The sequence below is a fragment of the Brevibacterium sp. genome (assembly GCF_052105255.1).
In the GTDB taxonomy this organism is placed as follows: domain Bacteria; phylum Actinomycetota; class Actinomycetes; order Actinomycetales; family Brevibacteriaceae; genus Brevibacterium; species Brevibacterium linens_B.
Genome location: NZ_JBQDYQ010000015.1, coordinates 1 through 54478, shown reverse-complemented (window position 1 = coordinate 54478; position 54478 = coordinate 1). Strand labels below are relative to the sequence as shown.

Here is a 54478-nt window from a genome sequence, read left to right as displayed (position 1 = left end):
CCCACTACTTCATGGGCGGGGTGGCCACGGATCGCGACGGTCGCACGAGCATCGACGGACTCTTCGCCGTCGGCGAGGTCGCGTGCACCGGAGTCCACGGAGCCAACCGGCTGGCCTCGAACTCTCTGCTCGAGGGCGCAGTCTTCGCCGCCCGCGCCGCCGCGGCGATCGACGCACTGCCGGTCAACAGAGACCATAACCTCCCACTCCCCCAGTTCCGTTCATCCCACCACACGGCACTGACACGAACCGAGCTGCAGGACCTGACCTGGGCTCATCTGGGTGTGGAACGCACGGCCGCGGGTCTGCGGACCCTGCTCGACCGCCTCGGTGACGGTGCCCGCAATACCGGCACCTCCGCCAACCGTACCCACAGCGCCGATGATCACTCCACCGTCCCGGCTGCGGCCCGCGCCGACGCACTCGAGACTGCGAATCTCGCCCTCATCGCCGAACAGATGGCTCGGCATGCCCTGGCCCGGGAGCACAGCCTCGGCGCGCATACCCGCACGGATACGACCTTCACGCCGTCGACGACCGCGCCGTCCACCGCCACTTCGCCCACCGCTCTGCTTCAGGAGGCCACCGCATGCTGACCGCTTCAACCATCGATTCCGCACTGCGCACAGCCCTCGAGGAAGACGCTCCCTGGGGCGATATCACCGGCGAAGTCTTCATCCCCGCCGCAGCCTCGGCGACGGCCGATCTGCGCGCTCGTGAAGACGGGGTGCTCGCCGGAATCGAGGTCTTCGCCCGCGCCTTCACCCTCGTCGACCCGAGCGTCACGGTCGACCTCGCCGCTGCCGATGGAGACTCGTTCACGGCAGGTCAGGTGCTTGCCACGGTCGCGGGCCCTGCACGAGCGGTGCTGCAGGCCGAGCGGATCGCGTTGAACTTCTGCCAACGGATGAGCGGAATCGCCACCCAGACTTACGCCTTTGTCGATGCCGCTGGCGGGCGCGCGCGCATCGTCGACACCCGCAAGACCACTCCGGGCCTGCGGGCGTTCGAGAAGCACGCCGTGGTCTGCGGCGGCGGGCACAATCACCGTTTCGGACTCTCCGACGCAGTCATGGCCAAGGACAATCACCTCGCCGTTCTCACCGGTGCCGGGCTGTCCGTCGCCGAGGCGATCCGCACCGCCCGTGCCCGTCTGCCGCATACGACGACGATCGAGGTCGAGGTCGACCGGCTCGACCAGGTGCCCGCGGTGCTCGACGGCGGCGCCGATATCATCATGCTCGACAACTTCACCTCGGCTCAGCTGCGCGAAGGCGTCGAACTCGTGGGCGGCCGCGCCGTCGTCGAGGCCAGCGGCAATGTCACCCTGGAGACGATCCCGGAGATCGCCGCCACCGGCGTCGACGTCATCTCCTCGGGCGCGCTGACCCACAGTGTCCGTGCGATCGATCTCGGTCTCGACCTGACCTTCGAGGCCTGAGATGACCGGGCGCCTCTACCTCGACACCGCGGCCGCGGCCCCCGTGCGCCGGGAGGCCCTCGAGGCCGCGTGGCCGTATCTGGCCGGCGCGTTCGGCAATCCGTCAAGCCATCACGAGTTCGGTCGCGGACCCGCCGACGCCCTCACCGACGCCCGGGCTCGGGTGGCGAAAGTGCTCGGCATGCGCACCACGGACATCACGTTCACCAGCGGCGGCACCGAGGCGGACAACCTCGCAATCATCGGCATGGCCCTCGGCGCTCGGACTCAAGGTCGGGCTCAGACACAGGGTCGGGCTGGGACCGCGGTGCCGCCTCGGCGACATATCGTCACTTCCCCCATCGAACACGAAGCCGTACTCGCCTCGGTGGAGTTCCTGGCCCGCGTCCACGGATTCACCGTCACCGAGGTGGCCCCGACCTCCGATGGGACAGTGACCCCCGAAGCCCTCACAGCGGCGATCCGCCCGGACACCGTGCTCGTGAGCGTGGGATACGCGAACAATGAGATCGGCACCGTTGCGGACATTCCGACCCTGGCCGGCATCGCCCATGACGCCGGCGCACTCTTCCACACGGATGCGGTGCAGGCGGCCGGCTGGCTGCCGCTGACCGGGTTGGGCGTCGATGCGCTCAGCCTGGCCGGGCACAAGGTCGGAGCGCCGAAGGGCATCGGTGTGGCCGCGATCCGCGCCCGCGTACCCGTCGAACCGCTCATCCACGGTGGCGGTCAGGAGTCGGGCCGACGCTCGGGGACGGAGAACGTGGCCTTGGCCGTCGCATTCGCCACGGCCCTCGAACTCGCCGAGGCGGAGCGGCATGAGGCCGCCGATCGCGTCCGTGCCATCCGGGATGAGTTCATCGCCGCTGTTCTCGACAGTGTGCCCGGGGCGTTCCTCACAGGCGCTGCGGGCATGGCCGGCCCCGATGGCCGGCCGGCTCGAACTCCGAACCATGCGTCGTTCTGCTTCTCGCACACCTCCGGTGAGGCAGTGCTGCTCGAGCTCGAACGCCGCGGGGTGACGGCGTCGAGTGGTTCGGCCTGTGCAGTAGGCTCCGACGAGCCCTCGCATGTGCTCACTGCCTTAGGAGTCGCCGCCGAGGTCGCGCAGACGAGTGTGCGCTTCACCTTCCCGTCCTCGATCACCGGCGAGCAGGGACGCGCTGCCGCGCAGTCCGTCATCGCCGCCGCCGAGAGCCTGGCCACGAGCTTCGCCTGAGCCTTTTCGGGGCCGCTGAAGCGAGCTTCGTCTCACACCCGAGTTGATTTTGATCACCTTCGCGCTCACCAAGTGGGACAGGCCTATCTTTCTCTGTACTTTGGGGCGAGACTGAAAGAAAAGCATTCGTCTCAGGGCGTGAGGGGGCCGCCATGGATCTTCTGAGTCTGTTCATGATCGCAGTGATGTTCGCGACGATCGTCTTCGTCATCGGACGATACGCCTGCCCGAAGCACGACCGAGTGCCCCTCATCGAGGTCGATCACGTGCTTCTGTGGACGACTCTGCGCCGCGGCTGGCATGCGCTCGGATCGTTCGGTCCACTCACTTATTACCCGGATGACACTGATGGAGCCTCCCGCGCCTGAGGCTGCGGCGTCTCAGTCGGGTGTGAACCTCCGTCGTCTCAGTCTGCATGACCCTCAGTAACCTCAGTCGGGTGCGAACCTGCCTGTCGATCGCCGCGGGCAAGTAGCACGCTGCTGTTGTCAAGGTGACAACATGCCTTCCTCTCCAGAGCCGCATCGGAACCCATCGAGCGAGACCGCCGCGCTCATCTTCGCGGTCGCCTCGATACTCGTCTTCATCGGGGTCTGCGTCTGGTTCTGGGTGCAGGCGCCCGGCAATATTGCCACGCATTTCGACTCCGGTGGCCAACCTGATGACTGGACGTCGAAAACGGGCCTCCTGTGGATCTTCCTGCCGATAGGCGTCGGCCTGCCCGCTCTGATGTCGATCAGGCCGCTGTTCGAGAAACTTCCGGTCTCGCTCATCAATGCCCCGCACAAGGAGTATTGGCTCGAGCGCGGCGAGAAGACCTACCTCGTCGACTGCCTCATGGAGCTGCTGCGCATCACCGCGGGGCTCACCGCCCTGCTCGTCGCAGCCATCCTCGTCATCATCGCCGAGGGGGCGCGTTCGGCAACGATGCCGGAATGGCTGACGTTCGTGCCGACGGCCGTCTTCCTCGCCGCCACGGGGCTCGCCGTCTGGCGTTTCTACCGCAGGCTCACCCCACCGAGGTGACCGACTCAAGGTCAGGGCCACCTCGGTGAGGGGGATCCGATGCTCCCTGGAATCAGACGGTGAAGTCCTCGGGGAGGAACACGGAGACGTCCCAGTTCTGCATGGCGTGTGCCGAGGCCCAGAAGTGGAGTTCGAAGACGCAGGCCTGTTCGAAGGCGGCGCGCATGCGGGCGGCTTCCTCGCTCGGGGCCTTCGCGAGTTCCTGTTCGAGGATCTGCACGGCGTGGCGGGTCGATTCGTCGAAGTCGGGAGAGTCGTAGGTCTGCACCCAGGTGCGGTAGGGGTGGTCGTCGGCCATCTGCCCGGCCCGGTCGACAAGCACCTTGCCCATATGGGCGTACACCCAGAAGCAGGGCAGCACTGAGGCCACGCCTTCGCCGTAGGATCGGCAGGCGGCGTTGGCGACGAGGAAGGACACGTAACCCAGCGTCGTCGGGGAGGCCTTGAAACGGGAGCCTTCCGCTGTGAGCTCCTCCAGCGCCGAGGTGAGTCGGGCGTCGGCGAGCAGTTCTGCGTGCATCTCCTCTTCGACGGTGATCGCCTCGGCGGCGGATCCGGCCCAGAATCGGGATTCGTCACGGTCGGCGGTCTTCGCGGCCAGGAACGACATGGCCTTGGCATATCCGTTCAGGTAGAGGCTGTCCTGCGAGATGTAATTGACGAAGGCCTTCGGATCGAGTCTGCCGTCGGCGAGCTGGGCGAGGAACGGCAGCTCTTCGATCTGCTTGACGATGGGGCGAACGCGGTCCCACAGCTGGGTGGTCAGTGGGCCGGCGGTAAAGGTGACGGTCATGGGAACTCCTCTGTGCTCGTGTGATGTGGTGGTTCGTGTGCCGGGATGGTCAGTGTGCCGGGGTGGTGCGTGTGCCGGGGTGTTTCGATTGAAAGGGCGGTGCGTGTGTCGGGGCCGGTCAGGCGGGTCGACCGCGGACGATGTCGACCTGGTGGTCGACGGGTCCGTGAGCGCCCTCCGGATCCAGGCTCAGCTGCCAGTCCGCAGCCGAGTTCAGGGCGCGAGCGAGAAAATCGAGGGCATTGCCGACAGCCTCGCCGAGGATGTCCGACCCGATCGCCGCGCGTGACCGATCTTTCCCGGTCGGGGCCGCCGGATCGGCAGGTCCCCCGGCGACAGCTGCGCGTTCACGGCCGAGGACGGCCACCTCGGCGGTGATCGCGGCCGACAGAGTGCACCCGGTTCCGTGCGTGTTCATCGTCGTCACGCGAGGATGGGTGAACTCACGGACCTGGCCATCGGCGGTGGCGAGGATGTCGATGACTTCGTCATCGCTGCCGTGTCCGCCCTTGAGCAGGACCGCTCCGGGACCGCGTTCGAGCAGGCGACGAGCCTGGTCACGCATGGCCTCAGTCGTCTGCGCTTCGGGTTCGTCATCGCTGATGAGCAGGGCCGCCTCGGGGAGGTTGGGGGTGATGAGGTCGGCGACGGGCAGCAGTTGGGTGCGCACGGCGTCGACGGCATCGGCCTCGAGGAGGCGATGGCCGGAGGTCGCGATCATCACCGGATCGACGGTATAGAAGCCGAGCCGGCTTTCTGCCGCGCGGGCGACGACGAGTTCGACGAGGTCACGGCTGCCGAGCATCCCCGATTTCGTCGCATCGACGGGCAGGTCACCGAGCACGGAGTCGAACTGATCGGCGACGAAATCGACGTCGACCGGATAGACGCGCGACACCCCGTGCGTGTTCTGCGCGACGAGGGCGGTGATGACGGTCGTGCCCATGGTCTTCCGCGCGGTGAAGGTCTTGAGGTCGGCTTGGATTCCGGCGCCGCCGGACGGGTCGGTGCCGGCGATGGACAAGGTGATCGGCGGGCGGGTCGTCATTGGTCGCTCCCGGTGAAAGCGGCCAGCAGCTCTTCGGCCGCCGACTTCGGATCGTCGGCCAGGCAGATCGCCGAGACCACGCAGATTCCGATCAGACCACGTCCGTGCAGGTCGGGGGCACGGTCGGCGGTGATGCCGCCGATCGCGACGGCGGGGAGGCCGGCTTCTGCCGCCAGTTCGCCGAGGCGGTCCGGTCCGATGCCGTCGGGGGCGTCGGCTTTCGTGGAGGTGTCATAGACCGGTCCGATGCCGACGAGGTCGACGACTCCGGAGTCGCGGGCGGCGGCGAATTCGTCGCTGTTCGCGGCCGAGAGACCGATGAGCGGTTCCGCACCCAGGACCGCGCGCACCTCGGCGACGGTGGTGTCAGTTTGGCCGACGTGGATGTGCACGTTCTCGCCTTCGTCGATGAGGCGGAGGGCCACCTCGACGCGGTCGTTGAGGACGACGGGGACCGTGCGGTCGGTGCCGCGGGTGGCGGCGTCGACGGCGGCGATGACCTGGCGGGTGAGCGAATAGAAGCTTGCGTCGTCGATGTCTTTGTCGCGGACCTGGACGATGCCCACTCCCCCGGCGACGGCGGCCTGCACGGTCTCGGCGACGCTGCGACCGGCGGCTTCGCATTGCGCGGAGTCGGTGACGAGGTAGAGGCGCGTGTCGATTCCGGCGAAGCGGTCGGTCGCGGCAGCGCCGTCGGTCGCGGCAGCGCCGTCGGTCACGGCAGCGCCGTTCGGGTTGTCAGCGATGTGGCGGGATCCGGCGGTCATGCCTGGGCGCCTTCGCCGGCCGTGAGCGTGTCGAGGCCGATTCTCGCCTGCGCGAGTCGGTCACCGTCGACGGTGTGGAGAGCGTCGAGGAAGCTCACCGAGTAGCTGCCCGGACCCTTCGCACCATCGGCGGCGAGTTCCCCGGCGACCGCGAAGTGGGCGTGGGCGGCGACGACAGCTTCGAACTTCGCCGAGGCGGCCCCACCGTTCGCGGACTGCTCGGGGGCGCTGATTGCTGAGACGTCGGCGTCGGGGTCGGCCAGTCCGGCACGGGCGGCGGCCAAGTAGGCGACGGTGACGGCGCCGAGTGAGCAGCCGGTGCCGATGACCAGCGGCATGAATTCGTGGCCGCCGGTGATGCGGGCGACGTGATCGGTGCCGTCGATATGGGCGACGACGGCATCGGTGGGTCCGGATACGGCGACGGTCGCCCCGGTTTCTCTGGCCAGCTTCGCAGCGGCGGGAAGGACGGCGTCGACTTCATCGGTGGAGTCGACTCCGCGTCCACCGAGTCCCACGCCGGCGAGTGCGGCGATCTCGGAGGCGTTGCCGCGGATGGCGGTCGGGTGATCGGCGGCGGCGCGGCGGATGCGGGAGGTGCGGAAGTCGACGGCGCCGACGCTCACGGGGTCGAGGACCCAGGGCTTGCCGGCGGCGGTGGCGACGTCGATGGCAGCATCGGCGGCGAGCAGCTGATGGTTCGAGGCGGTGCCGAAGTTGACGAGGACTCCGCTGGCGATCCCGGCGAACTGTCCGGCATCGGCTTCATGGTCGAGCATCGCCGGGGAGGCGCCGACGGCCAGGAGCACGTTCGCGCTGAACTGCTGCACGACGGTGTTCGTGATGCATTGGATGAGTGGGTTGATTGCGCGCAGTCGCGCATTCGCAGAACGCAGGTCGAAGTCAACCATGACGATCCCTTCGCTAGTATGGCCCAGATCAGGTTCGATGGGTGTTCTCTCAGCCTCGGTGTCCTCCGTGCGCAGCTCTTCGGTGCGAACGGATCCTCATGAGGCACCCCATGTCATTGGCATCGACTGTATCAGCCTGACTGATGCGGAGCGACTCCATGCGCTGCTTGGTTGCTCAGCACCGACCGCTCGACTTAACGTCGCTGCATCAAGCTGTGCATTGCGCGCTCGAAGCTAAGGCGAGCGGTCGGCAGAGGGTGCTCTTGCGGAACCGAGCGGTCGACGACAACTTGAGCGCTCAGCGCTGAGCGGACGCCCCTGTGCCGCCGACCCGGCACTACCCGCGCCCGACGTACCTCTGGCCGCGGCGGCTGAGCGCATCGATGACGACGGCGGTGAGCAAGACGAGCGCGGTGATGATCTGCTGTGCATCGGAGTTGAAGCCGATGAGGTAGAGACCGTTGTTGATCGCGCCGACGACCAGTGCGCCGAGCACTGCCGCCCAGGCGGTTCCGCGACCACCGAACAGCGAGGTGCCGCCGATGACGGCCGCAGCGATCGCGTTGAGCAGGTCCTGCGTGCTCACCAGCGTCGATCCCGCGTTCGTCGTCACTCCGGTCTTGATGAATCCGAACAGAGCGGCCAGCACTCCGGCAGCCATGAACACGCTGATGCGCACCCAGGTCACGCGGATGCCGGCACGCCGGGCGGCTTCGACCTTGCCGCCGACGGCGTAGATCGAACGACCATAACGGGTCTTGCGCAGCACGAGGTCGATGATGATCGCGATGACGATCATGAGGAAGAACGGCATCGCCAGACCGAAGTCCTGATTGACGAGGATGAGGAAGCCGAACACGATCGCGGCCAACAGGACGATCCTCACGATCACCGAAGTCCAGCTCGGAGCACTGAGACCCTCCCTGTGGCGGCGCAACTTCGAATAGATGATGCCGACGCCGAATCCGATGATCGCGATCGCACCGAAGACATAGGCCCAGATCGCCGGGAAATAGAAGCTCGCGAAGTCGAAGGCGAAGGTGTCCGACATCGACAGGTTCTTCTGCGTACCCAGGGTTGTCAGCGTCAGGCCGGTGAACGCGAGCAAGCCGGCCAGGGTCACCACGAACGCCGGGATGCCGACGACGGCGAAGAACCAGCCCTGGATCGCACCGACGACCAGGCCGAGCAGCAGCATGATGACCAGCGCCAGGGCCGGCGGCACACCTTGCCTCACCACCAGAACACCGAGCAGCGAGGCGGCCAATCCGCCCAACTGCGCCAGGGAGAGGTCGATCTCGCCGAGGAGCAGGATGAGGTTGATGCCCAGGGCAAGTATCGCGAGGAATGCGACCTGGGTGGAGAGGTTGACGAGGTTGGCCGGAGAGATGAAGTTCGAGTCGGCCGTCTGGAAGACGATGACGATGACGATGAGGGCGAAGATGACCGGGAACGATCCGAGCTGGCCCTCTTTGACCCGTCGCAGGAACGTTCCGACGACGCCTTCGTGAGTGATCCGTTCGTCGGTGATGAAGGAATTGCGGGTCATCGACGCTCACCCCTCCGTGCCGCACGCTTGGTCACGACGTTGTCGCTGGCCCCGGTGATCGCGGCCACGAGCACGTCCGTGCGTTCGTCGCCAGGGAAGTCACCGGCGTCCTTGCCCAAGCGCAGCACGTGCACCCGCTCGCACACAGCCTGCACGTCAGCCATATTGTGGCTGACGAGCAGCACCCCGAGGTCACGTTCCTTCAGCCGTTCGATGAGGTTGAGCACCTCGGCCGTCTGGGCGACACCGAGCGCCGCCGTCGGCTCGTCGAGCATGACCAGGGAGGGTTCGCCCAGCAGCGAGCGAGCGATCGCGACGGTCTGACGCTGACCGCCGGACAGGGCCGCGATCGGCACTCGCACGCTCGGGATCTTCGCTGACAGACTGCGCAGCAGCTCCCAGGATTTGGCCTCCATGGACACCTCGTCGAGCACTCCGCCGCGGGTCTTCTCATGTCCGAGGAAGAGGTTGGCGACGACGTCGAGGTTCTCGCACAGGGCCAAGTCTTGGAACACGGTGGCCACTCCGGCCCTCTGCGCGTCCTTCGGGGAGGAGAACCTCTGCGCCGTTCCGTTCATGATGAGCTCGCCCTCATCGGCGGCATGGACTCCGGCGATGACCTTGATCAGCGTCGATTTGCCGGCGCCGTTGTCGCCGACAAGGCCGACGACCTCGCCGCGGCCGACGCTGAGATTGATGTCGGTCAGTGCCTGAACGGCACCGAATCGCTTGTTGATTCCGCGCAGTTCGAGCACCGGCTCGCTGTCGCTGCCCGGCGTCCGCGTCGCCGCAGATGCCTGGTCAGGGGTGTCTGGTGTCATCTGTTCCTACTTGTCGCAGTCGTTGACCCCGGCAGCCGGCGACCGGTGATGGTCGCCGGCTCGAGGTCGGTCGCATCAGATCGTGAGCGCGCACGTGCTCACTTCACGCCGGCATCGGCACAGAGCTTCTCCACCTTGCTCGTGCAGATATCAGAGGCCTTGATCTGGTCGCCGACGATGTCCTTGATGTTGTCCTTGGTCACGACCTTGGCCTCGACGAAGTCCGTCGGGGTGTCTTTGTAGGTCGTGCTCGCTTCGACGTCCTCGCCCGCAGCCAGAGCCACAGCGGCCTTGGCGGCGAACTCCGCCTGCGGTGGGATCGACTTGTAGATCGTGGCGAACTGATCACCCTTGAGGATGTTCTGCAGACCGTCGACCTCAGCGTCCTGGCCGGTCACCACGGTTTCGACCTTGGCCTTCTTCGTCGCGGCGATGACGCCGCCGGCGGTGCCGTCGTTGGCCGCGTAGATGGCGATCGGCTTCTCACCGTCGCCCTGCAGCTGACCTTCGACCCACTGGCGGGCGTCGTCGGGGTTCCAGTCGAGGGTGTCATGGCTGGCGGCGATATCGACGCCGGCACCTTTGAGAGTCTCTTCGGCACCGGCCTTGAAGTCCGCGGCGTTCGGGTCTTTCGGGTCACCGTTGACCATCCACACCGGGCCCGATTTCGGGTCGACTCCGGCCTCCTTGAGCCCGTCGAGCACGGCCTGGCCTTGGAGGTTGCCGATCTTCTTGTTATCGAACGAGGTGTAGTAGTCCGCGCCCTCGAAGAAACGGTCGTAGGAGATGACCGGGATCTTCTTCGCTTCTGCCTTCGACAGCGCCGATGCCACCGCTGAGGCATCGACTGGGTCGAGCACGATGGCATCGACACCTTCGGTCACTGCGGCTTCGAACTGCTGTTGCTGCTGGGTCGCATCCTGATTGGCGTTGCGGTATTCGACCTTCGCATCCGGATTGGCCTCTTTGAGGTACTTCTCGAAGTTCGGCTTGTCGAGCGACTCGTACCGGGTGGTCTTCGACTCGGGCAGGAGCAGCGCGATGGTGACGTCGCCGTCCCCGCCGGATCCACTGTCGGCTTCGTCGTTGCCCTGGCCCTTCTGATTGCCGCAGCCGCTGAGCGCCAGAGCGCCGATCGCGACCGAGGCACCGAGGAGTGCCAGCTTCTTGTGGGACTTAAGGTTGTGCCTCATTGTGAACCTTTCAATCATTCTGACAACGTTGTCAGGCTGTTGAATATGATTCGCTGAAGACCGCCTGCTGTCAACTGTTTTCGCAAAAGTTCTCAGCGAGTGTCGGGCGGCTCTTCACCGCTGCCACGAGCGATGACGCACAGCGCGTTGTCGAAATCGGGCACGCTGTCGTCGACACGACCATGCCCCATCGTCTCCGCCGCGATCGGGCCGTTTCCCTCACCGAGGCGGCCCCCGCCCGCCCCGGCACCGCTGGGTTCCGCACCGGCCCGGAGCCTGCGGACCGCCTCGGCGGCAAGGGACTCGACGTTGCGATCGACGACGGTGACGTCGAGGAGTTCGGCCGTGGGGAAATCGTCGATGCCCACCAGGGCCGGCCATTCGCCGAGGCGGCGGCAGGCATCGATGGCGCCCTGCGTGAGCGTGGCCGAGAGGGTGATGAGGGCACCGGGGGCGCTGCGGGAGCCGAGCCAGGCAGCAACGACGTTCTTTGCGCTGGCTTCGTCGTGGGCGTCTTCGCGCATATACGCGCGCCAGCCGACACCGCGACGGCCGGCGACGGCATCCTGGATTCCCTGCAGGCGGCGGGTGGTGATGAGGCTGGGCGATTGATCTCCGATGACGCCGAGTGCCATGTGTCCGTGAGCGAGCAGCTGCTCGGCCGCGAGGCGTCCCGCTTCACGGTCATCACCTGCGACGATGCCGATGCCGGGACTGTCGACCGCCGGGTCGAGGGAGACGATTCTGGTGCCCGGCGCCGAGGCGGCTCGTGCGTAGGTCTCGGCCGCCTCGGGGTGGGCGCGGATGACGATGATCCCGGTCAGATCGTTGGCGAGGCATTCGTCGAGGAAGGCTTCCTCCCGGTCGGGATCGTCACCGACTACGGTCACCACAGGGCGCAGGTCGACGGCTGCGAGTTCGGTTTCCACGGCGGCGAAGGCACGGGCCTGGAAGGCGTCCCCGGCATCGGAGAGGACGACGCCGATATACGGCGAGCGGCCTCCGGCACGCAAACGCCGGGCTGTGGAATTGAGTCGGAATCCGAGTTCTTCTGCGGCGGCTTCGACTTTCTCCGCGGTCGAGGCGGCAACGTGCTTTTCGCCGTTGAGGACGCGGGAGGCCGTCTTGATGCTCACACCGGCGCGGGCAGCGACCGTGGCCAGGGTCGGCCGATCGTTCTGCTTCGCCATGTGCGCACCTTTGAGTCTGAGGACCGATTCGTGACTCTGCGCAGCGACGCGCAGGCAACCGTTGGAATGATACTAACCGCTGAGGTGAAGGATGAACGCACTCGCCGAGGTGGGGCTCCGTTGCGAAGCCCCACCTCGGCGATTGCGGTGTTCGGACTTCGGCGCCTCACCCACCGCTCGAGTCAGCGCCGACCGCGCACATCGGCTCGGTCGCATCGCATCGACCGCTCAAGTCCGCACCGACCGCGCGCCGCATAGCTCGCTGCAGTGTCGCTGAGGTGAGCGGTCGGCAGATAGCGGCCGCGTCAACGGTCCCCCGGATCAGTCCGGCAGGCTCGTCACTGCCCGGTTGAAGTCCATGGCGGTCTTGATCCAGAATGCCAGCTGCTCGTCATCACGAACAGACTCTGCGCTCACGTTGATCCATCCCGGCCCCATGTTTCGCCCGGTTCCCATCTCGGCTTGGGCAGCTTCTGGTCGCTTGAGGAGCTCATCGTGCCGAGCGGCATCGACTCGCACCAGCAGATCGCCCGTCTTACCTGCACTGACGATCATCTTCTCGTTGACCATGACTGCGCGGCCGCCGAACATCGAGACCTCTCGAACCACGGGCCCTTCGGCAACGAGCGCACGGATCCGTTCGACGAGTGAAGTCTGCTCGGGTGTCATCGCATGCTCTTCTCTGGTCAGCGGTGCAGTCAAGGTCGCTTTCACTGTGAATGGTACTCGCCGAGGCGGGACTCGTTTCCGGAGTCCCACCTCGGCGAATGATTTGTTCTGTCCGTCGGTTCACCGGCCGCTCAGCTCAGTGGCGAGCGCGCACTCTAGCCCAGTCCTCCTTCACTGAGCGCTCGAGTTACCGTCGCTGTATCAAGTTATGCGGCGGGCGGTCGACGCTGAGGTGAGCGGTCGGCGTGGCCCCCCCTATGGCTCAGCGAGCCACGGGGTTGGGCATGGTGCCCGCGTAGAGCAGTGATTCTGCTTGGTTGCCGATGTCGACCATCTGCTTCGTGTTCTTCAGCTGCAGCCGGTTGAGGCACGAATGGGCGAAGCGTTCGGCACGCAGGTCGACGTCTCCGCTGACACCGCGGGCCGCATCCGGGTGTTCGGCTTCGTACTCGTCGAGCATCTCACCGACAATCGCCCAGAACCTGTCGGCAGGCAGCAGTCCATCGGCGTCGAGGATGCCAGACAGATGCCGCAGGACCCCGTCGAACATGTCAGTGAAGACCGACAATGCCTTCTCCTCCCCCGACACCACGGCGCGGATGCGTTCGACATCGGCGGGCAGCTCGCGGTGGCCGAGCACGGCGACCTCCTCACCGATGTCCTTCATGAATGCCCCGGTGACCACATGCTCGTCGAGGACGAGGATGAGGTTCTCCCCGTGCGGCATGAACACGAGATCGTGGGCCAGCAGTGCATGGACGAGCGGCTTCAGGTACGCCCGCAGGTAGCTGCGCAGCCATGCCCCGGAACCCAAGCCAGATGCGCTGATGAGCTCGCTGGCCAGCGACACCCCTTGGTGATCCCGGTGCAGCAGGGCTGCCATGGTGATGAGCTTCTGACCTGGTTCGATCTGCTCGACAGGGTTCTCCCGCCACAGGGCAGCCAGCATCTTCCGGTGTGGGTTCGTCTCCTTCGTCTGGTGGTAGACGTCCCCCGTGTAGCCGAGCGCGGCACGCTCCCGCAGCACTCGGAATCCCGCCTCGGCGAAGGTGGGGTCGGATCCGACCAAGCCAGCGACCCAGTCGTTGATGGCCGGGGTGTCACGCATGTACTTCGGCGACAGGCCACGCAGGAATCCCATGTTCTGCACGGCGAGCGCAACCTTCACATACGGAGCCCCGGCCCGCGAATGGTTGAAGAACGTCCGCAGGGACTGCTGCGCCTGGTGCTTGTCGAGCCCTTCCCCGAGCGGCAGCAGATCACCGCGGGCGATGTCCGCGGCGAAGGTGATCGCCAGACGGTGGTCGGCCTGCCAGGGATGGATCGGCATGAGGTGGAAGTCCGCAGGATCCTGTCCCGCCGCCCGGATCCGGGACCCGAAGAGATCCCGTTCGGCTTCGCTGAGAGCCTCACCGAGGTGGCCCTCCTCATCGAGTCCGATACCCAAGGACAGATGGCTGAGTTCGCGCCTCACTGCCACCCATTCGATGCGGTTGAGCTGTCCGTTCTCCGGTGCCCACTTGCGGAAGTCGCTGAGACCGAAGCCGATGCGACCGTTGTTCGCAAGGAACCCCGGGTGGCCCTCGGTCATGGCCGCCTCGGTGGTCTGGAAATCCGCATCGACGAGTTCCCGTGCGTCCGGCCGGCGCCTTGCTCGAGCGTCCTCGAGTTTGAACGCGGCTCCGGCCAGGGTCGAGGCGAGTTCCTCGAGGTAGGTGGAGATGAGGTCCTCGGGAATGGCGAGTTCGTCTTGGAGTTCGACGACGAGTTCCTGCGCGTCGAGCGGAACCTCGGAACCGTCGCGCCACCGGGTGATGCTCGCTTCGTCGATCACCCAGTGTTCGAGCGGCAGCACACGCGCGGTGAATGTGTACCGACTGGCGCCGTCGATGCTCAGTTCCCAGGTCCGGCCCTCGCCATTCGCCGAGGCGACTCCCCCTAACGGATGTGCACTGCCGTTCGCGGCAGCTCCCTCGCCCTCCCCGAGACTCACCGGTGCGATGAGTCGTTCGTGGGCGAATTCGGAGAGGGCTTTGGCGACGAGGTGGCGCTGCGCGACGGCGAACGCATCCCCGTTGAGGTGGGCGTACGGTGCCGGAGGGGTTGCGAACGGCCGACCCGTGCGTGATGTGGTGGACCTCCGGTCACTGTCCGACTCGCCGGTCTCAGCCACGCGCGACTCCCGGGCTTCGACTGCGACGAACGGAGCCAGCGCGCTGGCCTCGAAATCCACGCGAGTGCACACACTGACGAGCGCCGGTTTCTCGATCTCGCCCATCATGATGGTCGCCTCGGTGATGGGGGTGAACCCGGCGGCCCGGTTCTTCTCGATGATCGCGTCGTTCCTGGCATCGGGCTCGACGACGACGCGCTCGGCACCGCGTCCTCCCTGGTCAGCCGGCCTCATGCAGAAGTCGATGACCTCAGCCATGATGCGGTCGGTGAGTCCGTGTACGGCCGGTCCTGCCGGAGGGGCGACGAGCAGGTGCATCCCGATGTCCGCTGGTCCGGTCGCCACGACGTTCTGCGGAATGAGGCTGTCGGGAGTGTAGGTCTCGACGTAGAAGCAGTCGGTGCCGTCGACGGAGCCGACCCAACCGGCGTCGTCCGCGGAGTCGCGAATGCCCTCCAAGTAGGTCCGAACCTCGTTCTCGTCGAGGTCGGTCATCATCCAATAATGAGCGCGCGGGTGGGTCAGCCACTCGTGGATCCGGGCGGTGTCCCGGGCGACGTCGAGCGGACGGATGGTCACCGTCGCCGAGGCGGCCGTGAGCTTCACGTCCGAACTGCGGTCCGTGCGCGTACAGGTGGCGTTCGCACCAACCGCAGAATCGGTCGGATCGGTCTCGTCCGCCTCGGTGGCGGTGGTGGTGAGGTTGGTGATGAGTTCGGTGGTCATGCGTGTGACATCTCCTTGGAGTCGTCGAGTGCGAAGGCGGCATCGGGAACGGCATCGGATTCGTCGGCCGGCACCCCGAAGGTCTGGAAGGCGATGGTCCGTTCGATCGGGTAGGGTTCCCGGCCGGTGACTGAGGCCAGTACCACCGAGGCCCGCCACGGGCCGAAGCCGAGGTCAGGGGCGGTCACGCCGTGGGTGTGCTCTTCGCCGCCCACGACGTGGATGGTTCCTTCGTCGTTGATCGTGTAGCAGCGGCTGACCTCGAGGCGGCCTCGAGAATCCAGTCGGATGTCGTCGCCGAGGGGGCTGAGGAAGTCCGGCAGCTGCGACTTGTATCCGGTGGCGGCAATCACGGATCCCGATCGCCGAGTAAATGTCTTGTCCAGTGCCGTATTGCGGAAGCCGAGCAGGTATTCGCCGCTGATCGGGTCGATGTCGGCGGTGACGAGTTCGGCTTCGGAGATGAGGTTCGTCAGCAGCTGCCGCCCGCCGCGGCTGAGTCGGTAGAGAGTGTCGTGGATGTCGTCGACGAGGTCGGCGGAGATGCCCTTGTACAGCGTGCGCTGTTCCCGGCCGACGCGTTCGCGCAGCTCATCGGGCAGCGCCCGGAAGTGGTCGGTGTACTCCGGGGAGGTCATCTCAAGGGTGAGCTTCGTGTACTCCATCGGGAAGAACCGCGGCGACCGGGTCACCCAGTCCAGGCGCACTCCGCGGTCTTCGGCGTCGTCGACGAGGTCACGGTAGATCTCAGCGGCGGACTGGCCGCTGCCGACGATCGTGATCGACCCCGAGTCGAGCAGCGCCTCCCAGTTCTCGAGGTAGTCGGCGGTGTGGATGAGCGGCCCGGCAGCGGGCGAGTTGGCGGCGCTGTCCGGGCCGGCAGCGGGCAAGCCGGCGGCACCGTCCGGGCCCGTGCCGGACGCACCAGCGCCGACATCGCCCCCGAGCCCCTGCAGCGCAGGCGGCAGCACCGGCTGCGTTCCCACGCCGAGCACGAGATGCCGGGCGCGGTAGGTCTCGGTGCCCACGATCGAACCGGAGTCGTCGGCCACCTCGGCGAGGGCGGTGAACACACCATCCTCCCTCGTCACGGACACCACGCGACGGTTCCATCGCAGCGAATCCAACTGGGCGGAAACCCAGCGGCAGTATTCGTCGAATTCGGCGCGCAGGGGGTAGAAGGATTCGCGGATGTAGAACGGGTAGAGCCGCCGGCGCTCCTTGAGGAAGTTGAGGAACGAGTACGGGGAGGTGGGGTCGGCCATGGTGACGAGGTCGGCGAGGAACGGCACCTGGATCGTCGAGCCTTCGATCATCATGCCCGGGTGCCAGCGGAATTCGGAGCGCTGGTCGACGAAGATCGCGTCGACGTCGTCGAGCGGTTCCGACAGTGCGGCCAGGCCGAGTCCGAAGGGACCGATGCCGACGCCGAGGATGTCGTGGATGTGCGTGGAATCTGCGCTCATGCTGCGCCTCCTTCGATTGCGGCGCCCTCGAGATTCCGGCCGGCGAGGATGCCGTGCCCGGTGGCACGGACGAGGTCGAGCACGGCGGTGACGTCATCGATGCTGGTGTCGGGGTTGAGCAGGGTGAGTTTGAGCCACGGCGTTCCGTCGATGACGGTGCGGGCGATGGCGGCGCGGCCGGAGCGGAAGAGGGCTCGGCGGATGAGCGGGACGAGTTCGTCGCAGGTGACCGGATCCGCGGTCGCCGGGGTGAATCGGAACAGCACCGTGGACAGGTCCGAGGCACCCAGCACCTCGAAATCCGCCTGATCTTCGAGCAGCTCCCGGACGTCGGTCGCGAGGTCGCAGACGGTGTCGATCATCGCCCCGATCTCGCCCGCGCCACGGGCGCGCAGCGTCGTCCAGAGCTTGAGCGCATCGAAGCGGCGGGTGGTCTGCAGGGACTTGTCGACCTGGTTCGGTTCGGCGTCGGCTTCGTGCGCTTCGGCTTCGGGGTTGAGGTAGTCGTGATGGTGGATCGTCGGCGCGAACAGGCTCGCGTCCCTGATGAGCAGGGCCGACGAGGACACGGGCTGGAAGAACGTCTTATGGAAGTCGATGGTCACCGAGGTGGCCTTCGAGATCCCGTCGAGCAGGTGGGCTCGTTGAGGGGCCCACAGCAGTCCGCCGCCGTATGCGGCGTCGACGTGAAGCCAGACGTTCGCCGCTTCGCAGACCTCGGCGATGGTCTCGAGCGGGTCGATGACACCGCGGTCGGTGGTGCCGGTGGTGGCGACGACGGCCATGGGGATCTGGTCGTTCGCCTCGATGGCGAGCAGGCTGGCATTGAGGGCTTCGGCGTCCATGCGACCGGACTGGTCGGTCGGGACGGTCACGACCGCCTCGGCGTCGAGGCCGAGGAGGAATGCCGCGCGGGACACGGAGAAATGGGCCTGGTCGGTCGCGAGGATGCGCAGCCGGGACAGCCGGTCACGGCGGTTGGGCGCGCCCAGGTCAGGGCCGCCTCGGCGAGATTCGGTGTCAGCGTGTCCTGCCGCCTCGGCGAGGACGTTTTCGCGGGCGAGGAACAGCGCCTGGAGGTTGGACTGGGTGCCTCCGGAGGTGAAGATTCCGTCACCGCCGACGAAGCCGAGGTGGCCGCAGGTCCAGTCGATGAGGCGGCGTTCCATGAGGGTGGCGACCTCGGATTGGTCGTAGGTGTCGACCGAGGTGTTGATGGCGGCGAGCATCGCTTCGGCGGCGACGGCGGGTACGGCAACCGGGCAGTTGAGGTGGGCGACGTAGCTGGGATGGTGGAACCACACGGCATTGTCGGCGTAGAGGGCGTCGACTTCGCGCAGGGCTTCGGCGTCGCCGACGCCTGCGGTGTCGAGGTCGACGGCGTCGACGGCGGCCTGGAGTCCGGAGCGATCCTTCGCCGAGGCGGCCCGCTCGGTGGTGCGGAACCGTTTGCCGAGGATGTCGACGACATCGTGCATGAGCGATGCGTACTCGTCAGCGCTGTGGGCGCCGAGGAGGGCATCAGTGTGGGGGATTTCGGGGGTCTGAAGGGGTGCTGAGGTGGGTGTCGCTTCGGTGTCGTAGAGCAGAGAAGTCGTCACTGTGAGGTTTCCTCCTTCGATGATGCGCACCGCGAAGCGCGGCTCGCATTAGGGAAACCTACCCTAACTTTCTGCATTGGCGAAGAGTCTGTTCGCCGGCCCGACAACTACGGGCGTCGCGCATTCAACGGGCAAGACCGTGCCCGCGCCCAGGTTTCATGCGGCAAGGAGGCTGTTCGCACTACGGGTGCATCGGACCGAAAAGCGCTGAGTGGTCTTCGTCACATCGGGGTGTGTCATCCAACATCGTGAGACGTTCCAGACGGGCGGCTGACGAGTTCAGGACACTTCGTGCGGAGTCCCGAGACAAAATTCCGCACAGATCGTCTGAAACTCGGCAGATGCATCGCTCAAGCCCCACACGCACGAAATAGCCGCAGCCTCCGCACATATGCGGAAACTGCGGCTTCTCGTCGGCCAGAAACCCCTCCTTCAGAGGTCCTGCCTACCTCACTTCACGACGTAGTTCGGGGCCTCGACGGTCATCTGGATATCGTGCGGATGGCTTTCCTTCAACCCAGCCGTGGTCAGACGGACGAACTTGCCCTTGGCCTTGAGCTCGTCGACGGTGCGCGCGCCGACGTAGAACATCGTCTGGCGCAGACCTCCGGTGAGCTGGTGGGCGACCTGCTTGAGGTGACCGCGATAGGCGACACGACCTTCGATGCCCTCGGGGATGAGGTCGGTGTCGGTGGCGATATCGGCCTGGAAATAGCGGTCCTTCGAATACGACTTGCCCTTGCGCGGGGCCATCGCGCCCAGCGAACCCATGCCGCGGTAGGCCTTGTACTGCTTGCCGTTGACGAAGATGAGTTCGCCCGGCGACTCGTTGCATCCGGCCAACAGAGATCCGAGCATCACGGTATCGGCACCGGCGACCAGGGCCTTGCCGATGTCACCGGAGTACTGGAGACCGCCGTCGGCGATGACCGGAACTCCGGCGGCCTGAGCGGCCTGAGCCGCGAGGTGGACGGCGGTGACCTGAGGGACGCCGACACCGGCGACGACGCGGGTGGTGCAGATCGATCCGGGTCCCACGCCGACCTTGACGGCGTCGACTCCGGCCTCGACGAGCGCCTGCGCGCCTTCCTTCGTGGCGACGTTACCGCCGATGATCTGCACGGCGGAGAACGCCGGGTCCGACTTGATCGTCTTGATCATGTCGGTGACTCCGCGGGCGTGGCCGTTGGCGGTGTCGACGACGAGGACGTCGGCGCCCGCCTCGGCGAGCATTCCTGCACGCTCGTAGGCGTCGCCGTAGAATCCGACGGCGGCACCGACGCGCAGGCGACCTTCGTCGTCCTTGGTGGCCAGCGGATATTCCTCGGTCTTGACGAAGTCCTTGACGGTGATGAGGCCCTGGATGACGTTGTTGTCATCGACGAGGGGCAGCTTCTCGACCTTGTGTTCGGCAAGCAGCTCGAAGGCTTTCTCGGCGGCCACGCCGACGGGGGCGGTGACCAGCGGCATCTTCGTCATCGTCTCGGCGACGGTGCGGGTGGGGAATTCGCTGCGGGTGACGAAGCGCAGGTCGCGGTTGGTCACGATGCCGACGAGCACATTGTTCTCATCAACGACGGGCAGTCCGGAGATGCGGTACTTGCCGCAGATCTCGTCGAGCTCTTCCAGAGTCTTGTCCGCGGTGATCGTCAGCGGGTCGTTGATCATGCCCGATTCGGAGCGCTTGACGTAATCGACCTGCTTCGCCTGATCCTCGGCGGAGAGGTTGCGGTGGATGATGCCCAGGCCGCCGATGCGGGCCATGGCGATCGCCATCCGGGATTCGGTCACGGTGTCCATCGCCGCGGAGACGAGGGGGATGTTGAGCTCGATCTCCTTGGTCAGCCGGGTGGCCGTGGAGGCTTCGGAAGGGATGACATCGGTGTCGCCTGGCAGGAGGAGGACATCGTCATACGTGAGTCCCGTCAGCGAGAACGGATCGTTTGCGGCCTGTGAGTCCTGCTCAGGGTTTCCCATGAATACAGCCTTTCGACGCGAAGATACGGTGGCTCAATGCTATCGGAGCGAGAGAGTCGACCGCTATGGGTTCAAGCACCGGGCACTGTGAGACTGGCTACACAGGAAAAGCTGTCGGATTCGCCCTACCGCCCCTCCCCCACGGACCGTGCGAGGTCGAGGGTCGAAGCCTCGGAATCGTCGAGGTGGATGCGCAGCAGTCCTTCGGCTCCCTGCCGATCCCCGGATTTCATCTTCTCGAGGATGTCCCGGTGCGGGTTCGCCCAGTGCGAATGGTACTTGCCGGGTTCGGGCGAGCGCGAGAACGTCGTCGACAGCCGAGCCATGAGGTTGAGGTAGAACTCGTCGAGCAGCGGTGAACCGAGGAGACCGACGATCGCGCGGTGGAACGATGCCGAGTGTTCCTGCGCGTCGGCCCAGGTTTCGTTCTTCGGCGCGGTTTCGGCCCGGACCACGGAGGCTTCGACGGCGGCCATCGCCTCGTCGGTGGCATCCTGAGACTCCTGGACGGCGCGGATCTCGAAGACCCGTCGAGCACGGTACAGGTCCTTGAGCTCGTCGATGCCGAATGTGGAGACGAAGAAGCCCCGGTTGGGCTCCTGGGTGAGCAGCCCGGCGTGACGCAGCAGGCTCAGCGATTCGCGGGCGGTGTTGCGCGAAACGTTGAACTCCTTGGCCAAGGCACCATCGCGGACCGGGCTTCCCGCCGGGTATTCACCGTCGGTGATGCGGGTGCGGACAAGGGCGACGATCGCCTCTGACGTGCAGCCGGGGGAATGTGGACTCATACCACCAGGCTACCGTGTCCCCGCCGACCGTGGGCGAACTTCGCCGCCGACTCTGCCTGAGTCGACCGCTCAGAACGCTGCGACCGCGCCCGGGTTGAGGCTCAGACGCGAGGTGAAATGGCGCGGGCACCCCGTCAGCGGATCGTCGAATGCGATTTCCGCGGCCAACAGCTGCAGCGGTGACGTGAAATCGTACGGATCCGGAGCGAGATCGACCGGATAGACCGGATCACCGAGGATGGGCAGCCCGAGCGCGTTCATGTGCACCCGCAGCTGGTGCGTCTTGCCCGTGACCGGGCTCAGCTCGTATTCGGCAACCGCGTCCATTCGCCGAGGCGGTGCTCCGTTTCCGTTCCCCGCCCAGTCGGACGGGGCACCGTCAGCTCCCCCTCGCCGAGGTGGCCCAGCTGCATCCGTAGCCACTCGAGTTCCGCTGGGGCTGAGTCCCCGTGCTCCGATGGTGCGCACGAGGCGGATCCGACTGACCGCGTTCGGCTCCCCTGCGACTTCGAGCACCTGGCGTCCGCCGACCGGCTTGACCAGGCGGGATTCGCGGACGAGTGGGAATTCGAGCTCCGGCGGCGGGGCCGGCGCCAGGGCGCGGTAGGTTTTGCTGACCCTGCGGTCTTGGAACAGGCGCTGGTAACGGCCGCGCGTCTCGGGCCGTTTCGACAGAACCAGCAGACCGGCGGTGATCCGGTCGAGTCGGTGGATGGCGACGAGGTCGGGCTGGTCGAGCTCGACACGCAGCCGGGTGACGACGCATTCGCGGACGAAGCGTCCGTTCGGGGTGCTGGCGAGGAAATGAGGTTTGTCGACGACGATCAGGTCCTCGTCTTCGAACACGATCCCGACGTCGAAGGGGATCCGCTCTTCGAGTGGGACCGGACGGTGGAAGAAGTAGAACCCGCCGGGAATGACCGGATCGTCCCAGGTCACCGTGCGCCCCGCCTCGTCGCACATGTCCCCATCGGTCAGCAGCGCCTGTCGGGACTCGGGGGCCGCCTCGGGGAATTCGGTCTCGAGCCAGTCCCCGATCGAGTCGGGGACGGGCAGGTGATTCTTCGCATGGGTGGCCCTGCCACCGGGAGCGCGCAGCGCGGTCGCCGAGATTCCTTCTCGAGGCGGAAGCGGACTGCGGGGCATAGGGTCAAGTCTATGCGGTGCCGTCGTCGTCCCCAGTCGATGCGGCGACGCCTGAGGCACGGTCGTGGAAGCAGTGACAGGGAAGCACCGGCATGGAAGCTCTGGCGCGGAGACGCGGTCGCGAAAGCACCGGCGGGAAGGCTCTGGCGCGGAGCCGCACAAAATGTGCCGGATACCGCAGATCGGCCGCGGTTTCCGCAAAACTCCGAGACGCCTTCGAATTCCCGCCGGCTGAGCACCTATGGTGGGACACATGGACCGCATCGAACTTACGCAGGATGTCCTCTGCGAGAAGGTCGTTACTCCGATCGTTCTCGCGATGTTCGCCGATCACGAGTGGGACAGCGTCGCGATGCTCCGCGATACCGACGATGAGCGTCGGCTCTTCGCAAGGATCGTCGTCGCCGGGGAGGCCGTTGAAGTCCTCCTCGATTACCCCGGCAACGATGAGAGCCTCTATGACATGCAGGAGCGCCTGGTCGCGGAGTTCCGGTCATTCATCGAGACCTCTGAGTTCGGCGCGCGACGCACCCCGGAGTGGGAGGCCGATTCATTTGCCTTCGAGCACAAACCTGCTGTCGTCACCCGCACCCCGCGACCGGATTTCGACGGACCGCCGGACTGCGTTCAGCGTCGCCTGCGCAACCGCGGGAGGGTCATGCGCGTCGACCGGCGCCGTTGCGTCTCCGCTCACCGCCGCAGCTGAACAACCGCCCCGCTGCTTCCTGCCCCCACCGCAGTCGGCTGCGCGCCGGGCGCGCCGCGTCGCGGCCCAGTTTGAGTTGAATAGCCCAGTTTCAAACATGTGCTGCTCACCTCAGACTGGGCTGTTCGGCGCGCGGTCGCCCGCTCACGCCCGCTCGACGAGGAAGTCGATGTCGACGCCGTCGGGCAGGGCACCGTATTCGCGGCCTCGATCGGCACCGAGGCGGGCCGCCGCGAAGCTCGATGCCACTTCAGCTGGTGCGGATTCGAAGAGGATCGCCGCCTGCATGAGCAGCGCCATCTTCTCCACGAGAACTCGGCCTCGCCCCTGCAGCGCCGCCTGCGCCGCCGCATCCCCGGAATCCAGGTCCTGCACCGCTGACTGCAGCGACCGCGCCAGCGATTCGTAGGCTGTATCGAAGTCCGCGTGGTTGCCCAAGCCGGTCTCGAGGAAGCCGAGGAAAGACTTGGCACTCCGCGGTTCACGGGCCACGGCACGCAGCACGTCGAGGACGATGACGTTTCCGGAGCCTTCCCACACCGCCATCACCGGCTGCTCCCGGTAGCGGCGGGCCAGTGGGAACGCTTCGGTGTAGCCGTTGCCGCCGAGGCACTCGAGTGCCTCGTACGCGTGCTCTGGCCCGCGTTTGCAGATCCAGTATTTGCCGACGGCGGTGGCCAGACGGCGGAAATCGGCCGCCTCGGCGCTGTCGTCATCGTAGGCCGCGGCCAGGTGCAGCGCCGTGTAGGTGGCGGCTTCGGTTTCGAGCTGGAGGTCGGCGATGACGGCGCGCATGAGCGGCTGGTCGATGAGTGTGGCACCGAAGGCCGCGCGCCCACGGGCGTGCCAGGCCGCCTCGGCCACACTTTGGCGCATCCCCGCGGCCGAACCGAGGACGCAGTCGAGCCGGGTCTGGGCGACCATCTCGATGATCGTGCGCACTCCCCTGCCCGGCTCGCCCAGCAGCCACCCTTCGGTGGCATCGAACTCGACTTCCGAGGAGGCGTTGGACTTGTTCCCGAGCTTGTCCTTGAGCCGTTGGATGCGTACCGAGTTGAGGTCCCCGCCGGGCAGCACTCGGGGCACGACGAAGCAGCTCGGGCCCTCATCGAGCTGGGCGATGACGAGGAACGCGTCCGACTGCGGAGCTGAGCAGAACCATTTGTGGCCGGTGATGAGGTAGTGGTCGCCGGACGGGACCGCAAAGGTGGTGTTCGCCCGGATGTCCGATCCGCCCTGCTTCTCCGTCATCGCCATGCCGAAGGTCACTGCGGTCTTCGCCGCCGAGTCGATCCGCCGCGGATCAAAGCCGGCGGCGGTGGCACGCGGCACCCAGAAATCGGCGAGCGCAGAGTCAGTGCGCAGGGACGGCACGACCGCGTGCGTCATCGACACGGGGCAGGCGTGGCCGGGTTCGATCTGGGAGAAGAGCATGAACCGCACGGCGCGTTCGACGTTCGCCCCCGGCCCGGGGTGCGTCCAGGCGTAGGAGTGGGCTTCCGCATCAAGCGCATCGCCGATGATCCGATGGTAGGCCGGGTGGAATTCGATCTCGTCGATGCGGTGGCCCCAGTCGTCGTGGGTGCGCAGCACCGGCCCGTGGACATTGGCCAGGCGTGCGTCGTTGATGAAATCAGCGCTGCCGACGAGCGCCCCGATGCGCTCGAGCTCGTCATGCGAGGCATCCGGCGCATAGTGGGCGAGCGCATCCTTCAGAGCCGTATTCAGCGTGAACTCGTTGATATCTCGCCGAGGCGGCGCCTGGTTGAACACCGTATGCGTCGTCCGTGGGGTGATGGGTTCCGCCGCGGGTTCTGCGGAGCGTGTGACTGCAGGGTTCGCTTTCGTTGACGCGGTGTCGGGCGTCGCGGTCATGGTTCTCCTAATGCGGATCGGGTGAACGTGGTCAGTGCCTTGATGAGGGTCTCGATCTCTGCGGAGCTCGGATTCGGGGTGGCCGGGTCGAGGATGTCGACGAGGTTCTCTCCCACGCTTCCGACGATCGACCGAGCAACCACCTCGGCGGGGATCGTCGTACCGCCCACCCGATCAAGGGCTTGCCCGATGGCGGCGACATATCCGCGGCGCAGCCGCAGACGTTCGCTCTGAACCGGCGCGGGGACTTCTTCAAGCAGCAGGGCGTGGGCGAGCCGGCGACCGGCTACGGCGCGGCGGACGAAGACTTCGACGGTCGATTCCGCGACCTCGGCGGCAGTGGATGCTTCGTCGACGGTGCCGGCAATGATGTCCAGTTCGTGGCCGGCGGCCTGGGCGAAGACCAGCCGCAGCAGCTCATCACGGTTGCTGAAGTACGTGTAGATCGATCCGGCGCTACTGTCGGCCTCGGCGGCGACCGCGGCCACGCTCGCCGAGGCGAATCCTCCGCGAGCGATGACATGTCGAGCGGCACGTTCGATGCCGGCCCGGCGTGCCTCGGCGTTGGCCCGAGTGCGCTGGGTTGCGCGGTACGCCATCCTCACCTCGGATCGTCGAAGGGCTCACTTCCACAAAGAAATGAATCGTGGTTCAATTGTTCTCAGTATGACACTCGTCACAAGGAGAAGCAATGAAGCTCGGAACCATGCTCGACACCACCGTCCTGCGGAACCCGGACAAGGAAGCCCTGGTCTATGAGGATCAGCGCTTCACCTACGCCGAGCTGCGGCACCGGGCGCTCAAGGCGGCGCAGGTGCTCAGTGACAACGGAATCCGGCCCGGCGACGCCGTGGGCATCATGACGGTGAATGTCCCGGGGTTCGTCTTCGCCGCTTTCGGCGCATGGTACCTCGGTGCGACCGTCGTACCGGTCAATCACAAGTTCCAGCCCCCAGAGGTCAAGTACACGATCGAGCATTCGGGAGCGAAGCTCGGCATCGTCAGCACCGAGCTCGGCGAAGTCGCGCGGGCCGGGGCACCGGACATCACCTGGCTGGAGACAGAACCCAGCGCCCCGGGCAGCTTCGATGTCCAGCTCGATGCCGCAACCGAGGCCGAGCCCGGGGACTTCACCGATGAACAGGTCGCGCAGATCCTCTACACCTCCGGCACGACGAGCTCACCGAAGGGATGCGTGCATTCGCACCGCAATATCTTCCAAGTCGGCACTCTCATCAACCTCAACATGGACTACCGCGACGACGACCGGTACCTCATCTGCATGCCGATCTGGCATTCGGCGCCGCTGAACATCGCGCTCATCCCCACCATCCAGATGGGTGGAACGGTCGTCCTCCAGCGGGCGTACCACCCGGTGGAGTCGATGCAGATCATCGCGGCGGAACAGATCACGACGTTCTTCGGACCCACTGTCGCCTATGTCGCGCCGATCATGACCGCGAAGAAGCTCGGCTTCGATTTCGCCGACTATGACTTCTCGTCCATTCGCCGGTGGAACTACGGCGGCGCTCCGATCGACCGCGCGACGGCGGCCATGCTCATCGAGGCCTACGGGACGAACCAGTTCTACAACCTCTTCGGAATGTCCGAGATGGGTCCGACCGGCTGCCTTCTCGGACCTGAGGACCAGCTCCGCAAGGCCGGGTCCGTCGGCAGGCATGCCATGGTCGGCAACGCCATGCGAGTGGTCACGGCCGACGGTTCCGAAGCAGGTCCCGGTCAGACCGGCGAGATCTGGTTCGCCGGTGACACCCGGATGCGCGAATACCTCGGCAATCCCCAAGCCACCGAGGCGGCCTTCGAGGGTGAGTGGTACAAGACCGGTGATCTCGCTCGGCTCGACGAGGACGGGTATCTCTATATCGTCGACCGCTCGAAGGACGTCATCATCGTCGGCGGCGAGAATGTATTCTCCCTCGAGGTCGAGGAGGCCGTCATCGCTCACGACCGGGTCGCCGACGTCGCGGTGGTGGCGAAGCCGGATCCGCAGTGGGGCGAGCAGGTCGTCGCCTTCATCACGACCACCGATGGTGGGGACTTCACCGTCGATGAGCTGCGCGACCACCTGGCCGACAAGCTCGCCCGCTACAAGCTGCCGCGCGAAGTACTGACCGTCGATGAACTGCCGCGCAACCCCTCAGGCAAGCTGCTCAAGCACAAGCTGCGCAGCGAGGTGGCCGCCGGCTGAGCGGCACCCCTCCAGTTCCGTCTCGGCGAGGCGATCCGCCAGGCTACGGAACCGTCCTCGGTTCCCGGATCTCACACAGCTTCGAGTGCCTCGACGGGGCTGATCGATGTAGCCGCGCGGGCGGGTTCGCGGCTGGCGATGAACACGGCGATGAGGGTGCCGCCGATGACGGCGATGACGACCGTCCAGGGCACGCTCGGGGCGAAGAGGCCGAGCAGGGGCGAGAGCAGTGTCAGTGCGCCGACCCAGCCGAAGCCGATGCCCAACGGCACGGCGACCAGGCAGGCGGTCAGGCTCAGCTGCAGGCCTTCGGCTGTGATCATCCGACGCACGCGCTTCGGGGTCTGGCCGAGCGCCATGAGCAGCCCGATCTCCTGAGTACGCTGACGCACGGAGAGCATGAGCGTGTTCGCGACGCCGATGACGGCGATGATCACGGAGAAGAGGATGAGGGCCAACGCGAACAGCATCGACTTGTCGATGACGGTGGCCAGCGCGTCCTCGAGACCGCCCCACCCTTCCTTGCCGAGCGACCTGGCATACCGCAGCAGCTGATCGCGGAAGGTGGTCATGGCGGTGGCGAACATGACGATGAGCGTGATGCCGATGACGAGTCCGATGACCGTGCGCGCGTTCCGGGTGGGATGGCGGGCGATCGTCGAGGCGGCCAACCGGGACACCGCGGTGCGCCCGCACAGCCAGCCCATCGCCGCCTGCAGGGGCGGCAGTATCCACGGGTGGCCGATGATGACGCCGAGGAATGTCAGGCTCGAGCCGAATGCGGTGAGCACCACGCTGATCACGCTGATTCGATGATCGGCGGCCCCGATCACGGCGTTGACGAGGAACGTCAGCCCCATGGACAGCAGAATCAGCGAGGCGGTGAGTCCGCCGAGTGAGGCGCGGGCATCCTCGGGCCGGAGCTCCACCACCTGCGAGGTCGCCTCGATCGGAGAGATCCCCGTGATGCGGCGCGCACCCAGGTACGCCGACAACCAGGTCACGATGATGGTGGCGAGGGCGGGAACGGCCATGGTCGGGGTGAGGAGGGCGACCTCCTCGGTGATGGCGTTGCCCAGATAATTCTGGGCCGCTTTCGCCAGCCCGGTCGATGCCGCGAAGGCGAGCACCGCGGCGGGAACGGAGATGATCAGTCCCTCCGCCGAGGCGGCCCTGCGCAGCCGTTTCGACGACGCCCCGATGAGGCGCAGCAGAGCCAACTGGCGACTGCGACCGGCGATGATGATCGAGAACGTATTCGCGATGACGATCGCGGAGACGAAGAGGGCAATGAGGAAGAAGGTGAACCCGACCATCGACAGCAGGTTCTGCGCGGTCTCGGATTCGGCGATGATCTTCTCGGACGACAGCCACGCCGTCAGGATCGCGATGCCCTGCATGATCGCGGTGCCGAAGAGGGCAGCGATGAAGACGACGAGGACGCTGGGGAGGAACTGCCGCGGGTTGGTTCGGATTTCGCGCAGCGGGTTCATCGGCTCACCGCGGATTCGGCGCGTTCGTCGATGTCGAGCATGGTCGAGGCGATCGCCTCAGCAGTGATCGCGTCGTTCAGTTCCGTCACCGGGGTGCCGTCAGCGATGAAGATCACGCGGTCCGCGTGGGCGGCGACGATCGGGTCGTGGGTGACGAGCACGATGGATTGGCCGAAGTCGCGGACGACCTCGACCATGATCGCCATGACTTCGCGGCCGGACTTCGCATCGAGGTTGCCGGTCGGTTCGTCGGCGAAGAGGATGTCGGGGCGGGTCGCAAGGGCTCGGGCGATGGCGGTGCGCTGCTGTTGTCCGCCGGAGAGCTCGTTGGGTCGGTGTTTGAGCCGGTCCTCCAACCCCAGGCGGTGGACGATCGTGGTGATCCAGGCACGCTCGTCGGCGTTCGGGCGACGATCGTCGAGTTCGAAGGGCAGCCGGATGTTCTCCTTGACGGTGAGCGTGGGCACGAGATTGAACGCTTGGAAGACGAATCCGATCCGGCGGCGGCGCAGGGCGGTGAGGTCGTCGTCGCGCAGCTTCGTGATCTCCTGTTCGCCGAGGTGGACCGTGCCCGAGGTGGGACGATCGAGTCCGGCGAGGACGTGCATGAGTGTTGATTTCCCCGAACCCGAGGGCCCCATCACCGCGGTCAGCTTGGCCGGTGCGATGTCGGTGCTGACCCCGCTGAGAGCCGTGACCGCTGCCCCTTTCGGATCGAAGACCTTCGAAACGTCGCGAAGTCGGGCAATGGGCATCGTCGGGCCGGTGGTCATGGATTCCTCATGCGTCGGTGCAAGCTGTCATTTCCAGACTAACGAGGATCAGCGCCCAGCAACATGAAAAGCGACTGGCCAGTAGGTGTGAGCCAGCTGTGTACAGCGGGTGCTCTGGCCGCGCGGCTTCCCTTGTTGGGCATCCTCGATCACGATGTGATCTTCCCCGACGGCGCGATCGTGCACAACCCCCTGCGGGTGCTGGCCAATGATGCCGGCGCCGAGGTGGTCTTCACTCTGTTCCGTCTGCCGGGAGTCGACGACGCCGAGTTCGACCGCGATGCCGACTTGGTTCGAGCCGACCTCGCCCGCCTGCGCGCTCATCTCTAAGCGAACCGCGCATAAGCACGACCGCGCCGGAGCGCCCTTCGTCCAGGCCTCGCGCGCGTGCACCAAGCCGACAACAACGACACATCCCCATGCCCGAGCACGCTCTAGACGGCACAAAGCGCGCAACCACGACTGGAGCACAGTGGCTTCAGGCTTTGTGTACACCTGTCTCTGAATTGCTCAGGTACTTCAGTGTGCATTTCAGAGCAGGGTGTGTCGAAAGTGGAATCCTGCGCGCCCGAGGCCCTTGAGCCTACCTGCGCGCGGAACGCAGCCGGCGATATGCGCGACGGGCGAACTCCGTGGTTCGGCGACCTGTGCTCTCCACGCGCCGGGCTGCTCGGACAGCAGGCTCTGCCTCGCGCCGCTCATCTCGTCGGCGGGCCTCGTCGCGTTCGGCGCGTAGGCGCTGCAGCTGCGACTTCACCGCCTGCACCTCTTCGTTCGCCCGTGCCGCCTTCCGGTCCTTGAGCGCCATCACCAGCCCGTAGTTCTGGACGGCGTTGAGACGTTCGCGGACTACGCCGATGTCGTCGACGTATGGGTTGTCGATCGCTTCGGCGTGGAAGAAGCCGGGTGCTTCGGTCTCCGCCGCTCCGGGGGTGTCGCCCAGCGTCTTCGCGACGACGAAGTCCCACCACTGCTGATGCTCAGCGCGGCGCTTCTGCGACTGTGCACTCAGTCGGCCCGTGAGCTCGTCTCGGTTTCCCACCGCTCCGACGGCAGTCGACACGATGTCGTCGACCGAATCGAGCGGCAACACGTAGTCCTCCATACCGACGTTCTCCGCAGCTCCCCTCATGCGGATGGACGAATAGAGGTTGGGGGCCAACGAGATGAGGGGAACGCCCGCAGCTCCGGCGAAGATCGCCGCGTGGTACCGGGTCCCGACGACCAGTTGGGCCTGCTCAGTCAGGGCGATGAGCTCTCGTGCGGTGAGCATCCGGGTGGGAACGACCTCAGCATGCCCGCTGCCCCGAGCGATCTTCGGGTCGGTGAGCTGGTCTCTCGTCTCCGGCGCTGGTGGCAGTGCTCCGCCGTGCGGCACAAGCAGCACCCACAGGCCGGTATCCTCGGCGAGCCGACGGGTGAGTTCCGCCAGTCGTGCGTGATAGTCGTCATCACTGAGCATCGGGGTCGAGGCCTTCTCGGCGAAGCTGGCCAGGATGAATGGACGTTCGGTCAGATCCGACACGGCAGACCGGTCCTCGTCGCGGGCTGTCAATGAGAACGCGTCGTCGACCTGACGGCGCACCGTCGCGGAGCCTCGTCCGAGATCGTCGACGAGCTGGGTCGTGTAGCTTTCGCGGGTTCCGACGAACTCCGCCTCGGCGAGGAGGTCGTGGACGATGTCCCGATCCTCGTCGTAGATGAGCGGGCCGAGAGTCTGGCTGGTCAACGCATACGGTTTGCCGAGGGCACGGGCGATCTTCGCCAGGGTCGCACGCTCGTAGATGTGTTGGGCGAACATCGAGTTGAGGTTGCCACCGCCCGCGATGAGGACGGCCGCGGAATTCCGGACTGCCTCAATGACGTCAATCGCCGGGTCATCTGCCTTCAGCGCATTCCGGTCTCCGGCGACGTAGTCGAGGATCTTCTTCATCCGAGAGGTATTGGGACGTCGGTCGCGCCTGAACCCGATGCGTCTGACAGCGTCGACGCCGTACATTTCGCTCGCGTGCTGGGGTTGACCGGCGATAAGCGTGATGGCGATATCCGCTCGGGCACGAAGCTCATCGATGGCCAGTTCCGTCATCGCCTCATCGCCGAGGTGGTAGAACCGGCTCCAGCCTACGTCGCCGATCATCGTAATTCTCTTCATGGATCCCTTGTTCACGTCATGCACTGCAGAACTTCAATCGAATGTTCCGATCACTGTAACGACAGCGATGCGTTCGCTCGTGAACAGCACCTGTCTCCGAGGTGAATACGTTCGCGTCGAAATCGACAACGGAGACAGCCGCGGAGGCAACCGCCCTGAACGCATTGAAAGGGTGGCGGGCCGTCTCGGCGAGGGTGCATACGCCGATGAATGCGACAGTGGCCCGGAACGTGATGTTCCGGGCCACTGTCGTGGTCAGAGATGACTCAGTCCGAGCGGATGGCTCAGTCCTCGTCCTCCTCTTCCTTCTTCTCGACAACCAGGGTCTCGGTGGTGAGAACCAGGGCGGCGATCGAAGCGGCGTTGCGCAGCGCCGAACGGGTGACCTTGACGGGGTCGATGATTCCGGCGCCGATGAGGTCGCCGTAGTCACCGATGGCGGCGTTGTAGCCCTGGCCGGAATCGAGGTCGGTCACCTTGGCGACGACGACGTAGCCGTCCTGGCCGGCGTTCTCGGCGATCCAGCGCAGCGGTTGGACGACTCCGCGCTTGACGATCTCGGCACCGGTGAGTGCGTCACCGGACAGTCCGAGGTCGTTGCCGTCGAGGACCTTCGCAGCGTGGATCAGAGCCGATCCACCGCCGGCGACGACACCCTCTTCGATGGCGGCTCGAGTAGCGGACACGGCGTCTTCGACGCGGTGCTTGCGCTCCTTGAGCTCCACCTCGGTGGCGGCGCCGACTTTGATGACGGCGACTCCGCCGGAGAGCTTGGCCAAGCGCTCCTGCAGCTTCTCGCGGTCCCAGTCGGAATCGGTGTTCTCGACCTCGGCGCGGATCTGAGCGACACGACCGGCAACAGCATCGTCGGCACCGGCACCATCGATGATGGTGGTGTTGTCCTTGGTGACGGTGATGGTGCGGGCGTTGCCGAGCTCTTCCAGAGTGACCTGGTCGAGCTTCATGCCCATGTCCGGTGTGACGACCTGGCCACCGGTGAGGACGGCGAGGTCCTCGAGGATGGCCTTGCGACGGTCACCGAAGCCGGGAGCCTTGACGGCGGCGACGTTGATGATTCCGCGCAGCTTGTTGACGACCAGGGTCGACAGAGCTTCACCCTCGATGTCCTCGGCGATGATGAACAGCGGCTTGCCGGCCTGCTGCACCTTCTCGAGGACTGGCAGGAGCTCCTGGATGTTGGAGATCTTGCCCTGGTTGATGAGGATGAGCGCGTCGGAGAGCACAGCCTCCTGGCGATCGGCATCGGTCACGAAGTGCGGCGACAGGAAGCCCTTGTCGAACTGCATTCCTTCGGTGATCTCGAGTTCGACGGACGCGGCCTGCGACTCGTCGATCGTGATGACGCCGTCCTTGCCGACCTTGTCGAAGGCATCGGCGATGAGCTTGCCGATCTCGGGCGACTGAGCCGACAGACCGGCGACGTGTGCGATCTCCGAAGAGTCGGCGACGTCGCGGGCGATCGTGCCCAGCTGCTGCGAGACGGCCTCGACGGCGGTCTCGATGCCGCGCTTGAGCTGTCCGGGTGCGGCACCTGCGGCAACGTTGCGCAGTCCTTCGTTGACGAAGGCCTGAGCGAGAACAGTCGCGGTGGTGGTTCCGTCACCGGCGATGTCGTTGGTCTTGGTGGCGACTTCCTTGGCCAGCTGTGCGCCGAGGTTCTCGTAAGGATCGTCGACCTCGACCTCACGGGCGATGGTGACACCATCGTTCGTGATCGTGGGAGCGCCCCACTTCTTGTCGAGCACGACGTTGCGGCCCTTGGGTCCCAGCGTCACCTTGACGGTGTCGGCCAGGGTGTTGACACCCTTTTCCAGTGCACGACGGGCTTCGTCGTTGAATTCCAATGATTTAGGCATTCGTCCTCCTGTCAGTGAAGTTGTCGTTCAGGGGATTCAGCCGATGACGGCGAGCACGTCGCGAGCCGAGAGCACGAGGAACTCTTCGCCTGCGTACTTGACTTCGGTGCCTCCGTACTTGGAGTAGATGACCTTGTCGCCGACGGCGACGTCGACCGGCACGCGGTTTCCGTTGTCAGCAACGCGGCCCGGGCCCACTGCGACAACTTCGCCTTCCTGAGGCTTTTCCTTGGCGGTTTCGGGAATGACCAGACCACTGGCGGTAGTCTGTTCTGCTTCGACCTGACGGATGACAATCCGATCTTCGAGTGGCTTGATGGAGACCGACATATCGGGCCCTCTCCCTTCGCTGGGTTCTATTTCATCGAGTCAGACGGCGGCTTATGCCATGAACCTCTCGTCGTCGCGGGTGCCGAGCGATTCGACCGTCTCATGAAACTGGCACTCAATGAGTGCTAGTGCTAATTCTGACTCTAGAACGCTCTTAGCACTCGGTCAACTTGAGTGCCAGCAATTCGTCATCCTCTGGGCGAAAGTTCAGATTGGGCCTGGAACCCGGGGTTGCCAGGCACCGAAAAGCGTGGGCCCCGAGGATCTCTCCTCGGGGCCCACGCTTCGTGCTGGCCGCCTCAGCTCAGTTGCCGATATCTGTTGTCAATGGCGGCCAGAGTTCATGGCCTCTACAGGCGCCCAGTCGGGGAACTCGGCCCTGATCTCAGATCAGGCGCAGGCCCACTGACCCCAGCCGGCTGCGGCCTGGAGCTTCTTGGCACGCTCGAACTGCTCCCGCGGGCTGGCATCGATCGGGTTGCCGCTGCCGCCCATGGACTGCCAGGTGGCGAGCTTGAACTGGAACAGACCGAAGTGCGCGCGGTTCGACTGGTTCACCGCACGGGGGTTGAAGTTCGACTCGCACTTGGCGACCTGGTACCACTTGGAACCGGGGCCGCCGAGCATCGCCTTGATCTCTGCGGTGCTCATGTCGCCGCCACCGGAGCCGGAGCCGCCGCCGGTGTTCGAGTCGCCGGAATCACCCGAACCGGAGTCACCCGAACCGGAGTCACCCGAACCGGAATCGCCTGAACTGGAGTCACCGGAATCGCCCGAACCGGAATCGCTGGAGTCACCCGAGTCGGAGCCGCCGGTGTCCGCCGGTTCTTCCTTCTTCTTGGTGCCCTGAATGACGACCTTGGTCTTGGGCTCGGAGAGGACCTTCTCGTCCTTCTTCTCCTTCTTGACCTCTTCGCCGTTGATCGTCTTGACCTTGTAAGTGACCTGCTTTTCGCCATCCTTACCTTCGGTCTCGACCTTGGTCTCACCCTCATAGAGGGAGTCGGACTTCTTGGTCTCGACCTTGGCCTTGATGGTCTGCTTGTCCTTGACGGTGTCGTTCTTCACGCGGTTGACGGTGAGCACCTGGCCGTCGGAGACCTCGGCGGACATCGGCACGGACAGGAAGTCGTCCTTGTTCAGCTTGACGCCCGTGTCCTTGAGGGCTTCCTTGGCGGTACCCACGGCGGCCGAGACCTTGTGGTCCTTACCATCGGCGACGACGGTGAGGTCCTTCGACGTGGTCACCTCGATGTCATTGCCCTCGTCCTTCAGCCGCTGGCCGGCCTTCGCATTGAGGTCGGCGCCCTTCGCGTCGACGCCGAGGTCGGCCAGAGCCTGACCGACGGTGTTCGCGTTGGTCCATTCGTCGGATTCCTTGCCATCGACGGACAGCGCCACCTTCTTCGCCGTGTTGACGGTGATCGTCATGTCACGGTCGACCTCGGTGCCCACGCCGGGCTTGACCTGGTCGCGCTTATCGACATCGATCTCATGGCTGTCGAGGATGTCCCCGACCGTTCCGCCGAAGGTCCGGATCTCCTCGGCCTGCCCGTTGACCTCCAAGGTCACAGGCTTGTTCATGGTCACAACTGCGCCCGTGCCACCGACGAGTCCGGTGATCACGACCGCCTGTGCAGCGATCTGAACCTTGCGGTTCTTCAGAAAATCAATCACAAAAATATCCCTGAGCAGAGTTTATCGACCCGTTCACTGTAACCGATTCGTTACACGGTTCGCAAAATATCACGGAAATGTAACGGTGTGAGTTTCCTGAGGGCGTGTCTGACCTGGAGTTCCCCATGTTTTAGGGGGCATTCCCGACCGTGACATCTCCTCGCCGAGGCGGCGCACCGATTCGTTACCTCGCTCACTGAGCCTGAGGCTCGGTCCAGCCCGACGGTCGCAGTGCGACACGCGCCAACGGTCGGTCGCTCATCGATCGGCTGGAGTTCTCATTCCCAGCTGCCGAGGGCCCGCTCCGCGTTGGTCCACACGGCAGCACACAGATCCTCTTCGCTCATCTCACGCACCTCGGCGAGTTTCCGCGCCGTGATCGCCGTGAGGTAGGGACCTCCCGGCTTCCCGCGATGCGGGTGCGGGGTGAGGAACGGTGCGTCGGTCTCCGTCAGCAGCAGCTCCAGTGGAGCCGCCGCCGCGGCCCGCCGCAGCTCATCGGCGTTCTTGAACGTGAGGTTTCCGGCGAACGACATGTAGTAGCCTTCCGCGGCGCACTCGCGGGCCATTGCCTCGTCACCGGAGTAGCAGTGGAAGATCGTGACTTCGGGGGCGCCTTCCTCCTTGAGGATGCGCAGCACATCAGCGTGTGCCTCCCGGTCGTGGATCTGCAGTGCACGTCCTGTGCGCTTGGCGATCTCGATATGGGCACGGAAGGAGCGCTGCTGCTTAGCGACGCCCTCCTCTGCTGTGCGGAAGTAATCAAGACCGGTCTCCCCCACCACACGCATGCGACCATGCGAGCTCACGAGCGATTCGATCTCGGTCAGCGCGTCGTCGAGCAGGCCGCGTTCGGCCAGCCGCGGTGCCTCGTTCGGGTGCAGGGCGGCTCCGCCGATCATCCACGTCCGCCCCTCGGCAGGAGGGGCGGGCACGGTGCGCGGGTCGGCCACCTCGGCGGGGGAATCCACTTGCGTGACCGCCTCGGCGGGGGTGCCTGAATATTGGGACGACACGAGCGCGGTCGTCCACCGGGCTGCCGGCAGGTCGCAGCCGATCTGGACGATGCGCCGGACTCCTGCCTCGGCGGCGGTGTCATGGAAGAAATCCAGCGTCGGGAACTCTTCGTCCGTCTCCGGGGTCACCTCGGGTTCCGGTTCGCCGGCGCCCAACGGCAGCCGCACACCCGTGCAGATGTCGAGGTGGGTGTGGGTGTCGACGATGGGGTGAGGCAGCGGTTCGGGCACCTGTGGATAGGTTCCGGCGGCGCGCGAGGCCATTATTCGGTCTCCTCCACGAACTTCGGGAACACGGGTTCGGGTTTCGGCAGGGGCGTGCCCGGCTCGAGCGGGAACCCGACGGCCGCGAACGACCGGGGATCCGCCTCGGCGGCGGCGATGCCATCGGCAGCGGCCTCGGCGACGTTCGGCGCCAGGGCAGCCGAAGCGTAGGCGGCACCGGCGGCGACGCCGATGCCCGCACCCGCCGACACGGTGCCCATCACCTCGGCGCCGGATCCGGAATCGACGGCGGTCGGCAGGACCTTCGCACCGGCCTCACCGACGCCGGCGGGCACACCGAGGAGGTCGAGGATCTTGCCCGCAGAATCGGGCATGACCGGCTGGATGAGGATGGAGATGATACGCACGACCTCGATCGTCACCCACAGCACGGTGGCCATGCGATCGGGGTCGGTCTTCTTCAGCTTCCACGGCTCCTGAGCGGAGAAGTAGCGGTTGGCCTCGGACAGCACCTTCCAGCAGGCCTCGACGTAGAGGTGGAGAGCCTGGGTGTCGACGTGGCGTCGGGCGGTCTCCGGTACGGCCCGGGCGAGGGCGAGGAGCCGCTCGTCCGCCTCACTGAGTTCGCCTGGCTGCGGGACCTGGGCGTCGCAGTTCTTCTGGATCATCGACAGCGAACGCTGGGCGAGGTTGCCGTATTCGTTGGCGAGGTCGGAGTTCTTGCGGGTGATGATCGAGTCCTTCGTGTACGAACCGTCGTGGCCGTAGGAGAACTCGCGGAAGAGGAAGAAGCGCAGGGTGTCCAGGCCGAAGGCGTCGACGAGGTCGAGGGGATCGACGACGTTGCCGACGGACTTCGACATCTTCTCACCGGAGTTGAAGAGGAAGCCGTGGGCGTGGACGCGCCCCGGCAGCTCGATACCGGCACTCATGAGGAACGCGGGCCAGTAGACCGAGTGGAAGCGGATGATGTCCTTGCCGATGATGTGGACGTCCGCGGGCCACCACTTGCTGAGGCGCTCCTGGTCATCGGGGTAGCCGGCGGCAGTGAGGTAGTTCGTCAGGGCGTCGATCCACACGTACATCACGTGCTTGTCGTTGCCCGGCACCGGCACACCCCAGTCGAAGGTGGTGCGGGAGACGGAGAGGTCCTTGAGCCCGGAGGAGACGAACGAGGCGATCTCGTTGCGGCGGGAGTCCGGACCGATGAACTCCGGGTGGTTCTTGTACAGCTCGAGCAGCTTGTCCTGGTACTTCGAGAGGCGGAAGAAGTAGGACTCCTCTTCGGTCCAGGTCACCTCGGTGCGGGTTTCCTTGGACAGCCGGACGCCGTCGACGACCTCGGTTTCGTCATCGGTGTAGAAGGCCTCGTCGCGCACGGAGTACCAGCCGGAGTACGTGTCGAGGTAGATGTCTCCGGCCTCTTCGAGCTTGCGCCAGATGGCCTGCGAGGCGGTGTAGTGGTCGTCGTCGGTGGTGCGGATGAACCGGTCGAAGGTCGAGCCGAGGGCGAGCTGGGTGTCGCGGAAGTTCTTCGCGTTGTCGTCAGCGAGTTCTTTGGGAGTGATGCCGAGCTTGTTCGCCGCCTGCAGCATCTTCAGTCCGTGCTCGTCCGTGCCGGTGCAGAAGAAGACATCGTGATTGTCCAGTCGCTTGAACCGGGCGATCGTGTCGGCCGCAATGTACTCATAGGCATGCCCGATGTGAATGGCCCCGTTGGGGTAGGCAATCGCTGTCGTCAAGTAGTAACCCATAGGGAACTCAGTCTAAGGGACGTGGCGCGACGGGCACGCATGGGTCCGTTTGCGGTGAGCGCGTGGGTCCGTTTGCGGTGAGCGCGTGGGTGTGTGACGGTGTGGGAACACGGCGCAGGCGGATGGCAGGTGCGGGAAGGTGTGCGGAAGGTGCGGAATGGATGCGCCGTAGGGCGCGTGGATACACCGTAGTGCGCATGGGCGCTTTTCAGGCGCTGCCCGTATCCGCGGCGGAATTACCGACTGCGGCCTTGAACTGGGCTCGACCTCCAGGTGGCGATAATCCACCTCCGCCGTCGGTGAGGTACAGGTTTCTTAGAACTGCCCACTGAACAACCTGTGCAATTCAAAGACAAGAGTGCCTTTCGCAGCTCTTGCCTTCCACACTGTTCGTGCCAGGAGCGGATCCACTCGTTTTCCCATAGACCACAGTGCAAAGCCTTTTTGGAGTTGCAGGCATCAGCACTACTTCAGAGTCGGTTTGCCCCGATAGTCCAATAGCTGCGGTGCCTGTGCGAACAGCTTCGTCTCAAACCGCTTCAAGTTCATGATGTCGCCGAACTCCAGATGCACGATTCGGAAGCCCATGTTCAACAACTCGTTCTGCTGGCGACCTTCATGCTTGATTCGCTCGCCCCCGAAGTCGGCGTATTTCTGACCTCCGTCGAATGCGAGCACAGTGTTGGTTTGCCGGTGCAGGAAATCGAGTCTCGCAAGAAGGTCACCGTCGCGTCCGACGTTCCACTGTTGGATGAAATCGTGCAGGCCCGTCTGGTGAAGCGCGAATGATGTCCGGCTCTCTGCGTAGTTCTCCGACAGCGGACTGATGATCGTCAGTATTCGCAGGGCGCGCTCCCTCCCCTGGCGAAGACGCATCGCTGCTGGGACAAAATCACGAGCCACGATCTCTCTGCCGATCGTTTGCATGCGACGTGGATTGTTCTTGCCGATCTGTGAATCGCCGGATTCTTTCTCAACCTGCGTACGCAAACCGCCTTCCAACGCAGCCATGCCGTCGGCTGGTCCACTCTCTGTAATCATGTCCAGCCCGGTGCGGACCGATGTGAAGGCCCTGACCCCGTGGATCGTGCACACGTCCTCAGAGCTGAACTGTCGCCGCCGCCTGATGATCTCAGGGCTGCGTGACGCCGCGGACGGATTCGACACAGTTATCCGATCCAACTCGGCTTCGTACAACGGGAGCTCGTGAAGAAACGCGGCCGACGCCCCGCTGACCGCGTCTGCTGCCCGGAAGTGGCGATAGTGCACGATTTTCAGACGCGCCATATGCTCATCGAACCGGTAGTCGGCTGCACGGCCGGCCGCTGTCGTCGTACGAAAATACTCGACCCAGTCTTCATCATTGATCAACTTCGCCACCGACCGGTGTTTGCTCTCAGAACAGGCACGGACGATCGAATAGGTTCCACGTGACAGCTTCAGCAGGCAACAGTTCACAGCACTGGAGATGGCTGCATGGGTCATCCCGACTGCTCTGAGAGTTCTGTAATCGACGACGTTGTATCTGTCCAAATATTCAAGAGTCATCTGCTGATCGTGCGGCTTCACCGCGGTCTAGTCACTGGGTCGAATCACTGCCTGTGGATAGATTCGCACCGTCCACAGGAAACTACGTCGAAGTCGTCGACCCTTCCTACCCCATACAGGCGAGGGTCTACCCGATACCGGTAACGACTCACAGCGACAATCACTCAGCGTTTGCGCGAGGCTGACGCCGTTTCCGATACAGGTGTTTCCAAAGTGCCCAGGTTTCTCCATGTGCAATTCAGAGCAGGGTGTAACGAACTACTCAACAGGGTGGGGCGTGCGAGTGCGTCCGTCTACGGTAGACATGCAGAACACAACTCAGGCATCCAGTGAGCCGCAGAAGGCATCCCGGGGGATCATCCACGACAGACGCTCAGCAGGACGTCGGCCTCAACAGTCCCGCCTCGCACCTCACTCGCGGTGGAGCCAGGCCTCGTAGACGTCGCGCTTGGACAGGCCGAACTTCTTCGCCACCTGCCCGGCCGCATCTTTCGCGCGCACTCCGGAATCGACCAGCGCACTGACCTCGCCGAGGTGGTCCTCCGGAGCCGTTTCGACCTCGGTGGCACCGGCGAGCACAAGGGTCAGTTCCCCGCGCAGCCCCCCGGCGGCCTGGTCACGCAGGGACCCGACGGTCCCGCGCAGAGTCTCCTCGTAGGTCTTCGTCAGCTCACGGCTGATGGCCATGGGCCGGTCGATGCCGATGATCTCGGCGAAGTCGTCCATCGCATCGGCAATGCGGTGCGGGCTTTCGAAGAACACCATCGTCCGCTTCTCGGCCTTGAGTTCGGTCAGCAGGGTCTTGCGCTGCCCGGATTTGCGCGGCAGGAACCCTTCGAAGCTGAACCGATCACTCGGCAGTCCCGAGACCGCCAGCGCCATGAGCACCGCGGACGGACCCGGCGTCGACGTGATCGCAAATCCCGCCTCGGCGCAGGCCCTGACCACACGGTAGCCGGGGTCGGAGACGGCGGGCATTCCCGCGTCGGAGAGCAGAACAACGGTCTCACCGGCGGCGATGAGCTCGACGAGCTCGGGAGCACGGTGGCCCTCGTTGTGGTCGAAGACGCTGATGACCCGCTTCGTATGCCTGAGATCGAGCCGCTGCGCCAGCGACAGGAACCGACGCGTGTCCTCGGCGGCGATGACATCGGCCGTTTCGATGGCCTCCCGCATCCGCGGGCTCGCATCGCCGAGGTTGCCGATCGGAGTCCCGACCAGGATGAGTCGACCGCCGGTGAGGTTCGGACCGGAACTCAGCCCGGCGGGGTCGTTCTGATCGATGTCATCGGGCGGGGCCGCCTCGGCGAGGTCGTCGTCGACACCGATTGCGCGGTCAGTATCGGCGTCCTGGTCCGACGGCGCGAAGGAGTCTGAACTCAAGTGGTCGAGACTCAACTGGTTGAGCCTGCGCCGACCATTGCCACGCCGAAGATGAGGACGAAGACTCCGACGTAGAGAACCCAGAAGAGGACCCACAGCGCGGTGCCGATGTAGCCGACCCACAGAGCCGCGATCGCCATGCCGTCGCCGCGTTCTCCGCGTTCGCGGATCTGTTTGCGCGCGATGTGGCCCATGATGATGCCGGCGATCCCGGCGATGAAGAATGACGAGATGAAGCCGAAGATCGAGACGCACATGCCGATGATGGCCAGCACGTTCGTCGGCGGAAGCGGCTGGTAGACGTAGCCGGGTCCGCCGGCGTAATGAGCGTTGGCCGCGTAGGCGTTGTTCTGACTGTAGGACTGGGCACCGTATGAGCCGCCGGCGCTGGACTGGGGCTGCTGGTAGTACATGTCCGGGTTGTTCCAGTTGTTCTGGCTGCTCATGGCGAGGTCTCCTTGTGGTTGCCTTCAACGGTACAGAGTCGTCGGTGGCGGCAAAAGGTGGGGCGGTTACAGGTCAGTCACAGTTGACCGGCGGTCAGCTGACGGTTCCGCCTCCGGCGGCGATCGCTGCGCCGATCACGAGCGCGATTACACCGAAGTAGACCAGCCAGAATCCGACCCAGAAGAGCACGCTCAGGTAGCTCAGCCACAGCCCGGCCACGGCCATCCCGTTTCCGCGTTCCCCGCGGGCTTTGATCTGCGAGCGGGCGATGTGGCCGAAGATGATGCCGACGATGCCGAGGAAGAAGAACGAGGAGATGAACGAAATGAGGCCGAGCACCAGCGCGACGATCGATGATGAGTTCGTCGGCGCCGCCTGCTGGTAGACGACGACCGGTGCCCGGTTGCCGTAGGTCACCGGAGCCTGGACCAGGGCCGGAGGGTGGCTCGGTGCAGGCGTGCGAGTCGGTGCGGGAGTGTCAACCGGTGCGGGCGAGTGGACCGCCACGGGTGCGTGGGCCGCTGCGGGTGCGTGGGCCGAACCGTTCGACCCGGTGTAGGTGTTCCCGAGGGGCAGTACGCGAGTGTTCATGTCCGTTCCGTTCCGCTGGCTGTCGTTGATCGTCAGTGCTGTTTCGGGCCGTGATCGACGGATGTCCCGATGTCTGAGATCAACGCTACCCACCTGCGGCGAGCACGGTGGCCGAATCGTGTTGCAGTCCTGCACCACGGGTTGCAGAATTCCCTCGCCGAGGCGGCCCGACCGTCCCGTGCCCGCGTGACCTCGGCCGTCCGCCGAGGTCACACGGGGCGGCGCCGAGGTCACCAGGGGCGGCTCAGTAGCTGCTCATCATGCCCAGGAAGCCGATGCCCAGGATGCCGATCATGACGATCGCCATGATGAGCCCCAGGGCGATGGTCACGTAGCCGATGATGAGCCCGGCGATCGCCTGTCCACGGCCGTCTTCGCCGGTGTTCTTGATCTGGTTGAGGCCGATGTGGCCGAAGATCACGGCGAGCACCGGTGCGATCCACAGGAGCATCGCGATGATGCTGAAGATGACGCCGATGAACGGAATCATCGACAGCAGACCGCAGACGAATCCGCCGCCGATTCCGGCGATGCCCATCCACATCGACCACACGGCCATCTTATTGGGTGCGGGCCGGACGAAGACCGGCTGCGCGCCGTAGGTCATCGGCTGGCTGTATGCACCCTGTTGGCTGTAGGCGTCGTAGGCGTTCGGCTGGCTGTACGCACCCGGCTGGCTGTATCCGCCTGACTGCCCGTACGCGTTCTGCTGACCGTAGGCGCCGGGCTGTCCATAGGAGTTCTGCTGCCCGTAAGGCTGTCCCTGCGAGTAGTGCCCCTGCGAATACTGGCCCGCGTCGGCCCCGTACTGCCCTGCGCCGGACCCATACTGTCCCTGACCCGATCCGGACTCTCCTGCGCCGGATCCGTACTGGCCCGACTGCCCCTGCCCGTACTGCGGCTGGGGCCCGTAGTTGTTGTTGAACTGCTGCGAGCCGACCTGGGGAGGATCGCTCGGGCGGTAGTTGGGGTTGTTCGACACGTTGTGCACCATTCGCTCTGACTCCGGCTGTCTCCCACTACTCTAGTGATACGCGGTCCTGAATGCCCAAGAATCCTGCTCAAGGTGCCGAACCTCATGCCGAGCCGACCCACCCGGCGCGCCCTCGCTCCCCACCCCGCCCCAACAACCGCTGCCTCTCCCTGCGGGTCGCATGAGAGCCCCGCCCGCGGAGATCTCTAAACTGGACTCCGATGACATACACCGCAGACTCCCCGGCCCCCACCAGGCGCATCGCCCGCGAGCGCCTGGCGAGGAAACGCGAAAAGGTGCGTGCCGGCGCCGCTGCGATGCGCCGCGAAACCTTTCACGCCGGCATGTGGGCCACCCGCGCACCACGGTGGATGTGGCCGGCTCTGCTCGTCATCACCGGAATCGGTGCGGTCCTGCGCTTCTTCCGCCTCGACTTCCCACACCGCCTGATCTTCGACGAGACCTACTACGTCAAGGACGGCTACTCGGTCTTCAACTTCGGCTACGAACGCTCCTGGCCCGAGAACGCCGACGACTCCTTCAACGCCGGCGACCCCAGCGTCATCGAACCCACCCCCGAATACGTCGTCCACCCGCCCCTAGGCAAATGGCTCATCGGGTGGGGCATCGACCTCTTCGGCGCCGACGACTCATTCGGCTGGCGCTTCACCGTGGCGATCATCGGCACCCTGACGATCTTCCTCCTCGGCGTCATCGCGTGGAAGCTCTTCCGCTCGGCATTCTTCGCCTGCGTCGCCGCCGGCCTGCTCGCCATCGACGGCGAGCACTTCGTCCACTCCCGCACGAGCCTGCTCGACATCGTGCTCATGGCCTTCGTCCTCCTCGCCTTCTTCTTCATCCTCCTCGACCGCGAGCAGGTGACTAAGCGCCTGGCCACGTGGACCCAGAGCACCGCGGAGATCGACAGCTTCGCACCGGCCCTCCCGCAGCAGAATTCAGATCCCCTCGCCGAGGCGGCTGCCACTCCCCCACCGACCCCCACCGAGGCGGCCGTCTCCACCCCATCCTCCCCATCCGAGGTTCCCCGAACCTTCCCGACCGAGCTCAGCGAGTCGATCTCCGCCGGCCCCGTCACCGAGGCGGCCCCGCCCACCGCACGAGCCCGACGTCGGCGTCGCCCGAAGTCCGGCGACGTGATCAACTTCGGGCCCCGCCTCGGCGCGCGTCCTTGGATCTTCGCCGCGGGGATCAGTCTCGGCCTGGCTACGGGGGTGAAGTGGTCGGGTCTGTATGCACTGGCGGCGTTCGGGATTCTGCTCGTCCTGTGGGATGTGCATTCGCGATATCGGGCCGGGGTCGTGCATCCGTGGCTGGGCATGTTCATCCGCGACAGCATTCCCTCGTTCTTCAAACTCGTGCCGATCGCGCTCGTGACCTATGTGGCGTGCTGGACCGGGTGGATCCGGTCGGACGATGCGTGGGATCGTCAGTGGGCTGCGGAGCATTTCGGCTGGTGGCGTGTGTTACCGGAGTGGTTGGACTGGTTGCCGTCGCTGGCGCACTATCACTACACGGCGTACTCGTTCCATGTCGGGCTGGACTCGGAACATCCGTACATGTCGAACCCGTGGGGTTGGATCGTGCAGTGGCGGCCGACGTCGTTCTACTACGAGTCCTACGACAAGGGCGATATGGGGTGCACGGTCGCGAAGTGCTCGTCGGCGATCACCTCGGTGGGCAACCCTGTGATCTGGGGCTTGGCCGCGTTGGCTGTGCTCGTCTGCCTCGTCGTGTGGATCATCCGCCGAGACGTCCGCCCGGCCGTCATCCTCGCCGGCCTCGCCGCGACCTGGCTGCCGTGGTTCGCCTACCAGGAGCGGACGATCTTCACCTTCTACACCATCGTCATGGTGCCGTTCGTCGTACTGGCCGTGACGTACTGCCTGACCCTCGTCTGGGGTCGGGTGCCTGCAAATGGCCGAGCGCCCGGGGGCGGGCAAGCGAGCGTGACCGGGCACGTGGCCGAGCACCGAGGCGATCTGCCGGCGGCGGGCCGCGCGGCGTCAGCGTCGGCTGCGGCGTCGGCGGCCGACCGAACGTCGTCGAGGCCCGCAGCGTCAGCGTCGGCAACCGACCGAACGCCCTCGAGGCCCGCAGCGAAGCAGCGATTCGCACGGATCTCCACGGCACTGTTTGCCAGGCGGCTGAGCGTCGGCCTGTTCCTCGTCGCAGCGATCCTCGCATTCGCCTACTTCTGGCCCATCTACACCGGCGAAGTCATCCCGTTCTCGGCCTGGAACAACCGCATGTGGAACATCACCTGGCGCTGAGTCGCTGACGTCGGCGCGCACCTGCGCCCCCGCACTGGCGCAGCCACACCACGCCGCTGACAGCTGCGCGCCGAGCGTCAGCGGCTTTTGTCCCGAGCGTCATCGACTTTTGTTCCACTCGTCATCGACTTTTGATCAGATACTCATGTTCGAACGGGATTATCCGTCCAAAAGTCGATGAGACGTTTTCGCGCACCTGCACAAAAGTCGATGAGGCTCTTACCGGCTCTGCCCACTCAGCACCCACCGCCCGCGGCCCACCGGTGCATCCGTCACGGGTTCGCCATCGGAGGGTCGCCTCGGCGACATGGCGTGTTCACCTTGAGGTAACACCCCGTCGTTAGCGTCAAGTCATTGTGAATGACCATTCGACGACCTACGGGCCCAACGCAGCCGAGTTTCAGTCAGAAATGAAGCCGGATGCGCGCACCACCGTGGCCGCGGACCAGGTGGCAGAAAACACCTCCCCAGCGGCAGGCAGTGCCCCGGCAACCACCGCACCCACTCCCCACCGCACCGTCGCGATCATTCCCGCGCGCGGAGGGTCAAAGGGCATCCCGCTGAAGAACCTGCAGAAGGTCGCCGGAATCTCGCTGCTCGCCCGCGCCATCAACGCCGCCCAGGCCAGCCCCAGCATCGATCGCGTGATCGTCTCGACCGACCACGACGGCATCGCAGCCGAAGCCCTGCGCGCCGGCGCCGAGGTGGCCCACCGCCCCGCCGAGATCGCCGGCGACACCGCCACCAGCGAATCCGCACTCATCCACACCCTGTCGACCCTCGACGAGGACTTCGACATCACCGTATTCATGCAGTGCACCTCGCCCTTCATCGACTACGCCTCGATCGAGAACGCAGTGCGCACGGTCCGTGATGACCACGCCGATGTCGTCTTCTCCGCCGTCGAAGACCACTCCTTCCTGTGGCGCCTCGACGACGACACTCGGGCCGTGGCCGTCGGACACGAAGCCAGCTTCCGTCCGCGCCGCCAGGACCGTGCCAAGCACTTCAATGAAACCGGCGCGTTCTACGTCATGCGCACCCCCGGCCTCATCGAGCACGAGCACCGCTTCTTCGGCCGCATCGGCATCGAGGAGGTCCCGCCCGAACACGCCCGCGAGATCGACGACATGTCCGACCTCTCCCTCGTCCGCGCCATCGCCTCGACTCAGGAGACCGCCCAGGTCATCGACGTCGACGCTCTCGTCACCGACTTCGACGGCGTCCACACCGACGACGGCGCCTATGTCGACGAGGACGGAAACGAACAGGTTCGCGTCCACCGCGGCGACGGTATGGGCATCTCCCGCCTCGTGAGGTCCGGGGTGCCCGTGATGATCCTGTCGAAAGAACGCAACCCGGTCGTCACCCGCCGGGCGGAGAAGCTGCGCGTCGACGTCGCTCAGGGCATCGACAACAAGGCCAGCATCCTCGACGCATGGATCACCGCCAACGACCTCGACCCGGCTCGCGTCGCCTACGTCGGCAACGACATCAACGACCTCGAGGCCTTCGACGTCGTCGGCTGGCCCGTCGCCGTCGCCGACGCCCACCCGCGAGTCCTCGCCGCCGCCCGCGTCATCCTCGACCGACCGGGCGGACGGGGTGCGGTGCGTGAGGTCTGCGACCTCATTCCCATCCCCGCCGAGGCGGCCGACCCCCTTCCGAATCCGACCCTGACCTCACTGCGGCAGCAGCCGCAGTTCACCCACCGCGCGGAGAATTCGCGTGCCATACGAAAGCAGGTTTCATGACTGATCAACTCGCCCCCGTGGCCATCGGAGAGCACCTCGTCGGCCCGAACCAGCCCGTGTACATGATCGGTGAGATCGGCATCAACCACAACGGCGACGTCGACATCGCCAAGCAGCTCATGGATGTCGCCGTCACCGCCGGTGCGCAGGCAGTGAAGTTCCAGAAGCGCAACCCCGAGGTGGCCGTCCCCGAACACCAGAAGTCGAAGATGCGCTCGACCCCGTGGGGCGAGATGACCTACATCGACTACAAGCACCGCGTCGAGTTCGGCATCGATGAGTACACCGAGATCGACCGCTACGCCAAGGAAGTCGGACTCCAGTGGTTCGCTTCCCCGTGGGACACCGACTCCGTCGACTTCCTCGAGAACGAATTCGATGCGCTGACCTACAAGGTGGCCTCGGCCTCGCTGACGGACTTCGAGCTGCTGCGCGCGATCGCCGCCACAGGAAAGCCCGTCCTGTGCTCCTCGGGCATGTCCGACTGGGAGACGTTGGACAAGGCCGTCGAGGTCTTCGACCGGGACAAGCTCGTGCTCATGCACGCCACCTCCACGTACCCGCTGCCTCCCGAAGAGGTCAACCTCACGGCGATCCCGGCCATGCGCGAGCGCTACGGAGTTCCCGTCGGCTACTCCGGGCACGAGCTCGGCCTCGAGATCTCGTTCGCTGCCGCCGCACTGGGTGCCGTGACCATCGAACGTCACATCACCCTGGATTCCTCCATGTGGGGATCCGACCAGTCCGCGTCGATGGAACCGCGCGAGTTCGCCTCCCTCGTCAAGGGCGTCCGCGTCCTCGAAACCGCGTTCGGCGACGGAGTCAAGCGCGTCATGCCGGGCGAGGAATCGAAGATCGATTCGCTGCGCAAGGTCACGGCCTGAGCAATCGGCGAAGCCACCTCGGCGAGGTTCTTCCCCCGCCGAGGTGGCTCTTCCCTGTCCGCCCCACCGACGGTCGGCTGATCCGACCTTGACCGCACCTTCCGGAGAAGCACCGTGACCGATTTCGACTTGAGCATCATCATCCCCGCGAAAGATGGTGCCCCCTACCTGAGCACACTGTTCCGCTCACTGCGGCAGCAGGGGCCCGTGTGGGACCGCACTCAGCTGATCTTCGTCAACGACGGATCGAGCGATGAGACACCAGAGCTGCTGGAGATTTTCAGCACGTGGTTCCCCCATTTCGAAGTGCTCACCAACCCCGAGGCAACGGGACTCGCCAATGCCCGGAACAAGGGTCTGGCATCGGCTCGGGGCGAACACATCATCTTCCTCGATGGGGACGATTGGCTGGCTCCGGGCCATCTGTCCTCGATGCTTGCCGCAGCACATAGGCTCGGAGTCGATTTCATCCGCTGCGACCATACGACGGTCGAGGGGACCAAACGGGTGCGCAAACTCGCGCCGATGTCGGTCCGTGATGTGCCGTTGGACCCCAAGGTGGGGATCCTGCCCGTCTACGAATCGACGATGGTCGACTATCCGTTCGCGTGGGCAGGCATCTTCCACCGGAGGGTGCTCGAACAGGGCATCCTCCATTTCCCGGAGAACTTCATGACCGCCGAAGACCGGTCCTGGATCTGGCGGCTGCACCTGCAGGCCGAGTCCTTCGCCGTCGTCGATGCTCCGGGGATCCTCTATCGCCGCGGGCTGGCAGGGTCTCTGTCGCGGATCGTCGACATCCGACAGCTGGATTTCATCCGCGCTTTCGGACAGATCTTCGACCTCGTTGCCGCCGAACCGGACGCCGACCGACTGTGGCCGAAGGCGATCCGCAACTGGCTGGCCATCCTCGACCATCAGATCAGTCGTTTCGCAGCGTCCCCGGCGTCGCTGCGGCACCAGCTGAGGCGGGGTGCGCGAACGATTTCGGCGAAGATTCCGCCCGAGTATCTGCGTGAGGAATTCGTTCTGCAGAAACAGGGACGGCAGCTCAACGTCAGCAGCTACCTCAATGACGCACCTTCGCTGGTGCTGGAGATGGTGAAGTGAAACAGATCTTCCTGGTCTCGACCCTGTTCGAGCTCGTCTGTCTGGCAGCCGGCATCGACGGCGGTGACTACGACCGGCCGGCCGCTCCGGCGCTGATGGGAACCGAGGGTCTCACGCCCGAGGACGCTCCCGCTCCGAGCGAGCGAATCCTCCTGGTCAGCAACAATGCCGTCGTCATGGAGCTCTCGGAATCCTTCGTCGACTCGCCGGGGGCCGCCTCGTTGGTCGCCCGTTTCGATCGGGTCGTCGATCTCAACGAAGCGCTCGCGCCTCTGCACGTCCATCCGTCGTCGTGGCGACCCGATCATGCGGATCTGCCCGTTGTGGAATCGTATCTGCGTGGCCGCTGGGGGCTGGGCGACACCGACGAGATCGAGCTCGTGATCGAATCGCCCCAGGTCAACCCGGCCATTGCACTCGCCCGAGTGTTCTCGCGGGCGACGATCAGGGTGCATGCCGACGGCCTGATGAGCTTCGGCCCGACCCGCAATCAGATTCCGCTGACGAATGGTCAGCGCATGTCCGTGCTGCATTATCTGCCGCTGGTGCCGGGAATCTCGCCGAAGCTGCTCCGCGAATTCGGCATCGTCCACCGCCCACTGGGTGTCGAGTCGTTCACCGGTGTGGTGCGCGAGCTCGGCGAGCATTCGGCCGAAGCGCTGGAGGACGAGTTGGGCGACGTGCTCGGTTCCACGCCGTCGAAGAACCGTCCGTGGGCACTGGTTGTCGGCCAGTATCTGTCAGCGCTCGGACTCATCACCGCTGAGGAAGAGACGCAGCTGCACATCGACATGATCGAGGCCGCCGCTGCGCGCGGAATGGACGTCGTGGTGTTCAAACCGCACCCGGCCGCTCCGCCGTCGCAGACGGGACCGCTGTTCGAGGCGGCACAACGACTCGGCATCACACTGCAGCTGTTCGACCTGCCCGTCATGGCCGAGGTCATCATCGATCGGCTGTCTCCCGACCTCATTGTCGGCGGGTTCTCGACCGCACTGATGACTGCTCGCCAGATCTATCAGGTGCCCGCCCTGGCCGTGGGGACGGATCTGCTGCTCGAAGCCATCGCTCCCTACCAGAACAGCAACCGCATCCCACTGACGATCATCTCCGAGATCTGCGACGGCAGCGCCCCGGGCAGAGCCGACGCACATCCGCAGCTGGCGCGTCTGCTTGCGGCAGTCACCTACTGCATGGCACCGACGCTGTCGCACGATCTGCGCGACGCGGCGACGGACTTCCTCACAGAAATCTTCGACGAGCCCACCGGGGGCGGCGATTCCGCCGACCGGTTCGGCCGCTATTTCAAACGCCGCCGCCTCACCGCGCTCGCTCTGCCGGGCAGCACGACGAAGGCGTTCGCTCCGAAGCGGATGATCAGACGGTCGGGAACGCTCGTGATCAAAGCGGTGGCGAGAAAACAACAACGCATCATGAAACGGATCCAACAGCGGTGACACCGAAGAAGAAGCGCCGGAGCGCCGTCGCTTTCGTCGAATCTCCTCTGCAGTTCCTCTCTGCACTCGAATCCCATGAGCCGGCAGAGGATCTGCTCATTCGGGTTCGGGCGAACGCGAAGGGCATGACGTCCTTCCTCGACGCCTTCGACCCGGCCTGGCTGCCGAAGAACGTCCGCCTCGAGCGTGACGGGGCGAAGCCGGGACTGCTGCGCAAGACGGCCTTCGATCGGATCTACCTCGGCGATGCCTGCTCCGGTCAGGTGCACAGAGCCTTGGCGCTGGCGTATCTCGAGCGCCGCATGCCCGAGGTCGTCATCCTCGACGACGGTCTGGCCACGTATTCGGCGATCGAGATCCTCACGGCCAAACGCGGTCCCCTCGTGCGTCCTCGGCAGAAGCTCAAGGCCTCACGCACGGTCATGGCCGCGCACGTCGCCGACCGGCTCAGAGGCCTGGCGACAGTGGGCAAACTGCGCTGGCACACCGCCCTGCCGGTGGCCAAATCGCTGCGCAAGGCGTTCCTCAGATCCGGCGGCGAGATCACCCGCCACCGGTTCGAACACCTCCAGACCCTGCCCACCGGCGGCAGCCACCCTCGGGACAACCCGGTCATCGGTTCGTCCCTGGCCGCCGACGGACTCATCGACGCCTTCGCCTACCGGGCCTGGGTCGATGACATCATCGACGCTCACGGATCGATCACCTATTATCCGCACCGGCGTGAGACCGAGGAGTTCCTCACCGACCTCGGCCGTGATGAGCGGGTGCGGATCAAGAACCTCGGACTGCCGATCGAGCTGCGGCTGATCAATCTGCCGCCGGACTCGACGATCCGCAGCCTGCCGTCGACCGCGGCGGTGTCCCTGGCCGTGCTCAATCCGGACGTGACGATCGATGTCACCGAGATCTCCGCGAAGTGGTGGACCGGCGCCTCACCCGATAGTCTGCGAAAGTCCCTCAACGCCCAGTCGGTCAAGGCAGATGACGATTCCTGAACCAGGCGATCCCCACTACAGTGGGCCGATCTTTCCGCCGTCACTCTCCGACGTCGCGCCGCGACCTTCGCATCTGACCGAGCGCACCCGCGCGGACGGTCAGTCGTCGCAGTCGACCTACCCGGACGGACCGGTGCTGCCGCCTCGGCGATCGGCCGGGCTCGCCCCGATCCGCATTCTCTCGATCTCCGACAGCGAGTCCTACCTCAAGTGGGCGACCCAGCTGCTGTCGTCCCTGCCGGATGTCGAGGGACGCGTGTTCCTCGTCGACAACCCGATCCTGCCGACCGACGAGCAGATCGTCAGCGCCGTCGCCGGCACCGACTGGGAGCACCGCGAGGTGCCCGTCATCGCCCGATCCGACCTTGCCCGCGTCATCGCCGACCACTCCCCCGATATCGTCCTCGGCGCTGCCACCGGCCCGATCGTCGCCCAGGTCTTCCTCACCGCGCATACCCGCACCGACCGGCCGGCGTTGGTCTCGGGGCTGCCCGGAATGGGCCTGCCGGCCAGCGGCAAGGGGATGAATTATCGCCGGCTGATGGATGCGTTCATCGCCCATTCCTCCGCCGAAGTGGCCGCCTACACCGAGGCGAGCGCGCGGTCGCAGGTGCCCTGCGAGGTGCTGTTGGCGCGCCTGCCGATGCTGCGCTCGGAGGGCATTCCGCAGCTGACCGCATCCCCCATCGCCGAGGCGGCCCTGCCGTCGGTCGGCTCCCCGCCCTCCCCGCCATCCCCGGTCGGTGGCCCGCAGACCGGCGCTCCTGCGCTCCCGCGCACCCTCGTCTTCGCTCCGCAGGCGAAGGTCCCGGCCGAGCGTGCCGACCGCGAGGCGATCATCGCCGCCGTGGCCGAATTCGCCGACCGGCACCCGGAGTCGACGGCAGTGATCAAGATGCGCTCGCGTCCCGGTGAGTTCGAGACCCACCACGAGCAGCATTCCTACTTCGAGATCCTCGACGACTTTCGCACCCGCGAAGTCCCCGGCGCGGCACGCATCGAGTTGGGTTATGGTCCCCTCAGCGACTTCCTCACCGACGGCTCGGCCCTGGTCACCGTGTCCTCGACGGCCGCACTCGAATCCATCGATCGCGGCATTCCGACCCTGCTCATCTCGGACTTCGGCTTCGATGCCGGACTGCTCAATGAGGTCTTCGAAGGCTCCGGCGCCACCGGCACATTGGCCGCTGTCGCTGCCGGGTCAATCGGATTCCCAGACCCGGAATGGCTGACCGAGAACTACTTCCACGTGCAAGACGGTCAGCTGCGCCGCGATCTCGGGCTGCTGGCGACCCGCGCGCGGGCCGGTCAGCTGCCGAATCGGCGGGCCGCACTGCTCAAGCAGAAGCGGATGCTCCTCCGCGCCGAGCTGCGCACCGTCACCCCGGCCCCCGTCGTCAGCGCCTATCGCAAACTGCGTCGCACCCGCTGACCGCCCGGCAGGGGCAGAAACCTCCACCGCCGACGCTCGGCTCCCCGAGAATCGGTCACTATCGGATAGTCGCGTCCGAGAATAGGTCACTACCGGATACTTCTGACCCCCAAAAACTATCCGATACTGACCTGAATTTCAGAGGTGCCGCGGGAGGAATCGGCTCAGCCGCGGTCGTCGGGGACTCGGCTCGATTCCGCCATGGGCACGACCACCTCGGTGTCGGGGTTTTCGTCCTTGAACACCCACGTGCGGTAGGCGTAGAACCGGAAGACCATCGCCAATCCGATGCCGATGACGTTCGTCGAGACGTTGTAGCTGAGCTGGTCGCGCATATCGAGCAGATACCAGGTCACGCCGAGTGGGATGACGGTGATGATCATGCCGGCGAGGTTGACCGCGACGAACAGGACGACGCCGCGCATGTTCGAGCTCGTGGTCCGGTCCCCGTAGGTCCAGAGCTTGTTGCCGAGCCACACGACGACCATCGCGAGGATCGTCGAGACGATCTTCGACTTGATCGGGCTGCCCTCGAGCAGAGCCGGGATCGGCCCGAGTCCGTAGGCCAACAGGTTCGACAGGCCGACGTCGACGATATAGCCGAGCCCGCCGACGGTGAGGAACTTGAAGGCTTCCACCGCCAGGCGCCGGAGACGGACCGAGAATGACTCTTTCATAACTGCGCTCAGTCTATGGCCCGATCTTTCGGACTCGCTGGATGCGGAGCTGGGCGAGCCAGAGGACGAACGCCACGGTGACGGCGAGCGCCGGCCAGAACGTGTACCGGAAATGATCGGCCGGAACGATCGGGGAATACCCGACGACGCAGCACAGCGGCGAGGTGGCCAGGACCGCCTCGCCCCGCGGGCGAGGCCCGTACGCCTCGTGGCCACCTCGGCGAGTATGTGCTTGGTCACGATCGCCCGGTTATACGTCGATTTATGACATCCGCCTGTGAGGATCCTCTGATTGCTTGTCATCCTGAATCGTCGGCCCTACTGGACCGTAGACCGGCCCAT

At 65.4% G+C, this 54478-nt stretch carries 46 protein-coding genes and 1 riboswitch; of the genes, 15 read left to right on the top strand and 31 right to left on the bottom strand.

The window, feature by feature from the left end:
- From ACTIIH_RS06570 to ACTIIH_RS06550, 5 genes are all read left to right on the top strand, one after another.
- The coding region (locus ACTIIH_RS06570) for an FAD-binding protein (protein WP_441451185.1) at positions 1–596 on the top strand (596 nt) is incomplete at its 5' end.
- Positions 590–1441 (top strand): carboxylating nicotinate-nucleotide diphosphorylase, encoded by an 852-nt coding sequence (gene nadC / locus ACTIIH_RS06565; RefSeq protein ID WP_441451184.1) that lies wholly within the window; start codon positions 590–592, stop codon positions 1439–1441. The genes ACTIIH_RS06570 and nadC, both read left to right, overlap by 7 nt.
- Position 1442: 1 nt before the next feature.
- Positions 1443–2660 carry a cysteine desulfurase family protein gene (locus tag ACTIIH_RS06560; RefSeq protein ID WP_441451183.1) on the top strand — a complete coding sequence of 406 codons (1218 nt, stop codon included), beginning with the start codon at positions 1443–1445 and terminating at the stop codon, positions 2658–2660.
- Between the two features lie 152 nt (positions 2661–2812).
- Positions 2813–3028: a hypothetical protein gene (locus ACTIIH_RS06555; protein WP_441451182.1), complete on the top strand. Its 216-nt coding sequence runs from the start codon at positions 2813–2815 to the stop codon at positions 3026–3028.
- Positions 3029–3161: 133 nt separating this feature from the next.
- Positions 3162–3686 (top strand): DUF1648 domain-containing protein, encoded by a 525-nt coding sequence (locus ACTIIH_RS06550; protein WP_441451181.1) that lies wholly within the window; start codon positions 3162–3164, stop codon positions 3684–3686.
- Between the two features lie 52 nt (positions 3687–3738).
- On the opposite strand, the gene ACTIIH_RS06545 is transcribed toward ACTIIH_RS06550, so the two are convergent.
- The 15 genes from ACTIIH_RS06545 to ACTIIH_RS06475 all read right to left on the bottom strand — a co-directional run bounded on the left by ACTIIH_RS06545 (position 3739) and on the right by ACTIIH_RS06475 (position 22504).
- Positions 3739–4479 (bottom strand): TenA family protein, encoded by a 741-nt coding sequence (locus tag ACTIIH_RS06545; protein ID WP_441451180.1) that lies wholly within the window; start codon positions 4477–4479, stop codon positions 3739–3741.
- Positions 4480–4597: 118 nt separating this feature from the next.
- The gene (gene thiD, locus ACTIIH_RS06540) at positions 4598–5527 is read right to left on the bottom strand and encodes a bifunctional hydroxymethylpyrimidine kinase/phosphomethylpyrimidine kinase (protein WP_441091788.1); all 930 of its coding nucleotides are present in this window, start codon (positions 5525–5527) and stop codon (positions 4598–4600) included.
- Complete coding sequence (gene thiE / locus ACTIIH_RS06535) at positions 5524–6294, bottom strand: thiamine phosphate synthase (protein WP_441451179.1); 771 nt, start codon at positions 6292–6294, stop codon at positions 5524–5526. Before thiE ends, thiD begins: the two co-directional genes overlap by 4 nt.
- Positions 6291–7205, bottom strand: coding sequence for a hydroxyethylthiazole kinase (locus tag ACTIIH_RS06530; protein WP_441451178.1), 915 nt, complete (start codon positions 7203–7205; stop codon positions 6291–6293). Before ACTIIH_RS06530 ends, thiE begins: the two co-directional genes overlap by 4 nt.
- Positions 7193–7326, bottom strand: a riboswitch (TPP riboswitch). (Overlaps the previous gene by 13 nt.)
- A 216-nt stretch (positions 7327–7542) precedes the next feature.
- Entirely contained in the window at positions 7543–8754 is a 1212-nt protein-coding gene (locus ACTIIH_RS06525) for a sugar ABC transporter permease (RefSeq protein WP_441091791.1), read from the bottom strand.
- Positions 8751–9575 carry an ATP-binding cassette domain-containing protein gene (locus ACTIIH_RS06520; RefSeq protein WP_441091792.1) on the bottom strand — a complete coding sequence of 275 codons (825 nt, stop codon included), beginning with the start codon at positions 9573–9575 and terminating at the stop codon, positions 8751–8753. Before ACTIIH_RS06520 ends, ACTIIH_RS06525 begins: the two co-directional genes overlap by 4 nt.
- A gap of 98 nt (positions 9576–9673) precedes the next feature.
- Positions 9674–10768: a substrate-binding domain-containing protein gene (locus ACTIIH_RS06515; protein ID WP_441091793.1), complete on the bottom strand. Its 1095-nt coding sequence runs from the start codon at positions 10766–10768 to the stop codon at positions 9674–9676.
- A gap of 92 nt (positions 10769–10860) precedes the next feature.
- Complete coding sequence (locus tag ACTIIH_RS06510) at positions 10861–11958, bottom strand: LacI family DNA-binding transcriptional regulator (protein ID WP_441451177.1); 1098 nt, start codon at positions 11956–11958, stop codon at positions 10861–10863.
- A 321-nt stretch (positions 11959–12279) separates the two neighbouring features.
- Positions 12280–12627: a TfoX/Sxy family protein gene (locus ACTIIH_RS06505; RefSeq protein WP_441091795.1), complete on the bottom strand. Its 348-nt coding sequence runs from the start codon at positions 12625–12627 to the stop codon at positions 12280–12282.
- Between the two features lie 262 nt (positions 12628–12889).
- The gene (locus tag ACTIIH_RS06500) at positions 12890–15526 is read right to left on the bottom strand and encodes a GNAT family N-acetyltransferase (RefSeq protein WP_441451176.1); all 2637 of its coding nucleotides are present in this window, start codon (positions 15524–15526) and stop codon (positions 12890–12892) included.
- A complete protein-coding gene (locus ACTIIH_RS06495; protein WP_441451175.1) occupies positions 15523–16992 on the bottom strand; it encodes a lysine N(6)-hydroxylase/L-ornithine N(5)-oxygenase family protein in 1470 nt (489 codons plus the stop codon). Before ACTIIH_RS06495 ends, ACTIIH_RS06500 begins: the two co-directional genes overlap by 4 nt.
- Positions 16989–18470 (bottom strand): pyridoxal phosphate-dependent decarboxylase family protein, encoded by a 1482-nt coding sequence (locus tag ACTIIH_RS06490; protein WP_441451192.1) that lies wholly within the window; start codon positions 18468–18470, stop codon positions 16989–16991. The genes ACTIIH_RS06495 and ACTIIH_RS06490 overlap by 4 nt, the downstream gene beginning before the upstream one ends.
- Before the next feature lie 573 nt (positions 18471–19043).
- Positions 19044–20570, bottom strand: coding sequence for an IMP dehydrogenase (guaB, locus tag ACTIIH_RS06485; RefSeq protein WP_441451174.1), 1527 nt, complete (start codon positions 20568–20570; stop codon positions 19044–19046).
- Positions 20571–20695: 125 nt separating this feature from the next.
- Positions 20696–21358, bottom strand: coding sequence for a GntR family transcriptional regulator (locus ACTIIH_RS06480; protein ID WP_169252966.1), 663 nt, complete (start codon positions 21356–21358; stop codon positions 20696–20698).
- Positions 21359–21427: 69 nt separating this feature from the next.
- Positions 21428–22504: a pseudouridine synthase gene (locus ACTIIH_RS06475; protein WP_441451173.1), complete on the bottom strand. Its 1077-nt coding sequence runs from the start codon at positions 22502–22504 to the stop codon at positions 21428–21430.
- A 253-nt stretch (positions 22505–22757) separates the two neighbouring features.
- Here ACTIIH_RS06475 and ACTIIH_RS06470 point away from each other — a divergent pair, with 253 nt between their 5' ends.
- Positions 22758–23210, top strand: coding sequence for a hypothetical protein (locus ACTIIH_RS06470; protein ID WP_441091801.1), 453 nt, complete (start codon positions 22758–22760; stop codon positions 23208–23210).
- 144 nt (positions 23211–23354) lie between these two features.
- On the opposite strand, the gene ACTIIH_RS06465 is transcribed toward ACTIIH_RS06470, so the two are convergent.
- A complete protein-coding gene (locus ACTIIH_RS06465) occupies positions 23355–25085 on the bottom strand; it encodes an acyl-CoA dehydrogenase family protein (RefSeq protein WP_441451172.1) in 1731 nt (576 codons plus the stop codon).
- Positions 25082–25684 (bottom strand): TetR family transcriptional regulator, encoded by a 603-nt coding sequence (locus ACTIIH_RS06460; protein ID WP_441451171.1) that lies wholly within the window; start codon positions 25682–25684, stop codon positions 25082–25084. Before ACTIIH_RS06460 ends, ACTIIH_RS06465 begins: the two co-directional genes overlap by 4 nt.
- A gap of 92 nt (positions 25685–25776) precedes the next feature.
- Here ACTIIH_RS06460 and ACTIIH_RS06455 point away from each other — a divergent pair, with 92 nt between their 5' ends.
- The gene (locus tag ACTIIH_RS06455) at positions 25777–27294 is read left to right on the top strand and encodes a class I adenylate-forming enzyme family protein (protein ID WP_441091804.1); all 1518 of its coding nucleotides are present in this window, start codon (positions 25777–25779) and stop codon (positions 27292–27294) included.
- A 71-nt stretch (positions 27295–27365) separates the two neighbouring features.
- Here the strand turns inward: ACTIIH_RS06455 and ACTIIH_RS06450 are convergent, their stop codons facing one another.
- Both ACTIIH_RS06450 and ACTIIH_RS06445 read right to left on the bottom strand, forming a co-directional pair.
- Positions 27366–28787: an ABC transporter permease gene (locus ACTIIH_RS06450; protein WP_441451170.1), complete on the bottom strand. Its 1422-nt coding sequence runs from the start codon at positions 28785–28787 to the stop codon at positions 27366–27368.
- Positions 28784–29560, bottom strand: a complete 777-nt coding sequence (locus ACTIIH_RS06445) for an ABC transporter ATP-binding protein (RefSeq protein ID WP_441451169.1) — start codon at positions 29558–29560, stop codon at positions 28784–28786. Before ACTIIH_RS06445 ends, ACTIIH_RS06450 begins: the two co-directional genes overlap by 4 nt.
- A gap of 87 nt (positions 29561–29647) precedes the next feature.
- Here ACTIIH_RS06445 and ACTIIH_RS06440 point away from each other — a divergent pair, with 87 nt between their 5' ends.
- Positions 29648–29890 (top strand): hypothetical protein, encoded by a 243-nt coding sequence (locus tag ACTIIH_RS06440; RefSeq protein ID WP_441451168.1) that lies wholly within the window; start codon positions 29648–29650, stop codon positions 29888–29890.
- Positions 29891–30143: 253 nt separating this feature from the next.
- On the opposite strand, the gene ACTIIH_RS06435 is transcribed toward ACTIIH_RS06440, so the two are convergent.
- The 11 genes from ACTIIH_RS06435 to ACTIIH_RS06385 form a co-directional block, all read right to left on the bottom strand.
- Complete coding sequence (locus ACTIIH_RS06435) at positions 30144–31712, bottom strand: polysaccharide pyruvyl transferase family protein (RefSeq protein ID WP_441451167.1); 1569 nt, start codon at positions 31710–31712, stop codon at positions 30144–30146.
- A gap of 284 nt (positions 31713–31996) precedes the next feature.
- Positions 31997–33589 (bottom strand): chaperonin GroEL, encoded by a 1593-nt coding sequence (gene groL / locus ACTIIH_RS06430; RefSeq protein WP_441451166.1) that lies wholly within the window; start codon positions 33587–33589, stop codon positions 31997–31999.
- 36 nt (positions 33590–33625) lie between these two features.
- Complete coding sequence (groES, locus tag ACTIIH_RS06425; RefSeq protein ID WP_039209993.1) at positions 33626–33919, bottom strand: co-chaperone GroES; 294 nt, start codon at positions 33917–33919, stop codon at positions 33626–33628.
- A 390-nt stretch (positions 33920–34309) separates the two neighbouring features.
- Entirely contained in the window at positions 34310–35596 is a 1287-nt protein-coding gene (locus tag ACTIIH_RS06420; RefSeq protein ID WP_441451165.1) for a ubiquitin-like domain-containing protein, read from the bottom strand.
- 278 nt (positions 35597–35874) lie between these two features.
- On the bottom strand, positions 35875–36876 hold the full coding sequence (locus ACTIIH_RS06415; RefSeq protein WP_441451164.1) for a TatD family hydrolase: 1002 nt from the start codon (positions 36874–36876) through the stop codon (positions 35875–35877).
- Positions 36876–38591 (bottom strand): methionine--tRNA ligase, encoded by a 1716-nt coding sequence (gene metG, locus ACTIIH_RS06410; RefSeq protein WP_441451163.1) that lies wholly within the window; start codon positions 38589–38591, stop codon positions 36876–36878. The genes ACTIIH_RS06415 and metG overlap by 1 nt, the downstream gene beginning before the upstream one ends.
- Before the next feature lie 465 nt (positions 38592–39056).
- Entirely contained in the window at positions 39057–40139 is a 1083-nt protein-coding gene (locus tag ACTIIH_RS06405; protein ID WP_441451162.1) for a hypothetical protein, read from the bottom strand.
- 411 nt (positions 40140–40550) lie between these two features.
- Positions 40551–41522, bottom strand: coding sequence for a 16S rRNA (cytidine(1402)-2'-O)-methyltransferase (gene rsmI / locus ACTIIH_RS06400; protein ID WP_441091814.1), 972 nt, complete (start codon positions 41520–41522; stop codon positions 40551–40553).
- 11 nt (positions 41523–41533) lie between these two features.
- A complete protein-coding gene (locus tag ACTIIH_RS06395) occupies positions 41534–41968 on the bottom strand; it encodes a DUF4190 domain-containing protein (protein WP_441091815.1) in 435 nt (144 codons plus the stop codon).
- A 94-nt stretch (positions 41969–42062) separates the two neighbouring features.
- A complete protein-coding gene (locus tag ACTIIH_RS06390) occupies positions 42063–42560 on the bottom strand; it encodes a DUF4190 domain-containing protein (RefSeq protein ID WP_441451161.1) in 498 nt (165 codons plus the stop codon).
- Between the two features lie 244 nt (positions 42561–42804).
- On the bottom strand, positions 42805–43542 hold the full coding sequence (locus tag ACTIIH_RS06385; RefSeq protein ID WP_441451160.1) for a DUF4190 domain-containing protein: 738 nt from the start codon (positions 43540–43542) through the stop codon (positions 42805–42807).
- A 212-nt stretch (positions 43543–43754) separates the two neighbouring features.
- Between ACTIIH_RS06385 and ACTIIH_RS06380 the strand changes: the two genes are divergently transcribed.
- The 7 genes from ACTIIH_RS06380 to ACTIIH_RS06350 all read left to right on the top strand — a co-directional run bounded on the left by ACTIIH_RS06380 (position 43755) and on the right by ACTIIH_RS06350 (position 53459).
- Positions 43755–45824: a dolichyl-phosphate-mannose--protein mannosyltransferase gene (locus ACTIIH_RS06380; RefSeq protein ID WP_441451159.1), complete on the top strand. Its 2070-nt coding sequence runs from the start codon at positions 43755–43757 to the stop codon at positions 45822–45824.
- Between the two features lie 356 nt (positions 45825–46180).
- Positions 46181–47578: a cytidylyltransferase domain-containing protein gene (locus tag ACTIIH_RS06375; RefSeq protein WP_441451158.1), complete on the top strand. Its 1398-nt coding sequence runs from the start codon at positions 46181–46183 to the stop codon at positions 47576–47578.
- The gene (locus ACTIIH_RS06370; protein ID WP_441091820.1) at positions 47575–48462 is read left to right on the top strand and encodes an N-acetylneuraminate synthase family protein; all 888 of its coding nucleotides are present in this window, start codon (positions 47575–47577) and stop codon (positions 48460–48462) included. The genes ACTIIH_RS06375 and ACTIIH_RS06370 overlap by 4 nt, the downstream gene beginning before the upstream one ends.
- Before the next feature lie 114 nt (positions 48463–48576).
- A complete protein-coding gene (locus ACTIIH_RS06365) occupies positions 48577–49572 on the top strand; it encodes a glycosyltransferase family 2 protein (RefSeq protein ID WP_441451157.1) in 996 nt (331 codons plus the stop codon).
- Positions 49569–51029: a polysialyltransferase family glycosyltransferase gene (locus ACTIIH_RS06360; RefSeq protein WP_441451156.1), complete on the top strand. Its 1461-nt coding sequence runs from the start codon at positions 49569–49571 to the stop codon at positions 51027–51029. The genes ACTIIH_RS06365 and ACTIIH_RS06360 overlap by 4 nt, the downstream gene beginning before the upstream one ends.
- The gene (locus ACTIIH_RS06355) at positions 51026–52027 is read left to right on the top strand and encodes a hypothetical protein (RefSeq protein WP_441451155.1); all 1002 of its coding nucleotides are present in this window, start codon (positions 51026–51028) and stop codon (positions 52025–52027) included. Before ACTIIH_RS06360 ends, ACTIIH_RS06355 begins: the two co-directional genes overlap by 4 nt.
- Positions 52014–53459, top strand: a complete 1446-nt coding sequence (locus ACTIIH_RS06350) for a DUF6716 putative glycosyltransferase (RefSeq protein WP_441451154.1) — start codon at positions 52014–52016, stop codon at positions 53457–53459. The genes ACTIIH_RS06355 and ACTIIH_RS06350 overlap by 14 nt, the downstream gene beginning before the upstream one ends.
- A gap of 164 nt (positions 53460–53623) precedes the next feature.
- On the opposite strand, the gene ACTIIH_RS06345 is transcribed toward ACTIIH_RS06350, so the two are convergent.
- Entirely contained in the window at positions 53624–54136 is a 513-nt protein-coding gene (locus ACTIIH_RS06345) for a GtrA family protein (RefSeq protein WP_441091825.1), read from the bottom strand.
- Positions 54137–54478: the final 342 nt, after the last annotated feature.

Coding starts and splice junctions, on each gene's coding strand:
- nadC (WP_441451184.1), top strand. CDS start 590: ATGCTGACCGCTTCAACCATCGATTCCGCACTGCGCACAGCCCTCGAG.
- ACTIIH_RS06560 (WP_441451183.1), top strand. CDS start 1,443: ATGACCGGGCGCCTCTACCTCGACACCGCGGCCGCGGCCCCCGTGCGC.
- ACTIIH_RS06555 (WP_441451182.1), top strand. CDS start 2,813: ATGGATCTTCTGAGTCTGTTCATGATCGCAGTGATGTTCGCGACGATC.
- ACTIIH_RS06550 (WP_441451181.1), top strand. CDS start 3,162: ATGCCTTCCTCTCCAGAGCCGCATCGGAACCCATCGAGCGAGACCGCC.
- ACTIIH_RS06545 (WP_441451180.1), bottom strand. CDS start 4,479: ATGACCGTCACCTTTACCGCCGGCCCACTGACCACCCAGCTGTGGGAC.
- thiD (WP_441091788.1), bottom strand. CDS start 5,527: ATGACGACCCGCCCGCCGATCACCTTGTCCATCGCCGGCACCGACCCG.
- thiE (WP_441451179.1), bottom strand. CDS start 6,294: ATGACCGCCGGATCCCGCCACATCGCTGACAACCCGAACGGCGCTGCC.
- ACTIIH_RS06530 (WP_441451178.1), bottom strand. CDS start 7,205: ATGGTTGACTTCGACCTGCGTTCTGCGAATGCGCGACTGCGCGCAATC.
- ACTIIH_RS06525 (WP_441091791.1), bottom strand. CDS start 8,754: ATGACCCGCAATTCCTTCATCACCGACGAACGGATCACTCACGAAGGC.
- ACTIIH_RS06520 (WP_441091792.1), bottom strand. CDS start 9,575: ATGACACCAGACACCCCTGACCAGGCATCTGCGGCGACGCGGACGCCG.
- ACTIIH_RS06515 (WP_441091793.1), bottom strand. CDS start 10,768: ATGAGGCACAACCTTAAGTCCCACAAGAAGCTGGCACTCCTCGGTGCC.
- ACTIIH_RS06510 (WP_441451177.1), bottom strand. CDS start 11,958: ATGGCGAAGCAGAACGATCGGCCGACCCTGGCCACGGTCGCTGCCCGC.
- ACTIIH_RS06505 (WP_441091795.1), bottom strand. CDS start 12,627: ATGACACCCGAGCAGACTTCACTCGTCGAACGGATCCGTGCGCTCGTT.
- ACTIIH_RS06500 (WP_441451176.1), bottom strand. CDS start 15,526: ATGACCACCGAACTCATCACCAACCTCACCACCACCGCCACCGAGGCG.
- ACTIIH_RS06495 (WP_441451175.1), bottom strand. CDS start 16,992: ATGAGCGCAGATTCCACGCACATCCACGACATCCTCGGCGTCGGCATC.
- ACTIIH_RS06490 (WP_441451192.1), bottom strand. CDS start 18,470: ATGCACGATGTCGTCGACATCCTCGGCAAACGGTTCCGCACCACCGAG.
- guaB (WP_441451174.1), bottom strand. CDS start 20,570: ATGGGAAACCCTGAGCAGGACTCACAGGCCGCAAACGATCCGTTCTCG.
- ACTIIH_RS06480 (WP_169252966.1), bottom strand. CDS start 21,358: ATGAGTCCACATTCCCCCGGCTGCACGTCAGAGGCGATCGTCGCCCTT.
- ACTIIH_RS06475 (WP_441451173.1), bottom strand. CDS start 22,504: ATGCCCCGCAGTCCGCTTCCGCCTCGAGAAGGAATCTCGGCGACCGCG.
- ACTIIH_RS06470 (WP_441091801.1), top strand. CDS start 22,758: ATGGACCGCATCGAACTTACGCAGGATGTCCTCTGCGAGAAGGTCGTT.
- ACTIIH_RS06465 (WP_441451172.1), bottom strand. CDS start 25,085: ATGACCGCGACGCCCGACACCGCGTCAACGAAAGCGAACCCTGCAGTC.
- ACTIIH_RS06460 (WP_441451171.1), bottom strand. CDS start 25,684: ATGGCGTACCGCGCAACCCAGCGCACTCGGGCCAACGCCGAGGCACGC.
- ACTIIH_RS06455 (WP_441091804.1), top strand. CDS start 25,777: ATGAAGCTCGGAACCATGCTCGACACCACCGTCCTGCGGAACCCGGAC.
- ACTIIH_RS06450 (WP_441451170.1), bottom strand. CDS start 28,787: ATGAACCCGCTGCGCGAAATCCGAACCAACCCGCGGCAGTTCCTCCCC.
- ACTIIH_RS06445 (WP_441451169.1), bottom strand. CDS start 29,560: ATGACCACCGGCCCGACGATGCCCATTGCCCGACTTCGCGACGTTTCG.
- ACTIIH_RS06435 (WP_441451167.1), bottom strand. CDS start 31,712: ATGAAGAGAATTACGATGATCGGCGACGTAGGCTGGAGCCGGTTCTAC.
- groL (WP_441451166.1), bottom strand. CDS start 33,589: ATGCCTAAATCATTGGAATTCAACGACGAAGCCCGTCGTGCACTGGAA.
- groES (WP_039209993.1), bottom strand. CDS start 33,919: ATGTCGGTCTCCATCAAGCCACTCGAAGATCGGATTGTCATCCGTCAG.
- ACTIIH_RS06415 (WP_441451164.1), bottom strand. CDS start 36,876: ATGGCCTCGCGCGCCGCCGGAACCTATCCACAGGTGCCCGAACCGCTG.
- metG (WP_441451163.1), bottom strand. CDS start 38,591: ATGGGTTACTACTTGACGACAGCGATTGCCTACCCCAACGGGGCCATT.
- ACTIIH_RS06405 (WP_441451162.1), bottom strand. CDS start 40,139: ATGACTCTTGAATATTTGGACAGATACAACGTCGTCGATTACAGAACT.
- ACTIIH_RS06395 (WP_441091815.1), bottom strand. CDS start 41,968: ATGAGCAGCCAGAACAACTGGAACAACCCGGACATGTACTACCAGCAG.
- ACTIIH_RS06390 (WP_441451161.1), bottom strand. CDS start 42,560: ATGAACACTCGCGTACTGCCCCTCGGGAACACCTACACCGGGTCGAAC.
- ACTIIH_RS06380 (WP_441451159.1), top strand. CDS start 43,755: ATGACATACACCGCAGACTCCCCGGCCCCCACCAGGCGCATCGCCCGC.
- ACTIIH_RS06370 (WP_441091820.1), top strand. CDS start 47,575: ATGACTGATCAACTCGCCCCCGTGGCCATCGGAGAGCACCTCGTCGGC.
- ACTIIH_RS06350 (WP_441451154.1), top strand. CDS start 52,014: ATGACGATTCCTGAACCAGGCGATCCCCACTACAGTGGGCCGATCTTT.
- ACTIIH_RS06345 (WP_441091825.1), bottom strand. CDS start 54,136: ATGAAAGAGTCATTCTCGGTCCGTCTCCGGCGCCTGGCGGTGGAAGCC.